The organism is Paenirhizobium selenitireducens ATCC BAA-1503 (assembly GCF_000518785.1).
GTDB classification, from domain to species: domain Bacteria; phylum Pseudomonadota; class Alphaproteobacteria; order Rhizobiales; family Rhizobiaceae; genus Allorhizobium; species Allorhizobium selenitireducens.
This window is the reverse complement of sequence record NZ_KI912495.1, coordinates 411,257-468,541: the sequence shown is the minus strand read 5'-3', so window position 1 is coordinate 468,541 and position 57,285 is coordinate 411,257. Positions and strand designations below refer to the sequence as shown.

At 63.6% G+C, this 57,285-nt stretch carries 54 protein-coding genes (1 of these 54 running past the window's edge); 12 read left to right on the top strand and 42 right to left on the bottom strand.

Annotated elements, in window-relative coordinates; translation table 11 throughout:
• Positions 1-821, bottom strand: partial view of an acetoacetate--CoA ligase gene (locus L867_RS0123315; protein WP_028739069.1) — the start only. The gene continues 1,132 nt to the left of window position 1, outside the view; 821 of the gene's 1,953 nt are visible here — the first part of the coding sequence; its start codon is at positions 819-821; the stop codon falls past the left edge of the window.
• Between the two features lie 155 nt (positions 822-976).
• Here L867_RS0123315 and L867_RS0123310 point away from each other — a divergent pair, with 155 nt between their 5' ends.
• Together L867_RS0123310 and L867_RS0123305 are read left to right on the top strand one after the other, a co-directional pair.
• Positions 977-2,866, top strand: coding sequence for an AsmA family protein (locus tag L867_RS0123310; RefSeq protein WP_028739068.1), 1,890 nt, complete (start codon positions 977-979; stop codon positions 2,864-2,866).
• 61 nt (positions 2,867-2,927) lie between these two features.
• Positions 2,928-3,173 carry a DUF6460 domain-containing protein gene (locus L867_RS0123305; RefSeq protein WP_028739067.1) on the top strand — a complete coding sequence of 82 codons (246 nt, stop codon included), beginning with the start codon at positions 2,928-2,930 and terminating at the stop codon, positions 3,171-3,173.
• A 15-nt stretch (positions 3,174-3,188) separates the two neighbouring features.
• Here the strand turns inward: L867_RS0123305 and L867_RS0123300 are convergent, their stop codons facing one another.
• From L867_RS0123300 to L867_RS0123280, 5 genes are all read right to left on the bottom strand, one after another.
• Positions 3,189-4,004, bottom strand: a complete 816-nt coding sequence (locus L867_RS0123300) for an ABC transporter permease (RefSeq protein ID WP_028739066.1) — start codon at positions 4,002-4,004, stop codon at positions 3,189-3,191.
• 13 nt (positions 4,005-4,017) lie between these two features.
• Positions 4,018-4,929, bottom strand: coding sequence for an ABC transporter permease subunit (locus L867_RS0123295; RefSeq protein WP_028739065.1), 912 nt, complete (start codon positions 4,927-4,929; stop codon positions 4,018-4,020).
• An 11-nt stretch (positions 4,930-4,940) separates the two neighbouring features.
• Positions 4,941-6,101, bottom strand: a complete 1,161-nt coding sequence (locus L867_RS0123290) for an ABC transporter ATP-binding protein (RefSeq protein WP_028739064.1) — start codon at positions 6,099-6,101, stop codon at positions 4,941-4,943.
• Positions 6,102-6,175: 74 nt separating this feature from the next.
• A complete protein-coding gene (locus L867_RS0123285; protein WP_028739063.1) occupies positions 6,176-7,276 on the bottom strand; it encodes a polyamine ABC transporter substrate-binding protein in 1,101 nt (366 codons plus the stop codon).
• Positions 7,277-7,400: 124 nt separating this feature from the next.
• Entirely contained in the window at positions 7,401-8,828 is a 1,428-nt protein-coding gene (locus L867_RS0123280; RefSeq protein WP_028739062.1) for a helix-turn-helix domain-containing protein, read from the bottom strand.
• A 239-nt stretch (positions 8,829-9,067) separates the two neighbouring features.
• Between L867_RS0123280 and aceA the strand changes: the two genes are divergently transcribed.
• Positions 9,068-10,357 (top strand): isocitrate lyase, encoded by a 1,290-nt coding sequence (aceA, locus tag L867_RS0123275; protein ID WP_028739061.1) that lies wholly within the window; start codon positions 9,068-9,070, stop codon positions 10,355-10,357.
• Between the two features lie 247 nt (positions 10,358-10,604).
• The gene (locus L867_RS0123270; protein WP_028739060.1) at positions 10,605-10,841 is read left to right on the top strand and encodes an SMc00767 family acetate metabolism repressor; all 237 of its coding nucleotides are present in this window, start codon (positions 10,605-10,607) and stop codon (positions 10,839-10,841) included.
• Between the two features lie 124 nt (positions 10,842-10,965).
• On the opposite strand, the gene L867_RS0123265 is transcribed toward L867_RS0123270, so the two are convergent.
• From L867_RS0123265 to L867_RS0123255, 3 genes are all read right to left on the bottom strand, one after another.
• Entirely contained in the window at positions 10,966-11,841 is an 876-nt protein-coding gene (locus L867_RS0123265) for a LysR family transcriptional regulator (protein WP_028739059.1), read from the bottom strand.
• Between the two features lie 386 nt (positions 11,842-12,227).
• On the bottom strand, positions 12,228-12,374 hold the full coding sequence (locus L867_RS27625; RefSeq protein WP_156951585.1) for a hypothetical protein: 147 nt from the start codon (positions 12,372-12,374) through the stop codon (positions 12,228-12,230).
• Between the two features lie 215 nt (positions 12,375-12,589).
• Positions 12,590-13,810 (bottom strand): BaiN/RdsA family NAD(P)/FAD-dependent oxidoreductase, encoded by a 1,221-nt coding sequence (locus L867_RS0123255; protein ID WP_051439179.1) that lies wholly within the window; start codon positions 13,808-13,810, stop codon positions 12,590-12,592.
• A gap of 88 nt (positions 13,811-13,898) precedes the next feature.
• Here L867_RS0123255 and L867_RS0123250 point away from each other — a divergent pair, with 88 nt between their 5' ends.
• From L867_RS0123250 to edd, 5 genes are all read left to right on the top strand, one after another.
• On the top strand, positions 13,899-15,335 hold the full coding sequence (locus tag L867_RS0123250) for a glutamine synthetase family protein (protein ID WP_028739057.1): 1,437 nt from the start codon (positions 13,899-13,901) through the stop codon (positions 15,333-15,335).
• A gap of 16 nt (positions 15,336-15,351) precedes the next feature.
• On the top strand, positions 15,352-16,638 hold the full coding sequence (locus L867_RS0123245; protein WP_028739056.1) for an NAD(P)/FAD-dependent oxidoreductase: 1,287 nt from the start codon (positions 15,352-15,354) through the stop codon (positions 16,636-16,638).
• 100 nt (positions 16,639-16,738) lie between these two features.
• Positions 16,739-18,211 carry a glucose-6-phosphate dehydrogenase gene (gene zwf / locus L867_RS0123240; RefSeq protein WP_028739055.1) on the top strand — a complete coding sequence of 491 codons (1,473 nt, stop codon included), beginning with the start codon at positions 16,739-16,741 and terminating at the stop codon, positions 18,209-18,211.
• 10 nt (positions 18,212-18,221) lie between these two features.
• Complete coding sequence (gene pgl, locus L867_RS0123235) at positions 18,222-18,920, top strand: 6-phosphogluconolactonase (protein WP_028739054.1); 699 nt, start codon at positions 18,222-18,224, stop codon at positions 18,918-18,920.
• Positions 18,921-19,039: 119 nt separating this feature from the next.
• A complete protein-coding gene (gene edd / locus L867_RS0123230; RefSeq protein WP_028739053.1) occupies positions 19,040-20,857 on the top strand; it encodes a phosphogluconate dehydratase in 1,818 nt (605 codons plus the stop codon).
• 48 nt (positions 20,858-20,905) lie between these two features.
• On the opposite strand, the gene L867_RS26235 is transcribed toward edd, so the two are convergent.
• Positions 20,906-22,126 (bottom strand): MFS transporter, encoded by a 1,221-nt coding sequence (locus L867_RS26235; RefSeq protein WP_051439191.1) that lies wholly within the window; start codon positions 22,124-22,126, stop codon positions 20,906-20,908.
• An 82-nt stretch (positions 22,127-22,208) separates the two neighbouring features.
• On the opposite strand from L867_RS26235, the gene L867_RS0123220 reads away from it, so the two are divergent.
• A complete protein-coding gene (locus tag L867_RS0123220; protein ID WP_028739052.1) occupies positions 22,209-23,195 on the top strand; it encodes an AraC family transcriptional regulator in 987 nt (328 codons plus the stop codon).
• 545 nt (positions 23,196-23,740) lie between these two features.
• Here the strand turns inward: L867_RS0123220 and L867_RS0123215 are convergent.
• Positions 23,741-24,124, bottom strand: coding sequence for a hypothetical protein (locus L867_RS0123215; RefSeq protein WP_028739051.1), 384 nt, complete (start codon positions 24,122-24,124; stop codon positions 23,741-23,743).
• Between the two features lie 1,248 nt (positions 24,125-25,372).
• Between L867_RS0123215 and L867_RS0123210 the strand changes: the two genes are divergently transcribed.
• A complete protein-coding gene (locus tag L867_RS0123210; protein WP_146086608.1) occupies positions 25,373-25,747 on the top strand; it encodes a hypothetical protein in 375 nt (124 codons plus the stop codon).
• Between the two features lie 68 nt (positions 25,748-25,815).
• Here L867_RS0123210 and L867_RS0123205 read toward each other — a convergent pair whose 3' ends face one another.
• The 8 genes from L867_RS0123205 to L867_RS0123170 form a co-directional block, all read right to left on the bottom strand.
• Complete coding sequence (locus L867_RS0123205) at positions 25,816-27,165, bottom strand: DUF2778 domain-containing protein (RefSeq protein WP_028739049.1); 1,350 nt, start codon at positions 27,163-27,165, stop codon at positions 25,816-25,818.
• 205 nt (positions 27,166-27,370) lie between these two features.
• Complete coding sequence (locus L867_RS0123200) at positions 27,371-28,075, bottom strand: SDR family oxidoreductase (RefSeq protein WP_028739048.1); 705 nt, start codon at positions 28,073-28,075, stop codon at positions 27,371-27,373.
• A gap of 168 nt (positions 28,076-28,243) precedes the next feature.
• Entirely contained in the window at positions 28,244-28,600 is a 357-nt protein-coding gene (locus L867_RS0123195) for a hypothetical protein (protein ID WP_037174367.1), read from the bottom strand.
• Positions 28,601-28,796: 196 nt separating this feature from the next.
• Positions 28,797-29,885, bottom strand: a complete 1,089-nt coding sequence (locus L867_RS0123190; RefSeq protein WP_028739046.1) for an ABC transporter ATP-binding protein — start codon at positions 29,883-29,885, stop codon at positions 28,797-28,799.
• A gap of 14 nt (positions 29,886-29,899) precedes the next feature.
• Positions 29,900-31,555: a beta-galactosidase BglA gene (bglA, locus tag L867_RS0123185; RefSeq protein WP_028739045.1), complete on the bottom strand. Its 1,656-nt coding sequence runs from the start codon at positions 31,553-31,555 to the stop codon at positions 29,900-29,902.
• Between the two features lie 41 nt (positions 31,556-31,596).
• Complete coding sequence (locus L867_RS0123180) at positions 31,597-32,745, bottom strand: carbohydrate ABC transporter permease (RefSeq protein WP_028739044.1); 1,149 nt, start codon at positions 32,743-32,745, stop codon at positions 31,597-31,599.
• 1 nt (position 32,746) lies between these two features.
• The gene (locus L867_RS0123175) at positions 32,747-33,757 is read right to left on the bottom strand and encodes a carbohydrate ABC transporter permease (RefSeq protein WP_028739043.1); all 1,011 of its coding nucleotides are present in this window, start codon (positions 33,755-33,757) and stop codon (positions 32,747-32,749) included.
• Between the two features lie 112 nt (positions 33,758-33,869).
• A complete protein-coding gene (locus tag L867_RS0123170) occupies positions 33,870-35,234 on the bottom strand; it encodes an ABC transporter substrate-binding protein (RefSeq protein WP_028739042.1) in 1,365 nt (454 codons plus the stop codon).
• A 305-nt stretch (positions 35,235-35,539) separates the two neighbouring features.
• Here L867_RS0123170 and L867_RS0123165 point away from each other — a divergent pair, with 305 nt between their 5' ends.
• Positions 35,540-36,571: a LacI family DNA-binding transcriptional regulator gene (locus tag L867_RS0123165; protein ID WP_028739041.1), complete on the top strand. Its 1,032-nt coding sequence runs from the start codon at positions 35,540-35,542 to the stop codon at positions 36,569-36,571.
• Positions 36,572-36,606: 35 nt separating this feature from the next.
• On the opposite strand, the gene folD is transcribed toward L867_RS0123165, so the two are convergent.
• The 23 genes from folD to L867_RS27620 all read right to left on the bottom strand — a co-directional run.
• Positions 36,607-37,506 carry a bifunctional methylenetetrahydrofolate dehydrogenase/methenyltetrahydrofolate cyclohydrolase FolD gene (gene folD, locus L867_RS0123160; RefSeq protein WP_028739040.1) on the bottom strand — a complete coding sequence of 300 codons (900 nt, stop codon included), beginning with the start codon at positions 37,504-37,506 and terminating at the stop codon, positions 36,607-36,609.
• 170 nt (positions 37,507-37,676) lie between these two features.
• Positions 37,677-38,564 carry a WecB/TagA/CpsF family glycosyltransferase gene (locus L867_RS26230; RefSeq protein ID WP_084638700.1) on the bottom strand — a complete coding sequence of 296 codons (888 nt, stop codon included), beginning with the start codon at positions 38,562-38,564 and terminating at the stop codon, positions 37,677-37,679.
• A 385-nt stretch (positions 38,565-38,949) separates the two neighbouring features.
• Positions 38,950-39,489 (bottom strand): flagellar basal body-associated FliL family protein, encoded by a 540-nt coding sequence (locus tag L867_RS0123150; protein WP_028739039.1) that lies wholly within the window; start codon positions 39,487-39,489, stop codon positions 38,950-38,952.
• Positions 39,489-39,854: a hypothetical protein gene (locus L867_RS0123145; protein WP_028739038.1), complete on the bottom strand. Its 366-nt coding sequence runs from the start codon at positions 39,852-39,854 to the stop codon at positions 39,489-39,491. Before L867_RS0123145 ends, L867_RS0123150 begins: the two co-directional genes overlap by 1 nt.
• Before the next feature lie 24 nt (positions 39,855-39,878).
• Complete coding sequence (locus L867_RS0123140; RefSeq protein WP_028739037.1) at positions 39,879-40,433, bottom strand: rod-binding protein; 555 nt, start codon at positions 40,431-40,433, stop codon at positions 39,879-39,881.
• Positions 40,434-40,470: 37 nt separating this feature from the next.
• On the bottom strand, positions 40,471-40,881 hold the full coding sequence (locus L867_RS0123135) for a hypothetical protein (protein ID WP_028739036.1): 411 nt from the start codon (positions 40,879-40,881) through the stop codon (positions 40,471-40,473).
• A gap of 33 nt (positions 40,882-40,914) precedes the next feature.
• A complete protein-coding gene (gene fliR / locus L867_RS0123130; RefSeq protein ID WP_028739035.1) occupies positions 40,915-41,664 on the bottom strand; it encodes a flagellar biosynthetic protein FliR in 750 nt (249 codons plus the stop codon).
• Positions 41,661-43,748, bottom strand: coding sequence for a flagellar biosynthesis protein FlhA (gene flhA, locus L867_RS0123125; RefSeq protein WP_028739034.1), 2,088 nt, complete (start codon positions 43,746-43,748; stop codon positions 41,661-41,663). The genes fliR and flhA overlap by 4 nt, the downstream gene beginning before the upstream one ends.
• A 130-nt stretch (positions 43,749-43,878) precedes the next feature.
• Positions 43,879-44,145, bottom strand: coding sequence for a flagellar biosynthesis protein FliQ (gene fliQ, locus L867_RS0123120; RefSeq protein WP_028739033.1), 267 nt, complete (start codon positions 44,143-44,145; stop codon positions 43,879-43,881).
• 48 nt (positions 44,146-44,193) lie between these two features.
• On the bottom strand, positions 44,194-44,649 hold the full coding sequence (flgD, locus tag L867_RS0123115) for a flagellar hook assembly protein FlgD (RefSeq protein ID WP_028739032.1): 456 nt from the start codon (positions 44,647-44,649) through the stop codon (positions 44,194-44,196).
• Positions 44,640-45,089, bottom strand: a complete 450-nt coding sequence (gene flbT, locus L867_RS0123110; protein WP_028739031.1) for a flagellar biosynthesis repressor FlbT — start codon at positions 45,087-45,089, stop codon at positions 44,640-44,642. Before flbT ends, flgD begins: the two co-directional genes overlap by 10 nt.
• On the bottom strand, positions 45,086-45,433 hold the full coding sequence (gene flaF / locus L867_RS0123105) for a flagellar biosynthesis regulator FlaF (RefSeq protein WP_028739030.1): 348 nt from the start codon (positions 45,431-45,433) through the stop codon (positions 45,086-45,088). The genes flbT and flaF overlap by 4 nt, the downstream gene beginning before the upstream one ends.
• A 37-nt stretch (positions 45,434-45,470) precedes the next feature.
• On the bottom strand, positions 45,471-46,532 hold the full coding sequence (locus L867_RS0123100) for a flagellar hook-associated family protein (RefSeq protein ID WP_028739029.1): 1,062 nt from the start codon (positions 46,530-46,532) through the stop codon (positions 45,471-45,473).
• A 3-nt stretch (positions 46,533-46,535) separates the two neighbouring features.
• Positions 46,536-47,993 (bottom strand): flagellar hook-associated protein FlgK, encoded by a 1,458-nt coding sequence (gene flgK, locus L867_RS0123095; RefSeq protein ID WP_028739028.1) that lies wholly within the window; start codon positions 47,991-47,993, stop codon positions 46,536-46,538.
• Positions 47,994-48,014: 21 nt separating this feature from the next.
• Positions 48,015-49,217, bottom strand: a complete 1,203-nt coding sequence (locus tag L867_RS0123090; protein ID WP_028739027.1) for a flagellar hook protein FlgE — start codon at positions 49,215-49,217, stop codon at positions 48,015-48,017.
• A gap of 127 nt (positions 49,218-49,344) precedes the next feature.
• Positions 49,345-50,016: a transcriptional activator Rem gene (rem, locus tag L867_RS0123085; protein ID WP_028739026.1), complete on the bottom strand. Its 672-nt coding sequence runs from the start codon at positions 50,014-50,016 to the stop codon at positions 49,345-49,347.
• A gap of 279 nt (positions 50,017-50,295) precedes the next feature.
• Positions 50,296-50,871: a transglycosylase SLT domain-containing protein gene (locus L867_RS27215; protein WP_028739025.1), complete on the bottom strand. Its 576-nt coding sequence runs from the start codon at positions 50,869-50,871 to the stop codon at positions 50,296-50,298.
• A complete protein-coding gene (gene fliK / locus L867_RS26220) occupies positions 50,801-52,321 on the bottom strand; it encodes a flagellar hook-length control protein FliK (protein ID WP_051439177.1) in 1,521 nt (506 codons plus the stop codon). Before fliK ends, L867_RS27215 begins: the two co-directional genes overlap by 71 nt.
• Entirely contained in the window at positions 52,321-53,640 is a 1,320-nt protein-coding gene (gene motC / locus L867_RS0123070; protein WP_028739024.1) for a chemotaxis protein MotC, read from the bottom strand. Before motC ends, fliK begins: the two co-directional genes overlap by 1 nt.
• 4 nt (positions 53,641-53,644) lie before the next feature.
• Positions 53,645-54,937: a MotB family protein gene (locus L867_RS0123065; RefSeq protein WP_028739023.1), complete on the bottom strand. Its 1,293-nt coding sequence runs from the start codon at positions 54,935-54,937 to the stop codon at positions 53,645-53,647.
• Positions 54,934-55,584: a hypothetical protein gene (locus L867_RS0123060; protein ID WP_028739022.1), complete on the bottom strand. Its 651-nt coding sequence runs from the start codon at positions 55,582-55,584 to the stop codon at positions 54,934-54,936. Before L867_RS0123060 ends, L867_RS0123065 begins: the two co-directional genes overlap by 4 nt.
• Before the next feature lie 316 nt (positions 55,585-55,900).
• Complete coding sequence (locus L867_RS0123055; protein ID WP_028739021.1) at positions 55,901-56,863, bottom strand: flagellin N-terminal helical domain-containing protein; 963 nt, start codon at positions 56,861-56,863, stop codon at positions 55,901-55,903.
• A 321-nt stretch (positions 56,864-57,184) separates the two neighbouring features.
• On the bottom strand, positions 57,185-57,285 hold a 101-nt coding region (locus L867_RS27620), incomplete at its 5' end, for a flagellin (RefSeq protein ID WP_269748274.1).

The window sequence follows — 57,285 nt, the reverse complement described above, 5'->3', positions numbered from 1 at the left end:
GTGCCGGAGGAAAACAGGATGTAGAGCGGATGGGAAAACGGCAGAGGTTCGAAGTCGATCTCGACGGCCTCGTAGGGAGCGACGAAGTCGGCGAGCGTCTTTGCTCCCGGCACGGCTTCGGCAATGGCCGGCGCATCGCCCGCATAGGCGATCACGACGAGCGGCACGCCGAGCTTCCCAGAAACCGCCTTCACCTTGTCGGCGACGTCCTGGCGCTTGCCGTTGTACCAGTAGCCGTCCACGGCGAGGAACAGCTTCGGCTCGATCTGGCCGAAGCGGTCGAGCACGCCCTGTTCGCCGAAATCGGGCGAGCAGGACGACCAGATGGCGCCGATCGAGGCGGCGGCCAGCATCAGCGCCACGGTTTCGGGCATGTTCGGCACCATGGCGGCGATGCGGTCGCCCTTCTCGATGCCCATGGCGCGGAAAGCCTGTTGCAGACGGGAAACGGCGTGGCGCAGCCGATCCCACGACCAGCGGTCCTCGGCCTGGTCCTCGCCACGGAAGATCATCGCGTCGTCGTCGCCACTCAGGGCAAGCAGGTTTTCGGCAAAGTTCAGCCGGGCATCGGGGAAGAACCGCGCCTCCAGCATGACGTCGCCGTTTTCCAGCAACCGCTCGCCCTTCTCGCCCTTGACGCCGCAATAGTCCCAGACGGCCGACCAGAAGGCGGCGCGGTCGTCGATCGACCATTGATGAAAGGCGTCATAGTCGGCAAATTCACGACCGGCGCGCGCGCCGCACCATTGCATGAAGCGGTACATCGGCGACTGCTTGATCTGAGCGTCGGACGGGGTCCAGAGCGGCATTTCCTGTTGCATTCATTCCTCCTCGAAAGTGCTGTCTGTATAGCAGTTTGCGACGCAATATAAAGTGCCGGAAGGGGCGCCGGATTTGCATGCAGGCGCCAATTCCTATATCCGGCTGGAACAAAGAAACCGGGCAGCCGCCCGGCCGATGGAGCCCGGGGTCGTTCATGCCCGACAAGCGCAGACTAGGCGAGCAATGCCGGCGCCGGCAACCGGCCGCGCGGCGCATCCTGCACGGCGCCCTCGTCGCGCTTGCCGTTTTCTCGGCGGTCTTCGTCATCTCGCGCACCGCCGCTCCCTATCTCGTCTCCTCGACCCTCGTCCGCTCCGCCATGGAGCATGCCGTTGCTGAATGGACAGGCCACAACGTGACGATGTCCGGCGCGCCGGAGATCGCCTTCTGGCCAAAACCCCGCGTGACGCTCAACGGCGTGACCATCAGCAAGCCCGGCGCCGACGGGCCGAAGGTGCTCGGGCGGATCGAGAAGCTGTCGGCCACCTTCGGCCTCTATTCGGCGATGCGCGGCCGGCCGCAATTCGACACCTTCCACCTGCTGCGCCCGCGTTTCCATGTCGACAGGGACCTGAACGGCCGGCTCGACTGGGCAAGCGAGGGCCTGCTGAGCGCCGCGGTGCGCAAGGTCGAAGCGCGCGCTGGGAGCGCTCAGACGCTCGGGGCCGAGTTCGACGCGGCCGTCGGTGCGGTCACGATCGAGGACGGCTCGCTCGAACTCGCCGACCAGGCCTCCGGCCGCACGCTCGTCGCCAGCGGCATAGCGGCCGAGATCGCCTGGCCAAAACTCTCGCAGGCGCTGAAGGCCACGGCCCTGCTTGATGCCGGCGGGCTCGCCGTCAAGCTGGACTTCTCCTCGCCGCAGCCGCTGCTGCTGTTCGGCGGCAAGGACGCGACCGTCAGCGCCACGCTCGATGCCGCCGCCTTTACCGCGCGCTTCGACGGCGTCGCCAATCTCACCGGCGGGCTTCTGCGCTCCGGCGCGCTGGCACTCGGCGCCAAGGACATCGCCGCGCTCAAGGCGTGGAGCGGCATTCGCCTTGCCGGCCTCGACAACCTCAAGCAGGCACAGCTGAGCGCCGACCTCGAACGGGTGGGAGAGGAGGTGCGCCTCGACGACCTGGAATTCGACGTCAACGACACCCACGGCACCGGCATTCTGTCGCTGTCGCGCCCGGCGGACGGCAAGCCGCGCGTCAGCGGCACGCTGGCCTTCGACCGGCTGAACATCACGCGGCTGCTTTCCGCCTTCTCGCTCGACCTTCCCTCGGCTGGCGAGGAGGACCAGGCGGCGGAGCGTCCGCCCCGCCTGCTGCAATGGCTGGATTTCGACCTGACGCTGTCGGCGGCGCGCGCCGACCTGCCGCCGTTCGAACTGGGTGACGTGGCCGCCAGCATCATGGCGACCGGCAAGGCCGCGCAATTCGACATCGCCGACGCCGCCTTCGAGGGCGGCGACCTGACGGCGAGCTTCATCGGCGCCGGCAGCGGCTTTGCCCGCGGCGGGGACCTGACGCTTTCGATCCGCGATGCAGACTTTGCCGCCGTCGCCGATCACCTGCAGATCACCGGGCCGGTGGCGCGCGGCAAGGGTTCCGTCGACCTCATCCTGCATACCGCGCAGCCCGCCTGGGAAACCGGCCTTTCCGACATGTCGGGCACCTTCAAATTCAGTTCGCCGGGCGGCGTGCTCACCGGCATCAACGCACCGGCGATCCGCAAGCTGGCCGCCACCAGCGCCTATTTCCAGCTAAGCGCCGGCGGCGACGGCTCCATGCCCTATGACCGCCTCGACTACAGCGCCCGCTTCGCCGACGGCACCGCCGAGGTGCTGGACGCCCGCCTGACCGGTCCAGACGAGACGCTGACCGTCACCGGCATCGTACCCTATGCCGACAATGCGCTGGCGCTTTCGGGAGAGTTGTCCGCGACGGATACGGCGGATGAAGCGGCCTTTCCGCGCCTGCGCTTCTTCATCGGCGGGGCCTGGCCCGATCCGGTGCTTTCGCCTATCTATCTCCCGTCTGCAAATCCCCTAAAATAAGCGCGAATCAACCGTGGGGAGGAGGATCGACGATCCTCGTTCCCAAGCTGGGGGGCGTGCGGTGCATCGATTTCTGACGGGTCTCATCAAGATCGTCCTGGCCTCGCTGCTCGCCGGCAGCCTGCTCAGCCTGCTCGGTATCACCGTGGACAATATCCTGCTGTTCCTCGGCCTGACGCCGGAGCAGATCTGGACCGGTCTTCAGGCAGCAGGCGCCTGGGCGAGCCCGCGCATCCTGCTCGGCGCGACGATCGTGCTGCCGGTCTGGCTTGTTACCTATATCCTGATGCCACCGCACGACGGCTGAGGACAGGGAGTTCCCTCAAGGAGCCTGGGCCGCCACGTGCTCGTCACGCTGGCGCTGCAATTCGCGTCGCTTGGTGGTGATCGAGGCGAAGATGACCCCGAGCGTGACCAGACCGATCAGGATCGAGCAGACCGCGTTGATCTCAGGCGTCACGCCAAGCCGCACCTGACTGTAGATCTTGATCGGCAGGGTGGTGGCACCTGGACCGGTGGTGAAGGAGGAGATCACCAGGTCGTCGAGCGACAAGGTGAAGGCGAGCATCCAGCCGGACACGACCGCGGGCAGGATCAGCGGCAGGGTGATCTTGAAGAAGGTCTTGACCGGCGGGCATCCGAGATCGAGCGCCGCCTCCTCGAGGCTGGTGTCGAAGGTGAGCAGCCGCGACTGCACGACGATCGCCACGTAGCACATGGTGAACGTGGTGTGCGCGATCGTGACCGTCAACAGGCTGCGGTCGATACCGAGCGCCACGAACAGCAGCAGCAGCGACAGGCCGGTGATGACCTCGGGCATGACGAGCGGTGCATAGACCATGCCGGAGAACAGCAAACGGCCGGGGAAGCGGCCATAGCGCACCAGCGCCAAAGCGGCGAGCGTACCGAGCACGGTGCCGAAGGTGGCGCTGAGCAGGCCGACGCGAGCGGTCACCCAGGCGGCGCTCATCAGGCCCTCGTTCGACCACATCTGGCCGTACCATTTCAGCGAGAAACCGCCCCAGACGGTGACCAGCTTGGAATCATTGAAAGAATAGATCACCAGGATGATGATCGGGATGTAGAGGAAGGCGAAGCCGAGGGTGAGGACGGTCGCGTCGAATTTTCCGGGTTTCATCGGCCGCTCTCCCTCAGGCTTTTTCTTGTTGGTTCTGGAAGATGGCGATCGGCACGACCAGCAGCAGCAGCAAGAGCACGGCCACCGCCGAGGCGAGCGGCCAGTCGCGGTTGCCGAAGAACTCGGTCCACAGCGTCTTGCCGATCATCAGCGTCTCGGCGCCGCCGAGCAGGTCGGGAATGACGAATTCGCCGGTGATCGGAATGAAGCAGATCATCGAGCCGGCGATCACGCCGGGGATCGACAGCGGGAAGGTGATCCGCCAGAAGGCCTTCCACGGCGGGCAGCCGAGATCGCTCGCCGCTTCGAGCAGCGTGCCGTCGAGCTTTTCCAGCGCCGAATAGAGCGGCAGCACCATGAAGGGCAGGTAGGAATAGACGATGCCGATGAAGACGGCGGTGTCGGTGCGGAAGATCTGCACCTGCTCGTCAGGACCGTAGAGCCCGACCGTCTGCAGCAGCAGGGTCAGAAGGCCTTCAGGCTTCAGGATGCCGATCCAGGCATAGACGCGGATCAGGAACGAGGTCCAGAACGGCAGGATCACCAGCATCAGCAGCGTCGGGCGCACGGTCAGCGGCGCGCGCGCCATGGCCAGCGCGATCGGATAGCCGATCAGCAGCAGCAGGAAGGTGGAGATCACCGCGATCCTGAGCGACGACAGGTAGGCGTTCATGTAGAGCGAGTCTTCGGTGAGGAAGACGTAGTTCTCGAAGTCGAGCTGCGAGAAGAAGTTGCCGATCGCCGACAGCCCGCCGAAGACGGGCACATAGGGCGGCATGGCGATCGCCGTGTCCGACAGCGAGATCTTCACGATGATGAAGAACGGCGCCATGAAGAACAGCACCATCCACAGATAGGGTATGAGCACCACCAGCCAGCGGGCCGGGGACGATGTCGGTGTTGCGGCTAGCGTGGTATCGCTCATCGTCTCGTTCCTCAGCGGGTCAGAACGAGGCCGGCATCGACCGGCCAGGTGAGCCATACCTTGTCGTCCACGGTGATCGGGCGATCCACCAGACGATGGGTATTGGCTTGGGCGGCGCGGAAGGTCGAGCCGTCGTCGCGCTTGACGATGAAGACCGAGAAGTCGCCGAGATAGCCGATGTCCCAGACCGTGCCGCTCAGCGCATTGACCGAGCTGTCGACCGGGGCGTCTGCCGAAATCCGCACCTTCTCCGGACGGATGGCGAAGGCGACCGCCGAACCTGGATCGGCGTTGCACGAAGGTTGGTCGACGACCACCTTGAAACCGCTGTCGCAAATCACGGTCGCCAGATCGCCTTCGGGGACCTTCCTGACCGATTCGAGCTTGCCCTCGACGATATTGATGTCGCCGATGAAGTCGGCGACATAGCGGCTGTTCGGCGCCTCGTAGATTTCCGCCGGCGTCGCCACTTGCATGATGACGCCCTTGTCCATGACGGCGATGCGGTCGGAGACCGTCATTGCCTCTTCCTGGTCATGGGTGACGATGAGAAAGGTGGTGCCAAGCGTCTGCTGGATGTCCATCAGCTCGAACTGGGTTTCTTCGCGCAGCTTGCGGTCGAGCGCGCCGAGCGGTTCGTCGAGCAAAAGGACCTTCGGCCGCTTGGCGAGCGAGCGGGCGAGCGCCACGCGCTGACGCTGGCCGCCGGACAGCTGGTTCGGCTTGCGCTTGGCGAACTCCTCGAGCTTGACGAGCTTCAGCATCTCGGCGACGCGCGCCTCGATCTCCGCCTTCGGCATGTTGTCCTGTTCCAGACCGAAGGCGATGTTCTTGGCCACCGTCATATGCGGGAACAGCGCATAGGACTGGAACATCATATTGGTCGGCCGGCGATAGGGCGGCACGCCGGAAATATCCTTGCCCTGCAGCAGGATGCGGCCTTCGGTCGGCTCCTCGAAACCGGCCAGCATGCGCATCAGCGTGGTCTTGCCGCAGCCGGAAGGTCCAAGCAGCGAGAAGAACTCGCGCTCGTAGATGTCGAGGGTGAGATCCTTGACGGCGGTGAAGTCGCCGAAGCGCTTCGTCACGTTCTCGAACCGGATGAAGGGAACCGATGCCGGATCGGTCCAAGGAGAGAATTTGCGTTTTACCGGTCCCAGAGATTTCGCCATCGCCCGATCCAAATGTCTATTGAAATGCAGTTCAAAGAAACGGGCGCCAATGGCGCCCGCTTCAACTCAACCGGTCAGTTGCCGGTTTTGATCTGGGTCCACACGCGGTTCAACACGCGCTGTTCCTTCGGTCCGTAGGGCGAGATGGTGAAGAGCTTCTTGACCGTTTCGGCATCGGGATAGACCGACGGGTTCTTGAACACTTCCTCGTCGAGCATGGGCTGCGAAGCCAGGTTGCCGTTGGCGTACTGCACGTAGTTCGAGGCCTTGGCGATGACCTCCGGCTTCATCAGGTAATTGATGAAGGCATGGGCTTCGTCGAGGTTCTTGGCGTCGGCGGGGATCGCCAGGTTGTCGAACCACATATAGGTGCCTTCCTTCGGGATCACGTAATTGATCTCGACGCCGTTCTTGGCTTCCTCGGCGCGGGCCTTGGCCTGCAGGATGTCGCCCGACCAGCCGATCGTCACGCAGATGTCGCCATTGGCGAGATCGTCGATGTAGGACGAGGAATTGAAGGTTTTCACCGACGGGCGGATCTTCATGTAGACGTCGCCGCCGGCTTCCAGATCGGCGGTATCCTTGCTGTCCGGATCCTTGCCGATGTAGTTCATCGAAATGGCGAAGGTCTCGTCGGAAGCATCAAGGATGTTGATGCCGCAGGATTTCAGCTTTTCGGCGTTCTCCGGCTTGAAGATCGCATCCCAGCTGTCGACCTTGAAGTCGTCGCCGAGCGCCGCCTTCACCTTGGCGACATTGTAGCCGATGCCGGTCGTGCCCCACATGTAATTGACGGCGTATTCGTTGCCCGGGTCGTACTTGGCCAGGCGCGCCATGATGTCCGGCCACATGTTGGAGAGGTTCGGCAGCTTGGACTTGTCGAGCTTCTGGAACACGCCGGCCTGGATCTGGCGGGAAAGGAAGGGACCGGTCGGCACCACGACATCATAGCCGGAGCCGCCGGCGAGAAGCTTGGTCTCCAGGATCTCGTTGGAATCGAATACGTCGTAGACGACCTTGATGCCGGTTTCCTTGGTGAAGTCCTCAAGCACGGACTCGTCGATATAGTCGGACCAGTTATAGACGTGCACCACGCCCTCTGCCTTGGCGGCCGAGGCCATTGCCAGCGTGACCATCGCGGCGGATGCCAAGAAGCGGATAAGATCGGTCTTCATTTTCTCTCCTGTTCCAGCCTTCGAGCCTGTCGCCCGTTCAGCCATTCCCTCATTTTTTTAACAGACTAGAAAGGAAATCGACGAGCCACAAGGGGTAATCTTCGCAGTCGCAAACGGCGCGGGCCTATTGAAAATCGAAGGCGGAAAGCCCCGTGACCATCTCGTCGAGGCCGAGCGGGCGCGTCACCGGCGGCTCGGCGCGGGCGAGACAGCCCTGCCTTTCGCACAGCCGGCAGGCGGTTCCGACGGCCACCGGAGCGAAGGTGCCACCCGCCACCACCTGGCCGTAGACCACCTCGTCGCGGTGGGCGATATCGCAGGCGACGAGCAGCGCAGTGCGCCTCACCCGCTCGTTGAAGCCGGCCTGCGGACCGTCGAGCGTGCGCGACACGGTGAGGAAGCCCGTACCGTCCGGCATCTCGACCGCGTCGACCAGCACCTGACCCGGCTGGGCGAAGGCGGCATGTATGTTGAGCTTGGGACAGCTGCCGCCGAACTTAGCCTGGGGGAAGCCTTGCGCGCCCGCCTTGCGGAAACGGTGGCCGGCATTGTCGACCTCGAGCATGAAGAACGGCACGCCCGCAGCACCCGGCCGCTGCAGCATGGTCAGGCGGTTGGCCGCCTGCTCGTAGGATACATTGAAGCGCGAGCGCAGCATGTCGATATCATAGCGCGCGCGCTGAGCCGCCGAGAGGAAGGCGCCGTAGGGCATGATGACCGCATGAGCCGCATAACGCGCCAGCTCGAAGCGTCCGAGACGCTTGGCCTCGCCGGTCGAGAATGCCAGCCCCTCCAGCTCGGCGGCGATCTCCTCGCCGAAAGCCAGCAGGCCGGCCTCCATCGCCACCTCGCGCAACTGGTCGAAGGGCGACAGCCGCTCCGACAGGAAAAGCCGCATCGAATGGCGGTCGTAGCGGCGGCGAAGATTGGGCATGGTGTGGATCGGAAGCGTGCGCACGACGATGCCGTGCTTGGTTCGAAGCCAGGCTTTCAGCGCCGGCGCCAGATCCTCGCCGGGAGAGAGGCCGAGCGAGGCATGGAAGGCTTCGGCCGCATCCTCGATGCGGGCATGGAAGTTGGCCCGTCGCTCCAGCTTCTCGCGCACCTCGTCGATCGGCAGGCGCGTGCCCGAAATGGAGGTCTCATGACCCTCGCGCGCCAGAAGCTCGGCGAGGTCGCTCAGCCTTGCTGCCTGCTCGCGATAGGCGCGGTAGAGCTTGACGACGCCCGCCGCGGCATTGGGTGCGGCTTCCGCCACCTCGATCAGCTCCTGGTCGCCCGGCACCTCGCCCGAGAGCAGCGGATCGCCGAACACCTCGCGCAGCTGGCCGGCCGTGCCGCCCGCCTCGCCCTGCAGCTCGTCGAGGTCGACCTTGTAGACCGTGGCGAGCTTGAGCAGCAGCTGGACGGTGAGCGGGCGCTGGTTGCGCTCGATCAGGTTGAGATAGGACGGCGAGATCTCCAGCGCCTCGGCCATGGCCGTCTGGGTCAGACCGAGGCCGTTGCGGATACGGCGAACCCTGGGGCCGGCAAAGATCTTGTTTTCTGCCATTGTGACACACCTTTTACAACTTTGGTCGATTGCTAGGCATCGAACGACATTTACAATCTTTACAAATTTACACCGCGCCAATGTCAAAGACAAGACATGCTAACCTCTTTCAGGACGCCATTTTCTCCATTTATCTGGACGTTTTGTGCAGTGCGCTGTAAATCCAGTCACATCGAAAGCGGAACTTCTGTTGAACCAAGCACAGCAGCTTCGCAAAACCGAGCAATAGGGAGTTTGCTATGACTGATTTTTACAACCTCATCCCGTCCGCACCGAAGGGCCGCTTCGACGGCATCGAACGCCCCTACACGGCAGCTGACGTCAAGCGCCTGCGCGGCTCGGTCGAAATCAAGTACTCGCTCGCCGAAATGGGTGCGACGCGCCTGTGGAAGCTGATCAACGAAGAGCCCTTCGTCAACGCGCTCGGCGCGCTGTCGGGCAACCAGGCCATGCAGATGGTCCGCGCCGGCCTGAAGGCCATCTACCTTTCCGGCTGGCAGGTCGCTGCCGACGCCAACACCGCATCATCGATGTATCCCGACCAGTCGCTCTACCCGGCAAACGCCGCTCCGGAACTGGCCAAGCGCATCAACAAGACGCTGCAGCGCGCCGACCAGATCGAAACCTCGGAGGGCAAGGGCCTTTCGGTCGACACCTGGTTCGCCCCGATCGTCGCCGACGCCGAAGCCGGCTTCGGCGGCCCGCTGAACGCCTTCGAAATCATGAAGGCCTTCATCGAAGCCGGTGCGGCTGGCGTCCACTACGAAGACCAGCTGGCCTCGGAAAAGAAGTGCGGCCATCTCGGCGGCAAGGTTCTGATCCCGACGGCTGCCCATATCCGCAACCTGAACGCCGCGCGTCTCGCCGCCGACGTCATGGGCACGCCGACGCTCATCATCGCCCGTACCGACGCCGAAGCCGCCAAGCTTCTCACCTCGGACATCGACGAGCGCGACCAGCCCTTCGTCGACTATGATGCCGGCCGCACCGCGGAAGGCTTCTACCAGGTCAAGAACGGCATCGAGCCCTGCATCGCCCGTGCGATCGCCTATGCACCGCACTGCGACATGATCTGGATGGAAACCTCCAAGCCGGACCTCGCACAGGCCCGCAAGTTCGCCGAAGCCGTGCACAAGGCCCATCCGGGCAAGAAGCTGGCCTACAACTGCTCGCCGTCGTTCAACTGGAAGAAGAACCTCGATGACGCGACGATCGCCAAGTACCAGAAGGAACTCGGCGCGATGGGCTACAAGTTCCAGTTCATCACGCTCGCCGGCTTCCACCAGCTGAACTACGGCATGTTCGAACTGGCCCGCGGCTACAAGGATCGCCAGATGGCAGCCTATTCCGAGCTGCAGCAGGCCGAATTCGCGGCGGAAGTCAACGGCTACACCGCGACCAAGCACCAGCGCGAAGTCGGCACCGGCTACTTCGACGCCGTCTCGATGGCGATCACCGGCGGCCAGTCCTCGACCACGGCGATGAAGGAATCGACCGAAACCGATCAGTTCAAGCCGGCAGCCGAGTAAGCCTTCGAGGGCTCTGCCCTCAACGGTTGGGGCCTTGCCCCTCACCCTAGCCCTCTCCCCGCTCGCGGGGAGAGGGGACGTGCCCCGGGCAAAGCCCGGAGCTCGTCTAGGATTATCCCCGCCGCCGGCGCGGCAAGTCCCTTCTCCCCGCCTGCGGGAAGAAGGTGGCGGCAGCCGGATGAGGGGCAGACTATGAATACCCCTGGATCAACACTTCAAGAACCCCGCATATAAGAGGAGAAATGCCATGACCCCGCAGACCCGAGTTAAGGAACGCGCCGAAGAACAGGCTTCCGCCATGACTGCCGACCAGCAGGCCATGATCCGCATGGTTGCCAATGACCTGCATCGCCTCAACCAGTCCGTCATGAAGGCTGTTGATGCCGGCGTATCCGTCGAGCTCGTCCGCTCGGCGCGCCACCACGGCGGCGAAGGCAACTGGGGCGACCTGTTGATCCCGGTCATCGTGACCCAGGGCAAGTAAGAAATCCAAGGACCATCCGGGGCGTCAAAGCCCCGGGTCGGTTCCCGCGCAATGATCGCTGGCTTCGGGGGGAGTTTCACGCGATCGCTGCGCGGGATCTCTTGTTTTTGCGGACCGTGCGCCCTCAACCGCCGCGGTTCGGCCGCCGGCCGGCAAACAGATCGGCATGGGCCTTCATCAGCTTGCGCATCCGCTCGACCACGGTGCGGATTTCCCGCCGGTGCCGGTCGTCATTGTTCATCACGATCCACTGGCGATGGCGCAAGGCCTCGATCTCCCCGCCTGCCCGCTCCAGCCTCGGCTCCAGGTCGCCGACGAAACAGGGCAGGACGGCAATGCCGGCGCCGGCCAGCGTCAGATCACGCAGCGAACGCGGCCGGTTGACGGTGACGACCAGGTTTTCCGCCTGGTTCTCGTGCGGCCAGCGCAGATAGGCCGAGATGGCGTTTTCGCCGTCGACCGCCAGCCACCGGCCCGGACCGACATCCTCGCTGTTGCGCGTGCGATAGGCGGCATAGGCCACCTCGCCCGCCATCACGGCGGCAAGGTTCGCCTCCTCGGGCTCGAAGGCGCGGATGCCGATGTCGGTCTCGCGGTGGGCCAGGCTGGCGCGCTGCTCGGCGATGTGCAGGTCGATGCGAAAATCGTCGCGCTCCGTGCAGATGGCGGCGAAATTCTCGGTGAGCAGCCAGCCGTTCCAGGTGCCGGCGACGATCCGCACCAGCGCCCGCGCCGCTGCGCCGCGTCGCCAGGTCTCCACCTTGCGCGCCGCCGCTTCCAGTTCGGCCAGATGCTCGAGCAATTGCCGGCCGTCACCCGTCAGCCGATAACCGGTCTGGCTGCGGATGAAGAGTTCCCGGCCGATCTCCCGTTCGAATTCGACCATGCGCCGGCCAAGCGTGGCCGGGCTCAGCGCCGTCGCATTCGAGGCGCCCGTCAGTCCGCCATGGCGGGCGACGGCGAGGAAGATCTGATAATTGTCCCAGGCAACGTTTTTCATCGCTGAAAAACATAGCGCAATTCTTCCCGTTTAACAGTCGAAACTGGAGGTATAGATCCCTTGATGGCTCACCAGAGAGGAGATCCATCATGGACGGACAATACGGATTGTTGTTTCTTCTGGCGCTCAAGGGGCGCACACCGCGGGACCGGAGCGCAAGAGCCGAAGAAGCCTATTATGCGCGCTTCAGCGAAAGCCCGCTCCGGCGGCTGGCGCGGCTCGTCAGGTCCCGCCCTACGGCAACGGAGCGTTCAGGGGCAAAGCCGCCGAAGTCATCCTGCACCGAACAGCAATCGCCAACCGTCAAAGGGGTTGCGCCGGAGACGGATGCGCGAACGGCACCCTCCAGGCCCATGGCCTGCAAAACCGCGTAAGGCGGTGGCTGCTCAGCCGATCAGGGCTGCCACAGCGACCAGCGCGAGCGCGCTGCAAGCGCCGAGGCTGAGGCAGGCGATATGCCAAAGGCGGGCGGTTTCCGCTTCCCGGGTCTTGGCGATGGCGATGGCCCGTGGCTTGCTGTTGTGTCTGTTCATCGGCGCTATCCTGCAGATTGCCGTTGAGGAAAACAATGCCGTCTCATGGCGGCAATCCGGTCCGACTTCATGTCACATCCAGCGACGGATGCCGGCATCGAACCAGAATGACTACGGCACGTTAACAATAGCTAAATTATGGCGGAAAGCTTGCGCAAATTTCTGTCGATCACGCAAACTTGTTGCTGTGCACCAAAGCGGGTGACGTTACGGGCTCAGACGCTCTCGCCCGCCGCATGGCCCGATGCCCAGGCCCACTGGAAGTTATAGCCGCCGAGCCATCCGGTGACATCGACGCATTCGCCGATGAAGTAGAGGCCGGGGACGACCTTGGCCATCATCGTCTTCGACTCCAGCCCGCCAACGTCGACGCCGCCAAGCGTCACCTCCGCCGTGCGATAACCTTCCGAGCCGGCCGGCTTGATGGTCCAGCCATGGAGGAACGCGGCAAGCGCCTCCAGCGCCTTGTCCGACAGGTCGGCGAGCGGCTTGTCGATCTTCTGCCGCTCGGCGACATATTGCGCGAGCCGCTTCGGCAGATGCTGCGCCAGCACGGTCTGCACGGCCTGCCGGCCGTTCTCCTTCTTCGCCGCCTTCAGCACCGCGGCGAAGTCCACATCCGGCGCGAGCGACAGCGTGATCTCGTCGCCTTCGCGCCAATAGCTGGAAATCTGCAGGATGGCCGGGCCGGACAGGCCGCGATGGGTGAACAGCAGGGCTTCGCGAAACCCCGTCTTGCCGTGACGCACCTCGGCATCGACCGAGACTCCGGCCAGCGGCGCAAGCTCGGCCAGCAGCGCCGGATCGAGCGTCAACGGCACCAGTCCGGGCCGCGTCTCCGTCAGGCCAAGGCCGAACTGCTCGGCGACCTTATAGGCAAAACCGGTCGCCCCCATTTTCGGGATCGACTTGCCGCCGGTGGCGATCACTAGCGCGCGCGCCTCGATCTCGCCGTCCGTCGTCTGCAGGCGAAAGCCACCCTCGCCCTTCTCGACGGCTGAAATCTCGACGCCGAGCCTGAGGTCCACCCCGCCCGCGCGCATCTCGTCGAGCAGCATGCGGATGATGTCGCGGGCGCTGTCGTCGCAGAACAATTGCCCGAGCGTCTTTTCGTGCCAGGCGATCCTGTGCTTGTCGACCATGGCGATGAAGTCGGCCGGCGTGAAGCGGGCGAGCGCCGACTTCATGAAGTGCGGATTGGCTGAGATGTAGTTCTTCGGCCCGGCATGGATATTGGTGAAATTGCAGCGCCCGCCACCGGAAATGCGGATCTTCTCGCCCGGCGCCTTCGCATGGTCGATCAGCACGACGGAGCGTCCGCGGCGGCCGGCGACAAGCGCCGCCATCATGCCCGCGGCACCGGCTCCTATGATAGCAACATCAAATATGTGGGCCAATTTCGGGTCCCTGCGACAAAGAATATCTGTCTTTTCGATCGATCGGGCAAAGTCAATGCCGTTTGCCCCCTCGCCAAACGCCGAAGTCGGGTTATGATGCCGCCATCAACAACCAAACCGGTGAGACATGCCTCCGAAGAAGAATATGCTCAGACCCAAAGGCGCAGCGTCGAAAAAGGCGAGCATTCCTCCGGACATCAATTCCACCCGTGGCGTCAAGACCTGGAAGGAAGCCGCAGCCTGGCTCAGAGCCCGCGGCATCGAGGACATCGAGTGCATCACGCCTGACCTCGCGGGCGTGCCGCGCGGCAAGATGATGCCGACCTCGAAGTTCACCGGCGACACCTCGCTGGCACTTCCCTCGGCCCTCTACCGCCACACGATTTCCGGCGAATATCCGGAGGAAAGCGGCCAGTTTCGCTATGATTCGCGCGACAGCGACATCAAGCTGATGCCGGATCTTTCGACGCTCTCCGTCGTTCCCTGGGAAACCGACCCGACCGCGCAGGTCATCTGCGACATCATCACCACGGACGGCGAGGACGTGCCCTACACGCCGCGCAACGTGCTGAAGAACGTCCTGAAACTCTATGACGCCAAGGGCTGGCGGCCGGTCGTGGCGCCCGAGATCGAATTCTATCTCGTCGCCATGAACGACGACCCCGACTATCCGCTGCATCCGCCGAAGGGCCGTTCCGGCCGCTCCATCCTCGGCGGCCAGGGCTATTCGATCGCCGGGATCAACGAGTTCGACGAACTGATCGACGACATCTATCACTTCTCGGAAAAGCAGGGTCTCGAGATCGACACGCTGATCCACGAGGAAGGCCCGGCCCAGCTCGAGATCAACCTGCGCCACGGCAACCCGATCGAGCTTGCCGACCAGGTCTTCCTGTTCAAGCGCACGATCCGCGAAGCGGCGCTCAAGCACGGCATCTACGCGACCTTCATGGCGAAGCCGATGCAGGGCCAGCCGGGTTCGGCCATGCACATCCACCAGTCGGTGGTCGATGCGGAAACGGGGAAGAACATCTTTTCCAACCCCGACGGCTCGCCGTCCAAGGAGTTCTTCCACTTCATCGGCGGCATGCAGGCCTTCGTGCCGAAGACGCTGGTGATGATGGCGCCTTACGTGAACTCCTATCGGCGCCTGACCCCCGACATGTCGGCCCCGGTCAACAATGCCTGGGGTTACGACAACCGCACCACCGCTTTCCGCGTGCCCGTCTCGGACGCCAGGGCGCGGCGCGTGGAAAACCGCCTGCCGAGCTCGGATGCCAATCCGTACCTCGCGCTCGCGGCCTCGCTTGCCTGCGGCTATCTCGGCATCATCAAGCAGGTCGAGCCGACGGCAGCTTCGGAGGGAACGGCCAACGAAGGTTCGGTCGACCTGCCGCGCGGCTTGCTTGAAGCCGTGTCGCTGCTCGAATCCGATTCGGCGCTCGGCGAAGTCCTGAGCAAGGAGTTCATCGGTCTCTATGCGGGGGTCAAGAGGGGAGAGTTCGAGACCTTCATGCAGGTCATCAGTCCGTGGGAACGCGAATTCCTGCTGCTGAACGTTTGATCTAAAGGAGTCTCCCATGGCTTGGCAAAGCCCCATCGCACCGGGAATTTCCTGGTATCAATCCACTGTGACCGAGCGGCCGGAATATCCGGCCCTCGACGGATCGAAGACCGCCGACGTCGCCATCGTCGGCGGCGGCTTCACCGGCCTGCAGGCCGCCTACAACCTCGCGACGGCAGGCCTCTCGGTCGTCGTGATCGAGGGCTGTCGCATCGGCGACGGCGCCTCCGGCCGCAATGGCGGGCAGATGGGCACCGGCCAGCGCTGGTATCCGGAGGAACTGGAAGCCGAACTCGGCTACGAGCGCTCCAAGGCTCTCTTCGATCTGGCCGAGAACGCCAAGAAATACGTGCTCTCCTTTGCCGAGACGCACGGCATCGACATGGAGTTCATGCCCGGCCAGATGAATGTCTCCCACAAGCCGGGGCACGACAAGGAATACCAGCGCACGGCGGAGATCGCCGCAACGCGCTATGGCTATCCGCATCTCGCCTACATGGACGGCAAGGAAACCGCCGAACGCGTCGGCTCGAAGCGCTTCCATTGCGGCGTGCGCGACAGCGGCACCGGCCATATCCATCCGCTGAAGCTGATCGTCGGGCTCGCCGGGGCGGCGAGCGCTGCGGGGGCGGCCATCCATGAGATGACCAAGGCCTCGTCGATCCGCCAGTCCGGGGGCAAGACCCTGATCGAGACGCCGACCGGCACGATCACGGCCGACAAGGTGCTGATCGCCACCAATGCCTATATCGGCAATCTCGAGCCGGTGACCGCCGCCCATGTCATGCCGATCCGCTCCTTCATCGGCGCGACCGTACCGCTCGACAAGTTCCCCTCCGTCATTCCGGGCAAGGAATCGATCGCCGACTCGCGCTTCGTCGTGCGCTACTGGCGCCGCACGCGCGACGGAAGACTGCTGTTCGGCGGGCGCGAGGCCTATACCTCGGACACGCCGCGCGACATTTCCACCCATATCCGCCGGCAGATCGCCGAGATCTATCCGGAACTCCAGGACATCGAGATTACCCATGGCTGGGGCGGATCGGTCGGCATCACCATGCCGCGCAAGCCCTTTGCCCGCGAGGTCATGCCCGGCGTGATCTCGATCGGCGGCTATTCCGGCCACGGCGTCATGCTCTCCAACTATTGCGGCAAGCTCTATGCCGACATGGTGACGGGCAAGGGCCGCGAGCTCGACCACCTGCTCGACCTCAAAATCCCGCCCTTCCCCGGCGGCGCGAAATTCCGCAGTCCCCTGCTGTTCCTCGCGCTGACCTGGTACGCGTTGCGCGACAAGCTTTGATTTTTTGCGCTGCGGGCATGGTTTTCGCACCTGCCCACTGGCTTTTTTAAATCGATTAGATTACATGTGACTTCAGTGATTTCGATTGAGAGAAGCCTGTATGAGCAGCCAGATCATCCCCGTCGAGCCGTTTGACTATGTCGTCTTCGGCGGCACCGGCGATCTTGCGGAGCGCAAGCTCCTTCCCGCCCTTTACCATCGCCAGCTCGCCGGCCAGCTGACCGAACCGACCCGGATCATCGGTGCATCGCGCACGCCGATGACCGACGACGAGTATCGCCAGTTCGCCAAGAACGCGCTCAAAGAACATCTGAAGCCCGGCGAATGGGCAGAGGACGACGTGGCGAAGTTCTGCGCCCGCATCCACTATGTTTCGGTGGATGCCAAGTCGCCAGAGGGCTGGGACAAGCTGAAGGTCCTGCTCGACGAAGGCAAGGACCTGGTGCGCGCCTTCTACCTCGCCGTCTCGCCTTCGCTGTTCGGCGACATCGCCGACAAGATCCGCGACTTCAAGCTCATCACCAAGTCGACCCGCATTGTCGTCGAGAAGCCGATCGGCCGCGACCTCGCCTCGGCGCAGATCCTCAACGACACGATCGGCAAGGTGTTCAAGGAAGAACAGATCTTCCGCATCGACCATTATCTCGGCAAGGAGACGGTGCAGAACCTGATGGCGCTGCGTTTTGCCAACGCGCTCTACGAGCCCTTGTGGAACTCCGCCCATATCGACCACGTGCAGATCACGGTTGCCGAATCCGTCGGCCTCGAGGGCCGCGTCAGCTATTACGACAAGGCCGGCGCGCTCAGAGACATGGTGCAGAACCACATCCTGCAGCTCCTCTGCCTGGTGGCGATGGAAGCGCCCAATTCGATGGACGCGGAAAGCGTGCGCGACGAGAAGCTCAAGGTGCTGCGCTCGCTGAAGCCGATCACCCCGGCCAATGTCGAGAAGCTCACCGTGCGCGGCCAGTACAAGGCCGGCGCCTCTGCGGGCGGTCCCGTCAAGGGCTATACCGAAGAACTGGAAGGCGCCTCCGACACGGAGACCTTCGTCGCCATCAAGGCCGAGATCGCCAACTGGCGCTGGGCCGGCGTTCCCTTCTATCTGCGCACCGGCAAGCGGCTCGCCTCCCGCATGTCGGAGATCGTCGTCGCCTTCAAGCCGATCCCGCACTCGATCTTCGACGAGGCCGCCGGCCGGATCGAGGCCAACATGCTGGTCATCCGGCTGCAGCCCGACGAGGGCGTCAAGCAGTGGCTGATGATCAAGGACCCGGGTCCGGGCGGCATGCGGCTTCGCCACGTCTCGCTCGACATGAGCTTCGCCCAGGCCTTCGACGTGCGCAATGCCGATGCCTACGAGCGCCTGCTGATGGACGTCATCCGCTCCAACCAGACGCTGTTCATGCGTCGCGACGAAGTCGAGGCCGCATGGCGCTGGGTCGATCCGATCCTGAAGAGCTGGGAAGACAGTGGCCAGAAAACCCAAGGCTACACCGCCGGCACCTGGGGCCCGAGCCAGGCGATCGCGCTGATCGAGCGCGACGGCCGCACCTGGCACGAAGTCGACTAGGACGACAGCCATGGCACATAAGATGCATGCATTCGAAGACCGCGCGGCCCTGGCCGCGGCGCTGGCCGACCGCGTCTCGGCCGAACTTCAGGCGGCGATCACCTCGCGCGGTTCCGCTTCGCTGGCGGTGTCCGGCGGATCGACCCCGAAGCAGTTCTTCGAGGCCCTCTCCACCCGGCCGATCGCCTGGGACCGGGTCGTCGTCACGCTGGTCGACGAACGCTTCGTCGGGCCGGACAATACCCGCTCCAACCATCTGCTGGTGAGGACTCACCTGCTGCAGAACGCCGCCGCCAAGGCGGATTTCGTTCCGCTCTACCACCCGGTTGCGAGCGCCGAAGAGGCAGCAGAACTAACGACGGCGGAGATCGCCACCTTCGGCAAGCCCTTCGACGTGACCATCCTCGGCATGGGCAATGACGGCCACACCGCCTCGTTCTTCCCCGGCGGCAACCATCTGGCCGAGGCGCTGGACCGCAGCACCCCGCGCCGGGTGATGACGATGGAAGCCGAAGGGGCCGGTGAGCCCCGCCTCACCCTCTCCTTCTCCGCCCTCTGCGACTCGCGCCTGCTGGTTATCCACATCGAGGGCGCCGAGAAGAAGGCGGTTCTCGACAAGGCCCTGTCCGGCACCGACGAGGCCGAGATGCCGGTCCGCGCCGTGCTTGAACGGTCCAAGACCGCACCCGACATCTACTGGGCGCCCTGAGCCGCCCCGCCGCTGCCGCCCCGATCGCGGGACGGCTATCGACACGCCCGCGGGGAGCGGGCTTTCAGCGCGTCGATCGAGCCTGAGCCGTCGCGCGCGTTTTGAAGGAGTGACATCCGATGTCCGCAGACAGCCGTATCGAAGCCATCACCCGCCGCATCGTCGAGCGTTCCAGGCCGACGCGCGAAGTCTATCTCGATCGCGTGCGCGGACAGATCTCCAAGGGCGTGCACCGCTCGACCCTGTCCTGCGGCAACCTCGCCCATGGCTTTGCCGCCTGTTCCGTCGGGGACAAGGCGACGCTGTCCGGCGACGTCGTCCCCAATCTCGGCATCATCACCTCCTACAACGACATGCTCTCGGCCCACCAGCCGTTCGAGACCTATCCGGCGCTGATCCGCGCGGCCGCGGCCGAAGCTGGCGGCGTAGCGCAGGTGGCGGGCGGGGTTCCCGCCATGTGCGACGGCGTGACCCAGGGCCAGCCGGGCATGGAGCTGTCGCTGTTCTCGCGCGACGTGATCGCCATGTCGGCCGCCATCGGCCTGTCGCACAACATGTTCGACGCGGCCGTCTTCCTTGGCGTGTGCGACAAGATCGTGCCCGGCCTCGTCATCGCCGCGCTCACCTTCGGCCACCTGCCGTCGGTCTTCATTCCCGCCGGTCCGATGACCACCGGGCTGCCGAACGACGAGAAGTCGCGCATCCGCCAGCTCTATGCCGAGGGCAAGGTCGGCCGCGCCGAACTGCTCGAAGCCGAGTCCAAGTCCTATCACGGCCCCGGCACCTGCACCTTCTACGGCACCGCCAATTCCAACCAGATGCTGATGGAGATCATGGGCTTCCATATGCCCGGCGCCTCCTTCATCAACCCGAACACGCCGCTGCGCGACGCGCTGACCAAGGAAGCGACGAAGCGGGCGCTCGCCATCACCGCCCAGGGCAATGAATTCACCCCCGCCGGCGAGATGATCGACGAACGTTCGATCGTCAACGGCGTGGTCGGCCTGCATGCCACCGGCGGCTCGACCAATCACACGCTGCACCTGATCGCCATGGCGCGCGCCGCCGGCATCCAGCTCAGCTGGCAGGACATTTCCGACCTCTCCGACATCGTGCCGCTGATCGCCCGCGTCTATCCGAACGGGCTTGCCGACGTGAACCATTTCCACGCCGCGGGCGGCATGGGTTTCCTCATCAAGCAGTTGCTGAAGGTCGGCTTCCTGCATGACGACGTGCGCACCGTCTACGGCCAGGGTCTTGCCGCCTACACGATCGACCCCAGGCTCGGTCCCGACGGCAACGTGATCCGCCAGCCATCGCCGGAGGAGAGCGCCGATCCCAAGGTGCTCGCCCGCATCGAGGCGCCGTTCCAGTCCAACGGCGGGCTGAAGATGCTGACCGGCAATCTCGGCAAGTCGGTGATCAAGATCTCCGCCGTCAAGCCGGAACGCCACGTCGTCGAGGCCCCGGCCATCGTCTTTGACGACCAGCAGGCGCTGCAGGACGCCTTCAAGGCCGGCAAGCTCGACCGCGATTTCGTTGCCGTCGTGCGCTTCCAGGGCCCGAAGTCGAACGGCATGCCGGAGCTTCACCGCCTGACCCCGCCGCTCGGCGTGTTGCAGGACCGCGGCTTCAAGGTGGCGCTCGTCACCGATGGCCGCATGTCCGGCGCGTCCGGCAAGATCCCCGCGGCGATCCACCTGACGCCCGAAGCCGTCGACGGCGGCGCCATTGCCCGCATCCAGGACGGCGACATGATCCGCCTCGACGCCATTGCCGGCACGCTGGAAGTGCTGGTCGACGCCGCCGAATTCGCCGCCCGCCCGGCGATCGTCGCCGATCTCTCGGCCAACGAATTCGGCATGGGCCGCGAACTCTTCGCGCCGCTGCGCCGCATTGCCGGCCCGGCCGACCAGGGCGCGAGCGTACTTTACTGATCAAACCGACGATGTTGGGCGGCGGAAGAGATCCCGCCGCCCATCAATTCACAGAGTAGCCGAGACCGCCACCGCGGCCGGCGCACGCAGCCTCACGCCCAGCATGATGCTCAATACGGCGAGCGCCAGCACGGTGCCGCTCGCGGCAATCGTTGCGGTTCCGCCGGTAAAGTCGAAGACCACGCCGCCGAGACCCGCGCCGAGCGCGATGGCGATATTGATCGAGGCGACGAAGAGCCCCCCGGCGCTCTCGGTCTCATCCGGCACGGTGTGGGCGATCCAGCTCGACCAGGCGACCGGCACGCCGCCGAAGAACAGGCCCCAGAGAACCACAGCCACCACATCGGCGACGGGATTGGCGCCCTCCAGGACCATGGCGGCGGCGACCGAGCCCATGGCGAGCGGCGCCAGCACCAGCGTCAGCCACAGCTTCTTCTGCACCAGGCGTCCGGCCAGCAGCGTCCCGAGAAAGTTCGCCGCCCCGAAGCCGAGCAGGATCATCGAAATCGATTCGATGGAAAAGCCGCTGCCGCTCTCGAGATAGGCGCGCAGATAGGTGAAGAAGACGAAGTGCCCGCCGAAGACCAGCAGCACCGCCAGCATGCCGGGACCGATGCCCGGACGCACCAGCACGTCGAGCAGGGTCCGCAGCCGCGTCGCGCCCGTCGGCTTCATGGAGGGAAGGCTCAGCCATTGCGCCGCCAGGGCGAGCAGACCCAGCGCCGCGGCGAGCAGGAAGACGTCGCGCCAGCCGAGGAGATCGCCGAGATAGCTTCCCACGGGCGCCGCGAGCACGGTTGCGACCGAGACGCCGCTCATCAGGATGGCGAGCGCCTTCGGCACCAGCACTGCGGGCACCAGCCGCATGGTGACGGCGGTGGACAGGGCCCAGAAACCGCCGAGCGCCACGCCGAGAAGCACGCGGCCGAAGAGCAGGAGCGGAAGGCCCGGCGCAAAGGCGACCAGCAGGTTGGAGGCGACCAGCAGCGCGGAAAAGAACATCAGAAGGTTGCGCCGGTCGGTGCCGCGCGCAGCCGCGGTAATCAGCAGACTGGTGGCGAAGCCGAACAGCGCGGTGGTCGTCACCGCCTGGCCGGCCGCGCCTTCGCTGATGGACAGATCGGAGGCGATGGGCGTCAGCAGGCTGGCCGGCAGGAATTCGGCGGTCACCAGGCTGAAGACGCCGATCGTCATGGAGGCGACGGCCGCCCAGGCCGGGGTCCCTGCCCCGCCGGTGGCGGGATCGTGGTTCTTGGTGGAGGGTGTCATCGTCATGTCCTTTCGATGGGAGGAATGGCACGGCGAGAAGCTAGGCTGGACTCGTCGGACTTTCTATGTCAGAAAATCCGTCATGCTTGATCGACCGTCCGACACTTCACTCCCAACCGGCTCCTTCGGTCCCGACCTCGTCAGCGAGCTGCTGCTCGGCATGCGGCTCGTGGGGGTCGACTACCGCCGCGTCGAGCTTTCGCCGCCCTTCGCCTATGCTTTCGGCGAGGGCGACAGCCGGGCGAAATTTCTGTTCCTCGCGCGCGGAACGATCACGCTTCGCGCGCCGAGCGGCGAACTGCATCAGATGAAGGCCGGCGATGCCGCGCTCCTGCCGCGCGGCGGCCGCCATCTGATCGGCTCGTCGGCCGAGGCGCCTCAGCTCTGCGCCGATCTCGCCACGCTGCCCAGGGAGCCGCTCTGCACCCAGGTGAGCGGGATCATGGATTGCGACGAAAAGGTGTGCCGCGAGGAAGAGCGCGTGCTGATCTTTTCCGCCTGCATGGATTTCGACCTCGGCAGCATGCATCCGCTGGTCGCGCTGATGCCCGAGGTCATGCGGGTCGATACCATCCTGACGCGCTATCCGGAAATCCTGCCGATGCTGGAGGCGATGGCCCGCGAGGTCAATCAGGGTCGCGCCGGCTATGCCGGCATCCTGGCGCGCCTTGCCGACGTCGTTGCCGCCTCGATCGTCCGGGCATGGGTGGAATGCGGCTGCGGCGATGCGACCGGCTGGATCGCCGCCCTGCGCGATCCGCGCCTCGGGCGCGTGCTCGTCGCCCTCCACCGCGATCCCGGTCGGGACTGGACGCTCGCCGAACTGGCCAAGCTGATGGGCGCCTCGCGTTCGGTCTTCGCCGAACGCTTTCTCGCGGTCACGGGCGTGCCGCCGCTGCGCTATCTGACGGAGATGCGCATGCGGCTGGCGGCCCAATGGATTTCCAAGGAAGGCATGCCGATCGACACCGCCGCCCACCGGCTCGGCTACAGCTCCCACGCCGCCTTCAGCCGCGCCTTCAAACGCGTCACCGGTCATCCGCCAAGCCAGGCGCCGCGCGCCGCCTGAGGCAGCAACGGTCGTGTATCGGGCCACGAACCCTCAGGCCAAGATTCCCGGTGCCGGGCAGGCCCCGATGGCCCCCCCTAGCACCCGGCCACAAGCTGTTCCCTTGGGTGCGCGCGGCAGGGACAAACCAACCTGCAGAGCTGGTGGCTCGCCCCCCTCTGCCCTGCCGGGCATCTCCCCCTCAAGGGGGGAGATCGGCCCGTGGCACCGTCCCAACTGACTTCATCGGCTGCAAACCCAGCCCGGCTTCTCCCCCAGTGCCCAACAGCTGCGGTCAGGCCGGCAACGCGGCCAACGGCCCATCTCCCCCCTTGAGGGGGAGATGTCGGCGTAGCCGACAGAGGGGGGTGGCGGCAAGGCGCGGCCGGCAAGAGGTGGATGGCCGGCAAGAAGGGGGCGGCCGACCGACAGAGCGGGGTGGCCGCAAGAGGTCGCGGCGGGCAAGACGGGGCAAGGCGGCCCGGCAAGAGGGGGGCGGCCCGGCAATCCTACCCGCCCTCCATCCGCCCAAGGCCCCATCACCCCAAGCGACGCCGAACCCGGCCCTACAGCAGCGTCACGTCGATATAGTCGTCATAGACATCGATGCAGACGTCCGGCGTGCCGTTGACGATGGCGTTGCGGGTGCTGCGGTCCATGCTGCCGTTCTTCAGCATCTGCTCAAGGCGGGCGCGATTGCTCTTCGAACTGAAGGTCGAGTCGTTCTCGTCACTGTCGTCGCGGATGCCGAAAGCATGGAAATTGGCCCGGTCCTGGCGGATGATGGCGGCGGCGTCCTTCAGCGGGTAGCCGTCGGAGGCGAAATGATCGCTTTCGCTGAGCGTGGCGCAATAGCTTTCGACCGGATCGCCGGCGGTCTGGGCGCTCGCAGTCGAGACCGACAGCAGAAGGGATACGGAAACGATAGCGGCGATGACGGGGTCTTTCATGCGGTCCTCCTGAATGGTCGGCCATCTAGAGCACGTCGCCCCACCGCCCGTCGACGGGGGGCCGAAAATAGTCCGGCGACCCCTGCCCTTCGGCCGGGGCCGGCACCGTCTGGATCGGCGGCTCTTGTCTTGCTCCCATGGTGAAGGCATTCCCATCCGCCCTCGCCCTTCGAGGGTCGCTTGCGCTCCCACCTCAGGGTGAGGGCTTCCGCTATGCCCCCCTCATGCTGAGGTGCTTCGCCAAAGGCGAAGCCTCGAAGCATCCGGCCATACCCCCCTCTGCCCTGCCGGGCATCTCCCCCTCAAGGGGGGAGATCGGCGCGCGGCACCGTCCTGTCCACTGCCAACCATCAAAAGCCCGGCCACCAACCACCCGAATGCCCGGCCACCGCACATATTCTCCAGCGCCCACCCATCGCCGGTCAGCCCACCAACCCTCCGTCAGGCCGGCAATGCGGCCGGCGGGCGATCTCCCCCCTTGAGGGGGAGATGTCGGCGTAGCCGACAGAGGGGGGTGGCCGCGTGCGACCGCACATATCCTCCGGCGCCCACCAATCGTCGGTCAGCCCACCCATGCCGGTCAGCCCCCCAACCCTCCGTCAGGCCGGCAATCCGGCCGGCGGGCGATCTCCCCCCTTGTGGGGGAGATGTCGGCGTAGCCGACAGAGGGGGGTGACCGCGTGCGACCACAGCAAATCCGGGGAAGATCCAGCCCGTTTCGCCTGCAAATTCAAACCTGCACTGCCGATTTCATCCCCGCCCCCCGCGCCATGCCCGATACTGCCCCCCGTCCCGCCATCGGTTACACCGGTTTGCGTTGCCGGCGAGGCGGGACCGGTGCCCGGGGGGCGCGGTCGAGACGCGGACCGCTTTCCCGGGGCCGGGCATGAAGGGTCTCCCTCTCGCCTGAAACAGGGCGGGGCGTGCCTGTGGGGCACACATGATTGGACCGGCGACTGACGGGGGTCTCCCCCGGCTTTCGTGGCGCGGCGGGGATAAAAATAACAAGCACCCGCGAGCGCAACCCTGGAAAAGGTGCCGTCATCCGCGCAGAGAGACCGCGTTTGCCCGGCAAAAGACACCGAACGGGACACGATCGGGTGTCATGTAATTTAACTTAGTCGCGGCACGCGATCGTGTCCCGGCCGACTACCCCTCTCCAAAAGGGAGGGCACAGGAATGAAGCCAAACCACGGGGTGGAAACGCCCGCGTGAAGGATGACGCCTGCGCGCCGAAAGGAGACGATGGTGGAGAATGACGGAATCGACATCAATGCCTATGAGAAGCGGCGCATGGATTGGCACGAGCGCAAATGGCGGCTTGCGGCCGAAAAGACGATGGGCTTCATTTTCTGCCCGATCCGCAAGTGCCGCCGGGATCTCGGCTGCTCCGGACCCATGGTGCCGAGCGAGCGCCAACGCCGCGCCGTGGAGGCCCAGAAGGCCGTCGGGCTCTCGGGCAAGGCCGTTGCCTGCCTTCCCCTCTGCGTCGCCAATGCCGATGATGATACCCATCAACGATGCCAGCAGGTCCTGGAGGCGATCGCCCGCGCGCTCGAGGCAAGACCGCAGCCGAGATTGCCGCGCTATGACCGGCGCAACAGGGGCCGGGCATGGGGTTGAACGTCATGGGGTTGAACACTGTCAGGGGGCGAATGCAAAAACGGCCCCTTTCGGGGCCGTTTGGAGCGTCACATCATCGCGACGTATTTCGGCAGTTCCGCCATGCGCGGCACGACGATCAGCGTCTTCACATTGCCGCGTTTGAAGGCGTTGAGGAACTTGTTGTAGTCCTGGAACACCACGCAGCCGGAGCTGTCGCCGCGTTTGCGCAGCAGGTAGGTGTGGGTCAGGAAGCCGTCGCGCCCGTACATCTTGCTGTCGCCGACCGGCGTCATGCGGATCGCCTCGATACCGTGGAAACGGCTTTCGCGCATGCGCAGATTGTAGACGTTCGGCGGGGTCGGGCCGCGGTTCTTGACATGGACGAACTTGGGATTGTCGCGCATGTGGGCGCGGCCGGAATGGGCCTCAAGCTTTTCGCCGTTCGGCATATGCACGATGCCGGCGGAGATGTCGTAAACGGCGACGCCGCGGCCCGGCAGCTTGGGCTTGCGGCCGAAGAACGAAGGCTTCTCCTCGTCGCTGTCGCTGGCCAGCGGGTTTTCCGGCCTGGCATAGGCCAGCATGTTGGACGGCAGCGCCTTTGCCTTGGCTTTTGCCTTGTCGTTGGCGCGGCTGTCCGGCTGTTCGATGTTCGCCGGGGCCTTGGGGCGGGCCGACGGCAGGGGCACGTCATCCGGCACGGCGCTGTGGTCTTCTCCCGCCGGCTCCGACAGGAGCTCGACGAAGGGTTCCTCGCGCGGGTCCGGGCCGAGTTGCACGACGTCCTTGGCCGGCAGGGGCGCGGCATAGGCAAGGGCCGCAGGACCGGAGGAGAGACCGGCGTCGCCGGCCGAGAGCTTTGCGGCAGGTGCCAGGGCTGCAGGGTCGATCGAAGCGGTCTGGATTGCCGCACCGGTTCCGACGATATGATTCTTGTCTTCCGGTCCAAGCCCGGCAATCGCCTTGGCATTGCGCTCGGCGACCGCGTCGGCCAGCGCCAGGCGCAGCATGTCGCGCGCCTTCGGATCGCTCGAGGCGCGCTCGCGCCGCTCCAGCATGCGGTCGGACTTTTCGACGCTTGCCAGCGCCATGGAGGCGGGCAGCATCAGCAGACCGATCTCCTCGGTGGCGGCAACGGCTTCGGCGATGCGAAGCCGCGTCACCTCCGCTTGCCGCAGGGGCGTGTTTCGGTCGGTCCGCTTCAACGCCTTGCCGACGTCGGCCGGTCGCTCGATCAGCGCCAGCGACGGTGCTTCAAGCGTCGGTTCGGATCTCAGGGAATGGATCGTCGCGATCCCCGCCGTCACCCAGAGGATGGCAGCCAGACCGACGCCAATGGCGACGGGGCTCTTCGAGGCCTTGCGGCCTTTCCCGGTTCGGGATTGGGGACCAGCGGACGGTTTGTCCTTGGTGACTGTCTCGGTCGAGAACGCCATACTATCACTCGCTACCAGAGGCCTTGCGGCCGGGCGGGTTTCATCGCCGCGGCCCTACGCATCCGGTCAGCAAGGAGGCTTCACTCTGGACCTCCGCAAATCCGGATGTCCTAAACAATGAAGAATCTTGGTAACCAAGAGGTTTACGCCGCGTTGATTCTTTTATCGCTGACAGAAATGGCAAGAAAAAGGCAAAAACTGACAACTAAACGGCGCGCGTAAGGCCACCATCGACGCGGATGTTCTGGCCGGTAATGTAACCGGCGCCATCGGAGGCAAGGAAAGCGACCGTCGCGGCAATCTCTTCGCTCTTGCCGTAACGCTGCATGGGCACGCTTTCGCGGCGTTCCTCGGTGCCCGGCAGACTGTCGATCCAGCCGGGCAGAACATTGTTCATCCGGACATTGTCGGCCGCATAGGTGTCGGCGAAGATCTTGGTGAAGGCGGCAAGGCCGGCCCGGGCCACGGCCGAGGTCGGGAACATGGCGCTCGGCTCGAAGGCCCAGGCGGTCGAAATATTGATGATAACCCCGGATTTGCGGGCCTGCATGAGCGGCGTGACGAGCCGCGTCGGGCGGATGACGTTCAGCAGATAGGTGTCGAAGCCCTTGTGCCAGTCCTCGTCGGTGATCTCGAGGATCTGCGCGCGCGGACCGTGGCCGGCGCTGTTGACCAGCACGTCGATGCGGCCGAAGCGCTCCATCGTCCCGTCGACCAGCCGCTTCAGGTCATCGTTCGACTGGTTCGAACCGGTCATGCCGAAGCCGCCGAGTTCCGCTGCCAGCGCTTCGCCCTTGCCGGAAGACGACAGGATGGCGACCTTGAAACCGTCTGCGGCGAGACGTTTTGCCGCAGCGGCTCCCATGCCGCTTCCACCGGCGGTGATGATGGCAACTCTCTGTTCCGACATAGCGCTCTCCCTTGGTCTTTCGAGGACCGCGACAATTTCGCTGTTCGAAGCCAAAGTCGAGTCAGAAAATCGAAAGGCCGGTGAAGCGCGAGCGTCACCGGCCTTGGATGCCATCACAGAGTGTGGGTCGTATGGGTCGTATGGGTCGTATGGGTCGCCGGACCCCGCTTACCAGGAACGGACGTCCAGCACGCGGTCGCGATGGGCCGGATGCGTCGAGAAGACGAAGATCCGGTCCAGTTCCTTCTTCGTCAGCAGACGCAGGAAACGGACCTCGGCGGTATTGTTGGCAAAGGTCTTCATCAGCAGGCAGCCAACCTTGGTGATGCGTGCATCGGGAAGATCGAGATAGAATTGCTGCGGCAGATTGTACTGGGTCAGCAGACCAATGATCGCGCCGCTCATCGAGATCCTGATCAGATCGCACCGGCGAGCCGCCATGTGCATGACGCCCTTCTCGGTATATTCGATGCGCGCCGCATTCATCGTATCCTCCATGGGAAACCGCGCTTCGCGGTCGTACATGAAGGATTCTTCCCGTTTCAGATAATGGTTGCCACCCACCGCCTGTCTCATTGATGTCCCAGCCCCTGTTTTCCAGTTGTTATGCGCAGAGACTAGCAGCAGGGAATTTAACAGATGGTATTTACCGGGGGTGGCAAGCCCCCCATCTTGGGGTCCTGCTTGCCAGCAAGGCAAATAGGACCTTAATTCCCACTGGTCATTTCCTGTAGGTGTGACCGGTCGCATCGAACAGATGCAGCTTGGTTCGATCGGCGGAGAAGCGCAGCTTTTCGCCTTTCTTCACATCGACGATGCCGGGAAGCTTGACGACGATCGGCTCGTCCTCGACGGGTCCCTCGACATAGAGCAGCGTCACTTCGCCGAGCGCCTCGACGATGGTGACCGTGCCCTCGAACAGGAAGTCGTCGCCGGTGGCGATCGACAGGTCCTCGGGGCGCACGCCGAAGCTTGCCGCCTTGCCGACATCGCCGGCCGGCGTCTCGATGTCGACGCGCACGGTCGTTCCGTCCTTGAGCGTCAGCGTGGTCGGATTTCCGGCCGCAGCAATGGTGGTCGGCATGATGTTCATCGCCGGCGAGCCGATGAAGCGGGCGACGAAGAGATTGGCCGGGCGCTCGTAGAGTTCGAGCGGCGGGCCGACCTGCTCGATCTTGCCGGCCGAAAGCACGACGATGCGGTCGGCGAGCGTCATGGCCTCGACCTGGTCGTGGGTGACATAGATCATCGTCGTGTCGGGCATGCTCTCGTTGAGCTTGGCGATCTCGATGCGGGTTGCCACGCGCAGCGCCGCGTCGAGGTTGGAAAGCGGCTCGTCGAACAGGAAGACCTTGGGGTCGCGGCAGATGGCGCGGCCGATCGCCACGCGCTGCCGCTGTCCGCCGGACAGCGCCTTGGGCAGACGGTCGAGATAGGGCGTGAGCTGCAGGATGTCGGCGGCGTTCCTGACGCGCCGGTCGATCTCGTCCTTGCTCTCGCCGGCAATGCGCATGCCGAACGCCATGTTGTCGTAGACCGTCATATGCGGATAGAGCGCATAGGACTGGAACACCATGGCGATGCCGCGCTTCGAGGGCGGCACGTTGTTGACCACCTGGCCGTCGATGATCATCTCGCCCGAGGTGATGTCCTCGAGCCCGGCGATCATGCGCAGCAGCGTGGACTTGCCGCAGCCGGACGGACCGACGAAGACGATGAACTCGCCCACCTCGATCGTCAGGTCGATGCCGTGCAGGACCTTCACCTGCCCGTAGGTCTTGCGGATATCCTTGAGAACCAGGCCCGTCATCTCATTCCTCCCAATCAGGCGTGGCGCGCGAAATGAGCGCCCCAGGCCGGCAGTTCCACCCCGTCGTTCTTTGTCTCACTCGCAAAGCCATGGCCTTCGAGCGTATTCCACTGGCCATCCGGCAGGACGGCATGCGCCGGTTCGGCGCTCATGTTGAACAGGCACAGCAGCGTCTCGTTGCCGAGCGTGCGGGTATAGGACAGCACATTGCCCTCAACCGGATGGAAGACGATGCCGCCCTTGGCGAAGGCCGGATGCTGTCGGCGGAAGGCGAGGAAACGGCGATAGTGCTCGAGCACGCTCGTCTCGTCGCCCTGCTGCGTGTCGACCGCCTTCAGCACATGCTCGACCGGGATCGGCAGCCATGTCTTCTGTGCCGTCGAAAAGCCGGCTTGGGCCGTCTTGCTGTCCCAGACCATCGGCGTGCGGCAGCCGTCGCGGCCCTTGAATTCGGGCCAGAACTGGATGCCATAGGGGTCCTGCAGATCCTCGAAGGCGATGTCGGCTTCGGTCAGCCCCAGTTCCTCGCCCTGATAGATGCAGACCGAGCCGCGCTGGGTCATGAGGACGGCGCTCAGCATCTTGGCGAAGGCATCACGGTCGACGACATCGGCGCCCCAGCGGCTGACATGGCGCACCACGTCGTGGTTGGAAAAGGCCCAGCAGGCCCAGCCCTCGGGCGCAGCTTCGGCAAAGGCCTTCTGCACCTCGGCGACGCGGGCGGGCGTCAGCGGATCGGGCGCGAGGAATTCAAAGGCGTAGCACATCTGCATCTTGTCGTTGCCGGAGGTGTATTCCCCGACAATTTCGAGACCGCGCTGGCTGTCACCCACCTCGCCGACCGCGGCAATCGCCGGGAACTCGTCGAGCAAAGCGCGGAAGCGCCTGAGGAAGGCCAGGTTTTCCGGGCGGTTCTTGTCGTAGATGTGTTCCTGGAAATTGTAGGGATTGACCGCCGGCGCGGTCGAGGCATTGCGGCGCTCCGGCGCCAGCGCCGGGTTGTCGCGCAGTTCCTTGTCGTGGAAATAGAAGTTGATGGTGTCGAGGCGGAAGCCGTCGACGCCGCGCTGCAGCCAGAAACGCGTGGCATCGAGCACGGCATCCTGGACCTGCGGATTGTGCATGTTGAGGTCGGGCTGCGAGGTCAGGAAGTTGTGCATGTAATACTGCATGCGGGTCGGGTCCCAATGCCATGCGGACCCGCCGAAGATCGACAGCCAGTTGTTCGGCGGCGTGCCGTCCGGCTTCGGATCGGACCAGACATACCAGTCGGACCGTTCATTGATGCGGCTCGACCGGCTCTCGACGAACCAGGGATGCTGGTCCGAGGTGTGGGAGATCACCAGGTCGATCATCACCCGGATACCGAGGCGATGCGCTTCGGCGATCATGCCGTCGAAATCGGCTATGCTGCCGAACATCGGGTCGACGTCGACATAGTTCGACACGTCGTAACCGAAATCCTTCATCGGCGAGGTGAAGAACGGCGAGATCCAGATGGCGTCGGCGCCAAGCGCCGCGATATGCGGCAGGCGGGCGGTGATGCCCTTGAGGTCACCGATGCCGTCGCCGTTGGAGTCCTGATAGGAGCGCGGGTAGATCTGGTAGATCACCGCACCACGCCACCAGTCCTTGTCGGCGGAGAGGATCGATTGGGTCGTTGCAGTCATGGTCAGTCCTTGTCGATGCGATCAGTAAAATACGTGCCGTCTCAACCGCCCTTGACCGAACCCGCGAGCAGGCCGCGGACGAGGTAGCGTTGCAGGGTGAAGAAGACGAGAAGCGGAACGATGATGGTGATGAAGGCGGAGGCGGTGAGGATTTCCCACTTGCCGCCGCGCGAGCCGAGCAGGTTGACCAGGCGTCCGGTCAGCACGAGTTCGTTGTCGCCGGTGCCGAGGAAGACCATGGCCACCAGCAGGTCGTTCCAGGTCCACAGGAACTGGAAGATGGCGAAGGAGGCGAGCGCCGGATAGGACAGCGGCAGCACGATCTTCATGAAGATGGTGAAGTCGGAGGCGCCGTCGACGCGGGCCGATTCCATGATCTCGCGCGGCAGGCCGGCGATGTAGTTGCGCAGGAGATAGATCGCGAGCGGCAGGCCGAAGCCCATATGGGCGAGCCAGATGCCGAGATAGGTCTTCGACGGCACGCCGAAGAAAGCGCCGACGCTATTGTACATGCGCAGAAGCGGGATCAGCGACATCTGCAGCGGCACGACCAGCAGGCCGACGATGACCGCAAGGATGATCGCCCGGCCGGGGAACTTCATCCAGGCGAGCGCGTAAGCCGCAAAGGCGGCGACCAGGATCGGGATGATGGTCGAGGGTACGGCGACCGTCAGCGAATTGAGGAAGGATTTGCCGATGCCCTCGGCGGTCAGCACGGTGCGGTAGTTTTCCAGCGTGAAGCGCGGCGGGATGCCGGCGGTGTAGAAGATGCGCTGGCCGCGGCTGCCTTCGAAGGCCTTCGGCGACGAGATGCGGAAATCACCGTTCTCAGCGACGCTGAGCTTTTCGCCGTCCTTGAGTTCAGCGGTGGCGCCGGCTTCATAGGCCGCCGGATCCTGGCTGGACGATCCGAAGGCCATGACGACGCCCTTGCCGCCTTCGAAGACATTGCCGGAAATGACGTAGGTGCCGTTTTCCTCGACCTGCTTGTCGGCGCCGGGGGCGCGGTACATGGCGTTCTGCGTCGAAGTGGACAGGCCCGTCCACCAACCGGAGGCGACGATCTGGTTCTTGTCGCGCAGCGCCGAGATGAACAGGCCGGCGGTCGGCAGCGTCCACAGAACGACGAGGAAGAGGACGGAGAGATGAACCGCCCAGGTGAGCGGAGAGCGGATACTGCCCTTGTGCATGTCAGCGTCCTTCCATTTCCCGGCGGGCGTTGCGGATGTTCCAGATCATGATCGGCACGACCATGATCATGATGACCACGGCGATCGAGGCGCCGCGCCCGAAATCGCCGCCGCCGCGGAACATCCAGTCGAACATCAGGTTGGCCAGCACCTGCGTCTGCCACTGGCCGTTGGTCATGGCGAGCACGATGTCGAACACCTTGAGGACGAGAATGGTGATGGTGGTCCAGACCACCGCGATCGTGCCCCAGATCTGCGGCACCTTGATCTTCATGAAGATCTGCCAGGGATTGGCACCGTCGATGACGGCGGCCTCGATGGTCTCTTCCGGAATGCCGCGCAGAGCCGCGGACAAAAGCACCATGGCAAAGCCGGTCTGGATCCAGATGAGGATGACCATGAGGAAGAAATTGTTCCAGAACGGCAGGGTGATCCAGATCTGCGGCTCGCCGCCCAGCGCCACGACGATGGCGTTGAGGATGCCGATCTGCTCCGCGCCGATGTCGCGGTAGTCATAGACGAACTTCCAGATGACCGAGGCGCCGACGAAGGAGATCGCCATCGGCATGAAGATCAGCGACTTGGCGATATTGCCCCACCAGATGCGGTCGGTGAGCGCCGCGATGATCAGCCCGAACAGGGTGGAAGCGGCCGGCACGACGATCAGCCACAGCATGTTGTTGTAGATCGACTGGCGGAACTCGCCGTCGAAGAACATCCAGCGGTAGTTGGCAAGGCCGACGAACGTGGTGCCGTTCCGGTCGTAGAGCGAATAGGCGACCGAGGAGAAGAAGGGATAGACGAGGTAGATCGTCAGCGACACCAGTGCCGGCCCGAGAAACAGCCACGGGCGGATGCTGTTGGCGCGATGGATGTTGCGCGAGGCCTGAGCCGCATCGGCGATACGCGACGGGAATATCCAGTCGAGCAGGATGTTCGAGCCGTAGAAATAGCCGACCGCTCCGGCGACGCCGATCACGATGGTCACTAGGGCATAGAGCAGTTGTTCCAATGTTCCCTCCCCCGGGCCGATGGACACGGCCTCTTTCAGCGGCGGACGCTCCCGCGCCTGTCTGCCCTTCGCCGGGCGATCGAGCCCGGCGAAGGCATTGTCTTGCGCTCGCTTACTTGAGCGAGTCCCAGACCTTCTGGACGCCGGCTGCGACGTCGGCGGACGACTTGCCGCCGGTGTAGTCCACCATGCCGGTCCAGAAGGCGCCGGCGCCGATCTTGCCGGGCATCAGGTCGGAACCGTCGAAGCGGAAGGTGGTGGCGTTGAGCAGGATCTCGCCCTGCTTGGCCATCGGCGCATTCGCATAGGCTTCCTTGTTGGCGCCCTTGTAAGGCGTGAGGAAGCTCGACTGCGCCATCCACAACTCATGGGCGATCGGGGTCTTCAGGAAGTCGAAGAAGACGCGGGCCGCCGGGGTGTCCTTGGTGAGGATGGCCAGCGTGCCGGCGCCGAGCACCGGATTGCCGAGATCCTTCTTGGACTCGTAGGGCGGCATGTAGAAGAAGTCCGCATCCTCACCGACCACGGTGCCTTCGGGGAAGAAGGACGGGATGAACGAAGCCTGGTGATGCAGATAGCACTTCGGCGGCGAAGCGAAGAGGCCCTTCGGGCTGTCGCGGAAGTCGGTCGAGGAAACCGCGGCGACGCCGCCGTCGACGAACTTGTCGTTCTTGGCGAACCAGCCGAATTCGTCGATCGCGCCGAGAACGGCCGGATCGTCGAACTTGATCTCGTTCGATACCCACTTGTCATAGACGTCGGCGGCTTGAGTGCGCAGCATCAGGTCTTCCACCCAGTCGGTGGCCGGCCAGCCGGTCGCACCGCCCGAACCGAGGCCGATGCACCAGGGCGTGCCGCCGTCGGCGGCGATCTTCTCGGTGAGCGCCTTCAGCTCTTCCATGGTCTTCGGCACTTCGTAGCCGGCGTCCTCGAAGTTTTCGGGCACGTACCAGACCAGTGACTTCACGTCGATCTTGTAGGGGAAACCGTAGACGGCCGGCGTGCCGTCCTTGCCCTTGTAGGTCGCGAGATCGACCCAGGACTGGCCGGCGGAATAGTTTTCCAGCAGCCAGTTCTTCACGTCGTCGCCGAGCGGCACGAGATGACCCTTGGAGGCGAGGTCGGCGATCAGGCCCGGCTGCGGCAGGATGGCAATGTCCGGCGGGCTGCCGGCCTGCGTGTCGATGACGATCTGCTGTTCGTAGTTCTCGGAGGAAGAATATTTGACGTCGATACCGGTCGCATCTTCGAAGTAGGCAAGGATGCTTTCGAACAGCGCCTGGTCTTCGCCGCGCCACGGCCCGAAAATGGTGACCGACTGGCCGCTCATGCCGCCATGGGCCTTCTTGAATTCCTCAAGGCTCGCCCAGTTGAACTTGGCATCCTCGCCCGGCTTGAACTTAAATTCGGCGGCGCCGGCGGCGGATCCGGCAAGAAGCGCCACTGCGGCGACCGTCATCAGGAACATATTTTTCATGTGATTTACCTCCCATCACATCTGGACGGGCAAACCCCGTCTCGTACATTGAAAGTCAGTCTTTCAAAGCGCTTTGGCAATACAAGTCTTCACATCGACTGGGAAAGGGAGTCAAGCATAATTCCGGATCTGCCGCAAATGCTTGCAACAATGCGGCGAAGAAAACGGCATGTGCAATTCATTCGACCAATTTCCTGTTTGTATGCGCCTGCGCTCTGCTGCTAGACAACAGGTCCAAGCGCTTTGAACGCCATCGAAGGCGGCATTCGTGCCGGGTGACCGGAGCGGCAGGGGAGGAATGCGCGGTGAACCTAAAGCAACTGGCGCAATTGTTGGGCCTGTCCCAGACGACGATCAGCCGGGCGATCAACGGCTATCCGGAGGTGAGCGAAGAGACGCGCCAGCGCGTGCTGAAGGCTGCCAAGGAAACCGGCTACCGGCCGAACCGCGCGGCACAGCGCCTGGCGACCGGCAAGGCCGGCTCCATCGGCCTCGTCATGCCGATCGAGCCGAACGACAGTTCCGACCTGCACTTCGCCGAATTCCAGCGCGGGCTTGCCGAGGAATCCCTCCGGCACGATTTTCATCTGGTGATCATGCCGGCCCAGCCGCATGACGAGGAGCAGGCCATCCGCTGGCTGGTGGCGAGCGGCAGCGTCGACGGCTACTATCTTGCCTACATGCGGGCGAACGACCCGCGGATCGCCATGGCGAAGACCCTGCCGGTGCCGTTCATCGTCCATGGCCGGTCGCATGGCCTGGCGGACGATTATCCGTTCCTCGACGTCGACAACGAAGGTGCGTTTCGCGATGCGGCGCGGCTGTTGCTGCAACTGGGCCACCGGCGGTTTGCCCTGCTCAACGGTCCCGGCGAGTTCGACTTCGCCATCCGCCGCAGGATCGGCACCGTGGAGGCACTGAAGGAAAAGGGGATTACGCTCGATCCCGCGGCGATGCGCCATACGGCGATGACCGACGAAGCCGGATTTCGCGGCATGTCGGAACTGCTGGAGAGGCCGGAGCGGCCGACGGCGGTGCTCTGCGCCTCGACGGTTTTGGCGCTCGGCGCGGTCCGGGCGATCAACAGGGCGGGATTGAAGCTCGGCGAGGACATATCGCTGATCGCCCATGACGACGTGTTGCCGCTGCTCAAGCCCGAGAACTTCACCATTCCGCTGACGACCACCCGGTCGTCGCTGCGCGCCGCCGGCATCCGCATCGCCCAGCGGCTGATTGCCGCGATCAAGCAGACGGATCCGCAGCCGCCGGCGCACGAGCTGTGGACCACAGACCTGGTGATCCGCGCCTCGACGGGGCCGGCGCCGAACCAGGCGTAGGCTCCCCTTCCCTCACGCGGGCTGATCAGGGTGCTTCAGAATTTCGGCGCGGGCTTGCCCTCGGCGCGATAGGCGGCGATCACCGTATTGGCCATTAGCATGGCGATGGTCATGGGGCCGACGCCGCCGGGGACCGGGCTGATGGCGCCGGCAACCGGAGCGCATTCGGCAAAGGCGACGTCGCCGACGAGGCGGGTCTTGCCCTCACCCTTGTCCGGGGCCGGCACGCGATTGATGCCGACATCGATGACGGTCGCGCCGGGCTTGACCCAATCGGCCTTGACCATTTCGGCGCGGCCGACAGCCGCCACGAGAATGTCGGCATTGCGGGCGAGCGCCGGGAGATCGCGGCTTCTCGAATGGCCGATCGTCACGGTGGCGTTGGCGGCCAGCAGGAGCTGCGCCATCGGCTTGCCGAACAGGTTGGAGCGGCCGATCACCAACGCATTGAGGCCGGAGAGATCGCGGCCGCGGATCTGGCGCACCAGGATCATGGCGCCCGCCGGGGTGCAGGAGACGAGGCCGGTTTCGGCGTCGCCGGTGGCGAGCTTGCCGGCATTGACCACATGCAGGCCGTCGACGTCCTTGTCGGGCCGGATCGACTGGATGACCGCTTCGGAATCGAGGTGCTTCGGCAGGGGCAGCTGGACGAGCACGCCGTCGATCTCGGGATCGGCGTTGAGTTCGGCGACCAGCGCCATCAGCGTTTCCTGGCTGGTCTCCTCGGGCAGCGTGTGCTGCACCGACTTGAAGCCGCACTGCTTGGCCATCCGGCTCTTGGAACTGACATAGGCGTGGCTGGCCGGATCATTGCCGACGATCACCACCGCCAGGCCGGGTCTGCGACCCGCATCGCGCTCCAGTGCTGCTGCTGCCGTTGTTACCGCTTCGACCACCGAAGCGGCCGTCTGCTTGCCATCAATCACCGTTGTCACGATCGCATCCCTCGCTCGCGTTTTCCGGCAACATAGCCGCCGCACCGGGCCGGCAATTGCCTCTCTCCGCCGTATGGTGTCAAAAGCGCGGGATTTGCAAGGAGAAAGAGCGCCCTTGACGACCTCCCTTGGTCGAGGACCAGGGGGCATCGGGTTTGAAGCGCGGTTCCTCAGGAATAGCGGCGGCTGGTCGGTTCCTGGCGCGTTCCGGCACGGCGGCTGCGCGGCTCGATACGATTGTCGGTTCGTCGACGGCCTTGAGAACGCGGATCTTCGCCTGCCGCGTGGCGGGGCAGACCGAAGAGCTTGAAACGCGCCACATGGCCGAGGAACACCGGAATGCCGACGATGTAGCGATACCAGAGCCGCTTCGGCTCCAGCCACAGCCGATAGACCCATTCGCAGCGGATATGACGCATCCACAGCGGCGCACGCGGGACTTCGCCCGAGACGAAGTCGAACAGCGCTCCGACGCCGATCACGAGACGGGCGTGCTCCGGACGAATGTTGCGGTCGATCCAGATCTCCTGCAGCGGCGTGCCGAGCGCGACCAGCAGAATATCGATCCGCGCGGCCTTGAGGTCGTCCAGCACGCCGGCACAGTTGTTCTTGTCGAAGAAGCCGTCGGAAATCTCGATGAATTCGTGCCACGGCGCATGCCTGCGGAAATTCACCGCGGCTCTTGCCAGGACCTCCGGTCGCCCGCCGATCAGGCCGATCCGCCGGGGCGTGTCCATATAGCTCAGCATGGCCGGAATGAAATCCGTGCCGTTGAGATTGGCGACGAAACGCTCGCCGTTGAGCAGGCGCGACGCAAGGTCGACGCCGATACCGTCAGGCAGGAGCACGGTGCGGGAGAGCGCCTTGCGATAGTCCGGGTCGGACATCATCAGATTGGCGTTGTTGGCGTTGAGGAACGCCATATGGGTCGGGCCGAGCGGCAGGGAGGCCAGCTCGTTGACATAGGAAAGCGCGCCTTCCCAGGTGAGGTCGTAGACCGGAATGCCAAAGAGAGGCATACGCGGCTCCGGTAGCGGGAGGTTCGGTGCGGGGTTCATGAGCGCCTCCGAAAACGGCCCGTCTTCAGGCTGTCACGCTCAGCTGGGCACCGGCCATGCTCGTGCTGGCCGGCAACGCCTGCCAGCAGAGCCCCGCGAAACGCCGGGAGAGAGAGAAACGAGACTAGGAACCGCATGACACCACGCAATACAAGGATTGATAGAGGCCTTGTAGCAGCAGGAGATCAAATCCGGATTAAGTAAAATGCTCGATTTGTCGCGGGCAAATTTACTATCTGCTAACCATGATGGCGTCGAGCGCTACCCGCCACACACCATCTCGCCGAAAGCCGGTGTTCGCGCGATGTGCCACAGACGAAAAGGCGGCGGATCGACGCCGCCGCCTTGCTCTTCTCTGGTCTGAATGATCCGGTAGCGGACGCGGTCAGTGCCCCGACTTCGCCGGTTCCTCGACCTTGTCGCCCTCGATCACCTTGACCGGCTTGGCCGGAGGCTTGGCTGTGCCCTCGCTGGTCGCCCGCACATCGTCCTTGGACATGTAGTCGAGCTGTTCGACGAGCACCTCCTCGACGAAGCCTTCGCCGAGATGGGCATTGATGTCGGTCTTGATCTTCTCGCGGAAGGCGGCGACGTCAAACGAAGCCATGTTCGAAATGTCGACCATCTTGTTGCCGATGAGCAGGGTGAACAGCTCGTCGGTCATCAGTTCGGTCAACGGCAGCTCGACGCCCTTGATCTTTTCCTTGTCCATCATGAAAGAGATGCGACCGAGGAAATAGCCCCGCACGCTGCCGTCGGCGATCATCGGAATGGTGATCGACTCGCCGCGCACGAGTTCGAGCTTCGCCTTCTTGGCGTCCTCTTCGCTGACTTCGGCGGGAGCCGTCGCCATATGCACGGAAAAATAGACCGCCCCGAGCGTGACGAGGCAGACCCACAATCCGGCGGCCAGGATCTTGACCATCAGACCTCGCTGTACTGGAACTGTTCCTGGGAATAGGTGCCGTCACCATCGGCTTCGCGAACGGCATTCTTCAGGAGATCGGCAACGGCACGCACCGCGTTCATATGCGCCTCGACACGGCGGGCATTGATCGCGAGCTTCTTCTTCAGGGCGTGCATCTGCTCGACATAGCCGACCGCCAGTTCGCGCGGGTCGGTGTCGCGGAACAGCATGGTCAGTTCGTAGAGGCAACGGCTCTTGTGGGCGTTGGAGACCTTCAGGTCGAATTCCGGGTCCTTGCCGATGCGGTGGTTCTCGTTGTCGATGATCATCTCCAGGCGGCCGAGCACCGTCTTGATCCGATAATCGCTATTGATGATTTCCATGGTTATTGCCCCGGATGAGTGTTGTTATGCGGTCGTTGCGTCATTGGCGGAGACGCCGAGCGTGCGGCGTTCCAGGTCGGTCACCATGTTGAACGCGACGCGCCGATCCGTTTCGTCGGTCGCGGCATTGGCGACATTGCCGCCGCGATGACGCGCGAGCTCTTCGGAATACATCTGGTCGGCGATGCCGACGCCGCCGCTTTCGGAGATGACCCCGCCGATCTGCTCGGCCATCATGCTCTTCCAGATCTCTCCGGCATTGCCCTTGCCGTAGACCGATTCACTGTCGTCCGGCATCATCGACTTGACGAAGTTCTGCAGAACGACTGCCTCGAATTCGCGGTAAACCTTGGGGGTTTCATCCACGGCGGTCTTCTTCACATTGCCGAGACCGGCATCGAAGGCGGCGCTGTTCAGCACCTCGACCGCGGCGCCGAAACCGGCGCCCTTCTCGGCCAGGCTCGTGGCGGCAAGGGCCGCACGATTGGTCTTCAGTTTTTCCTGGGCTGCCGCCAGTACCATCGGATCCGCAGCGCGGACGACGTCCAGCACGAGATCGCTCGGAGGTGATATTGCCACGTTTCTGGTCCCCGGTGCTTTGAATAGGTGACGAGTATCACTCGCGAAGCTTGCTGGAGGCTGTCGTGGCAAACGTCATGTCGATGAGGTCATAGATGGCGTTGTCGTCAGCCTCGCGATCCTCGTGCACGCGGGCGTCCTTCATGTTCTCCTCGAGCCGATCACCCTTGGCGCGCTCACGCAACATCTTGACCTCCTGGCCGTGCTGGAGGCTGGCGAGCTGCTTGTCGGCATTGGACAACCGGTCGAAGCGGTCGGCGTAGTTCTGGGCGAACAGGCGATGGAGCGGTTCCAGCGAGCCGATCGCCGCCATGACAGAGACCATCGAGGCGGCATTCTCCTCGCGGCGCTTGGCGGTCACGGCGAGGTCGCTCTCGGCCATGCGCTCCATATGGCGCTGTACGTTGACGAGCCGCTTCAGCTTTTCGGACTTTTTCGTCGGCCCCATGGGCGCTCCTTGGGCTTCGGGTTCGCTCGCGCCTCAGCCGAGGAAGATCCGGGGAAAGTTATCGGCGAACTGCCGGACGATCGCGGCAATGGAAAAATACACGAGAAACAGACCGCCCATCAGAAGGTAGGGCGTCGAGATGAAGTAGATCGGGATCTGCGGCGCGAGCTTGTTGATCAGACCGATGGAGAAGTTGAACATCATGCCGAAGATGATGAACGGGCTGGCGAGCCGCAGCATCAGCAGGAAGGTGGCGCCGAGCGTGTCGGTCAGCGTGATCAGCATCTTCTGCATGTCGGGAAAGCCGCCGAGCGGCATCAGCCCGTAGGAATCGATCAGCGCCCGCAGCACGATGTGGTGAAAATCCAGCATGAACAGCAGCAGCAGGCCGCCGAAGCTGATCATGTTGGTCAGTTGGTTTTCCGGTGTGTCCTCGACCACGTCGGGGGCGCCCGGCGAGTTGAAGCCGATCGACATGGAAATCGCCGAGCCGGCGAACTGCAAGCCGATCACATAGAGCCGGGGGATCAGGCCATACATCGTGCCGATCAGCGTTTCGCCGACGATGAGATGGATATAGGCATAATCGCTGCCCGACACCTTGGGGTAGATCGTATCCCAAAGCACCGGCAGGATGGCCATGGAAATAGCCGCCGCCATCAGCAGCCGGACCATGACGGGAATGCGGGCCGAGGAGAAACCCGGGAGCACCATGAAGCAGGCGCCGATCCGGCAGAAGGCCACGAACATGGCCAGAACTGTCCCCTCGGGGTCGGTTATCATGAAATGGAACCCAGGATCTTTATCTCGATGCCCTTGGCCAGCTCGACATGCGACAGCACCGGCAAGGTAGCGAACAGACGCTCGATGATCATGCGGACATAGGAGCGCGTTTCCGGCGAGGTGACAAGCACGAAAGGCAGTCCGCGGTCCATGAATTCACGGATAACCTTGCTGGCCTGCTCGGAGAACTCCTCGAGGCTGCGCGGATCGATATCGAACTCGACGATTTCGCCCTTGGCATCGCGCTTCAGTGCCTGGTGGAAGACGAGATCCCACTTGGAGCCGAGACGCAGCACGCGCAGCACGCCGTTGTCGGTCAGGTCGCCGCAGAGCTGCTGCGACATGCGCACGCGCACATGCTCGACAATCTGCTCGGTCTTGCGCACATGCGGGGCCAGTTCGGCCACCGCTTCGAGGATCAGATGCAGGTTGCGGATCGAGACGCGTTCGGCGAGCAGCAGCTTCAGAACCGCCTGCAGACCGGAATAGGACATGTGCGACGAGCAGATCTCGTCGGCGAGCTTCTTGTATTCCGGATCGAGCCGGTCGATCAGGATCTTCACGTCCTTGTAGGAGAGGAGCTGCGGCAGGTTGTTGCGGATGACCTCGCTCACATGGGTGAGCACGACCGAGACGTTGTCGATCGGATGGAAGCCCTCGCGCTTCAGGTCCTCGGCGAAGGTTTCGAGCACCGAAACCGCCGGCATGCCGAAGGCGGGTTCGCGGATCTCGTCGCCCGGCACCTTGGGCTTGCGGCCGGAACCGGTGACCACCAGGACTTCGCCGACGCGCAGCTGGTTGGAGGCGACCGTCGTGCCGTGAATGCGGATCTGGTAGGATTTCTCCTGGATGGCGATGTCGTCGGTAACCTTGATCTCGGGCACGACGAAGCCGTACTGGCTGGCAAACTTCTTGCGCATCTTGCCGACGCGGAAGGCGAGTTCCTGGTGGGCGCCGAGCAGTCGGGTCGAAACCAGCTTGCCAAGCGCCAGTTCGATCTCGGCCGTCTTGAGCACGGACTTGACCGAATCCTTCTCGGCTTCCTTGGTCTGGATGACCTTCTTCTCCTCCTGCTCGCGCTTGACCTTGTTCTCCGCCTCGATCTGGCGCGGGATGAACCAGCTGCCGAAGGCCATGATGCCGCCGAGCGCCAGAAAGGGCACCATCGGCAGGCCCGGCACGATGGACAGCAGGACCATCAGCGAAGCCGCAACCGACAGAGCGCGCGGATAGCCGCTCAGCTGGTTGACGACGGCCTGGTCGGTCGAACCCGGATTGCCGCCGCGCGAGACCAGAAGGCCGGCGGCGAGCGAGACGATGAGGGCCGGGATCTGCGAGACGATACCGTCGCCGACCGACAGCTTGACGAAAACGTCGGCCGCTTCGCCGATTTCCATGCCGTGGCGGAAATAGCCGATGATGATGCCGCCGAAGATATTGATGGCGGTGATGATCAGGCCGGCGATCGCATCGCCGCGCACGAACTTCGAGGCACCGTCCATGGCGCCGAAGAAGGAGCTTTCCTGCTCGAGCTCGCGGCGGCGAAACTGCGCTTCCTTGTCGTCGATCATGCCGGCCGACAGGTCGGCGTCGATCGACATCTGCTTGCCTGGGATGGCATCGAGGGTGAAGCGGGCGCCGACCTCGGCGATACGCGTGGCACCCTTGGTGATGACGATGAAGTTCACGGTGACCAGGATCAGGAAGACGATCAGACCGATCACGAAGTCGCCGGACATGACGAGGCTGGAGAAGCCGGCGATCACGCCACCCGCCGCCTCATGCCCCTCGTGACCGTGCGAGAGGATGACGCGCGTCGTGGCGATGTTGAGCGCCAGGCGGATCATCGTCGAGATCAGCAGGATGGTCGGGAAGGACGAGAAATCGAGCGGGCGCTGGATCCACAGGGACACCATCAGGATCAGCACGGAAAAGGCAATCGAGAATGCCAGTCCCATGTCGATCAGGAACGGCGGAATGGGCAGGAACAGGATGCACAGGATGCCGACGATGCCCATGGCAAAGCCGATATCGCGGCCGTTCGGGCTGACCTTCGGTATGATGATTGCGGTTGGTTGCGCCATTTATCGTTCCGTCTCTTCATGAGAGGTCGGCCGACGCCCGAGGGCATTCGGCCATGTTCAACGAAGCGATAGCGAGCGAAGCTTGCGCGAGGGTGGCAGTGTCACCAATGCCGCAGCCGGCGGAAGACGGTCAAAACCCGGTCTGCACGCGGGAAAACACCAGATTGGCGAAGAGCGAGATCTGCCCGCCGACGAAGGGGGCGCTGATGCCGATGGTCACCAGGATGGCGACGATCTTCGGCACGAAGGTCAGGGTCATTTCCTGGACCTGGGTGAGCGCCTGGATGAGCGCGATGGTGACGCCGACGATCATGGCGGCGAGCACGGCCGGACCGGACGCGACGAGCACGGTCCAGACGGCTGCCTGCATGATATCGAGAGCGTCTGCCTCATTCATGGACTTCAATTCCTGCGATGAGCCGGGGGAATCACTCCCCCATGCGCATCAGGCATCCGTATCAGTATCGGGATCCGGGGTCGATGGCACGCCGACGCGAACGCCGACGGTGATCGGGATCTCGTCGCCTTCCGTGGTCGTGGCGACCATGGTGTCGTTGTAGACGCGGACCGACTCGATCACGCCCGAGAGCTTTTCGTCGGCGCTGGTGATCGTCTGGCCGATATAGTTCGACGCATTGGTCAGCGCATTGCCGGTGATCAACGTCTCGAGATTGGCGTTGGTCTGGATCGTCTGCTCGACCTGGGAGAAGGTGGCCAACTGGGCGATCTGCTCGCTGGCGTCCATCGGATCGGTCGGGTCCTGGTTCTGCATCTGGGCGATCAGCAGTTTCAGGAATGAATCATAGTCCAGCGAAGCGGCAGCCGAGGCGCTGGACGCGGATGTGTCCGTCGTCTTCGTCGATGCCGCATTGGTGGCCGAGGTAACGCCGTCTACCGCCATGGTGCAATCTCCTTGCGAATCTGTTCAACAGTGGCAGGGGTCATTTCCTGGCTGTTGAGGATCTGGTCCTCGATCGCGTACAGCCCGCGGATCGCCTTCAGCGCGTCGAAGGCGCGGCCCGACGAAACCATGCCGTCGACCCGCTTCAGCTCGGCGAGGATTTCCTCGTTCTCGAAGCAGGTGAGCAGCATGATGATCGACTTGCGGAACATCGCCATCGACTGTTCGCGCCCTTCCGGGTTGATCAGCATCATCTGGGCGATGAAGTAGAGCTGGCGGAGCGGCGTGGTCGCCTGTTCCGGCTGCAGGACGTGATTTTCCAGCAGGAACGTGACGTCGTTGAGGAATTCCAGCGCAACCTTGCGGTCGACGCGCAGAACCGCTCCGTTGATGAAAATCCGTTCGCCCGACTTGAGCGAGATGCGCAAAGTGCTCTTCATTTCAGTCCATCCCTGATGATGGTTGTCACGTCGATGATGCCCTGGAAATTGGTGGACTGGCGCTTCCGAATCCGGTCGCACTCCTTCAAAATCCAGATGGCGATTGAGATCAGGTTGGCGCGCAGTTCGGCGTCCAGCTGATTTTCCGGCTGTTTCAGATCCTCGATGAGGCGGATCCAGACCCGGCGGGTGTAGAAGAGCGCTTCGATCGCTTCCCGGGTATAGCCCTGCTCGTCACGGGCCAGCGTGAGAAGCTCGATGGAGCGCGTCAGAGCCTGCCGTTCACGATCCTTGGCGTCCGCGACGCCATCTTCCATGATTTCGGCATATGAAAATTGGTACATTCATCTGTCCTTCATTTCCATTCATTCCCTTTGGTCATCAAAGGTAGTTGACGAGGCTCAGAGCCTGAATCTTCGCCGTCAGTGTGTAGGATGCCTCGACCAGGGACAGGAGATTGTTCACCCGGGTCGAGGCTTCATAGGCGTCGACCTCGATCTTGCTGGTGAGCGTCGTGTCGATGATGTCGATCTGAACCTGGAGCGATTCGTTGGCCTTCTCGATCCGGTTTTCCGACAGGCCGAGCATGGTGCGCGTGCTGTTGATGCCAGTGGTCGCGATGCCCGTGTATTCGATCGCCTTGTTGGTCACCATGGCACGGCTGTCGTCCGAGAGATCGAGAGCCAGCAGTTCCTTGGCCACGACGGACGCAAGCGCGAAGTAGCGCATGCCCTTGCTGTTGACCGAGGAGGAGGTTTCGACCGTCTCCGTCTGGCTGATCCGGCTGGTCATCACTTCGTCGGTCGCGCTCGACCAGTCGGTGGTCCAGTCGGCACCGGAATACATCGGCTCGACGACGTTGGTGATGAAGTCTTCCATGCTCGGCGCGGCACCGGAGGCGGCGATGGTCGCCGTCTGCGCATCCGTCTGCGGGAAGCCGAAATAGGACAGGAACTCCGCATCGAAAGCCAGCTTGGCGGCCGAAGTATCGGAATAGGGCTCGAGCGGCTGCACGTCGCTATTGATACCCGAGAACAGATACTCGCCGCCCAGCGAGGTGTTGGCCATGCTGGTGAAGGTATCCAGAGCACTGGTGATCGCCTGGATGGCCGTTTCCAGATTGCCGGTGTTGGCAGTACCTGAGAGCGCGATCAGCGCCTCGTTCATGTCGTCGCCGGCCTGGGCCATCTGGTCGAGCGCTTCCTGGGAGGCCTCGAGGCGCTGGGTGGCAATCGCATTGGTGCTCTTGATCGACTGCAGGCGCAGGCTGTCGCGGGTCAGGTCGACGACGGTCGAGGTGGCGCCGCCGATTTCGGCCCCGATATCGGCATAGATGCCGGTGGTGACTTCCTGCTGCGCCTTGATCAGCTCGTTCTGGGCCTGACGAATGGTCAGGCGCATCGAAGTCTGGATCGAGAGATTGGAGATGTTTGCTGTCGACATATCTTAGCCCGCCATCGCCAGGACGGCCTGAAGCATCTCGTCGATCGTGGAGACGAGCTTGGCCGATGCCTTGTAGGACTGCTCGACGTCGAGCAGCAACGAGAGTTCCTCGTCGAGGTTTACGCCGGTTTCCGACGAATAGGACTGGAAGGACTTCTCATAGAGCGCGACCTTGTTGTCCGAGGCCGTGGTGGCGTTGGAGCGCAATTCCTCCAGCCAACCGATCGAGCCGCTGGCGAAGGTCATGACGCTCATCGACGTCTTCAGGTCGGCCGTGGCATCGAATGCGCGATCGGCGTCAAGCGCGTCGGTATAGCCCATCAGCAGCGTGGTGTAGCCGGAATTGTTGCCCGTGTTCCACTTGTAGGTCGCGCCATTGATGCCGCCGTCGCGCAGGAGCATCGGATCGCCGCCCGCAGAGGCGATGACCGCCGACGAGACGGTGATGCTGCCGGCCAGGCCCGGCTCGACCGTGCCCGAAGTGAGTGTGGTGCCGCCGGACCAGGTGAAAAGGCCTGGCATATCGGCGGCGACGCCTAGCGGATCGGTCTCTGCAAAGGCTTCGATCAGGCCGCGCGCGACTTCGTCGAGCTGCGTCTGGAAGGTCGGGGCGATCTCGTCGCGCAGTTGCAGCAGCGCGCTCAGCGAGCCCTCTGCATCGGTATTGCCGCCGTCGCCGGCGCCGATGGCCACGCCATCGACATAAATCTGGTTGCCGGTGACCGTCGCGTCATAGGCGAGCGTGCGGGTAAAGGTGACCGACCGCGGCAAGGTTTCGAACAGTGTCGTGCCTTCCGAGGTGTAGATCACCATGTCGCCGTTGGCGCGCGCGCTGGCGTCGATGCCGACGATTTCCGAGATGTCCTTCAGGAGCGTGTCCCGGGTGTCGAGCGCATCGCTCGCATCCGTGCCGAGCGCCGTCGCCTTGACCACTGCGTCATTGGCGACTTGGAACTCGGCGAGAAGCCGGTTCAGTTCCTTGACCTGAGTGACGATTTCCGCGTCCGCGTCGGTGCGGAGCTTCTGGACGGTGGCGGCTGCCGTGTTCAGCGAATTGGCCACGTCCTGGGCATCGGTAACCACGGTGGCGGCCAGCGTGTACTCGCCCGGGGAGGCGGCAAAAGCTTCCAGGCTGTTCTGGAGTTCTGCAAGATAGGTCGAGGGGGAAAGCTCGTAGTCATTCCCCCCCAGAGCGTTGGAGAGCGTCGTCAAACCGTTGAGAAGCGTATCCTGGGCGCTGGAGGCCGAGGTTGCTCCGGTGAGCTGGCGAAGCAGGGCCATCTGCTGGGCACGCTCGGTATTGACCGTCGAGGCGCCATAGATGGTGTTGGTTACGACAGGCGAACGCCGCACATAGTTTGCATTTCCGTCATTGGCAATATTCGTGGAGATGACGGAGGTCTGTTCCCCCGTATTCCTGAAAATGGCTTGAGCCGTATTAAGTGCAGAAGTAAGCGACATGTGGCTGCCTTAACCTTCCGGTTATCTCTTCAGGTTGACCAGGGTTTCCATCAATTCGGAGCCGGTCTGGAATACCTTGGAGTTCGCGGTGTAATTCCGCTGGGATTCGATCATCGCGGTCAGTTCTTCCGCCACGTCGACGTTCGAGTCTTCAAGCGCGCCGGAGAGGATGGAGCCGAAACCGCTGGAGCCGGCATAACCCATGACGACGACGCCGGACGAGTTGCTCTGGGTGTAGAGGTTGCCGGCAACCGGGTTGAGGTTGTCGGGGCTCTGCACGCTGGCAAGCGCCACGCGGAAGCGCGGGACCAGTTCGTTGTTGTCATAGGCAACGGAGACCACACCGTATTCGTCGATCTCGTAGCCGACGACTTCGGAGGCCCCGTTGCCGTTGATGTCGCCGTCTTCGACCGAGAAGTCCGCGGCGAGCTGGCTCGACGCACTGATGTCGATCGTAATGGCTTCCATGTCGGCGCCGTTGACCGTGAAGGCGGTCGTCGTCAGCGACGTGGGCGAAACGATCTGGCCGTCGGCGTCGAAGGTGATCGTGGTGGCCGGCACGACGGTCGTCGCCGGCGGCCCGGCATAAATGCCGGTGACCGACCAGACGTTGTCCGCGGTCTTGGTGTAGGTGAATTCGATTTCGCGGCTGTTGCCCTGGCTGTCAAAGCTGACAAGCGAGGTCTTTTCGGTACCACCGACAGCAGCATTCGAAGGCAGGTTGACGTTCAGCCAACCAGCGGTCGAGGCGGTCGCGGAGATCGCGGCAGACGAGAGATCGATCGGCTCAAGACCGTTGAAACCATTGACGACGATCGTCGGATCGGCCGTCGAGGAATATTCGTAACCCATCAGCGTATAGCCGGCAGAGTTCTTCAGCGTGCCGTCGTCCTGAACGACGAAGGAACCAGCGCGGGTCAGGTACTCGACACCATCGCCGCCCTGGACGATGAAGAAGCCGTCGCCGTTGACGGCGAGATCGGTCGAGGAGGTGGTGTAGCTGAACGTTCCCTGGTTCGAGATCGAATAGCGCACAGAAGTCTCGACGCCGCCCGAATTATAGGCGCCGGCGGTCGTCGGCAAGATCATCGAGGAGAACTGCACGGAGGCCCGCTTGTAGCCGACCGTGCTTGAGTTTGCGATGTTTTCAGCAACTGTGCCGAGACGATTTGCCTGGGCATTCATACCGGACACACCGGTCCGCATCGTTCCGTAAAGGCTCATTGAAAATCCTCGTTTCCGTAGTCATTGCAGAGAATAAGAGGTGGGCCTTGCGTGAAGCTGTCTGGAGATGGCGGGCCTTTTCGAATTCACTCGTTAGGCCCGCACCACGCGGCCGGATGCTGGAAAATCAGCTCCAATCAATGCAGTAGCCGAGGAAGCGCTTGGAATCGACCGGGTCGAAACCGAGCTTCTTGCGCAGCTTCTTGCGCAGCTTGGAGATATGGCTTTCGACCACGTTCTCCTCGACCTCTTCGTCGAAGATGCCGTAGATCGCATTGAAGATCTGGGTCTTGGAAACGCGACGACCGCGGTTGACGACCAAATATTCGAGAATGCGCCGCTCGCGCCGCGGAAGAGGAAAGACCTCGCCCGCGATTTCCGGATCGCGCCCGTCGGAGAAGACCCGGATGGGGCCGATCTCGGTGAAGTTCGCGATCGACTTCAGCCGGCGGCGAATCGCCGCCGCCCTTGCCAGGATTTCCCTGGGATGAACCGGCTTCCTGACGACATCGTCGACGCCGCAGTCGAACAATGCCAGCGTCGCCTCGAGCGACGGCTGGTCGCTGACTGCGATCACCGGCGCCTGTGTCCTGTCACGAATTGCCCTCGGCAACTCGTGCGTGCAGTCCCCCTGCCCGAGCAGAAAGGCCTCGACAGCCGCGATGTCAGAATCCGCTGCCGTGTTGACCCACTCGCCGAACTCAACCGGATCAAATCCGGTCGATGGAATGCCTTCACGCCCAAATAAGGATGTGTACCCGTCTTTCACGAGCTCTCGCTCGTCTACCACTACGATCATCGTCCGCCTCCGAATCAGTGTGTGGTGCCTCGATGCACTATCGGTACGAATCAGGCGAATCACGGACAACTAGATGATGTTAATGGTAGGTATTAACAGTTGATTAAGATTTTCGTGCCGATTTGAACTATATCTAGTATGCTGAAAGGCAATGCGACACTATTTTTCGGTGGAAAAGTTAACGCATGGTTAACAGACCGCTTGGGGCATCTGTTTTCGCCCACATTCTGAACACAATGGCAAATCAGCACCTTGAGGCTTGTCTACCCCCAAATATGGCTATTCACCGCAAAATTTCCGGGCGTTCGGCGTCCACTTTCCGTAGCCGGTTGCGACGAGATTAGCGATCACGCGGCACACATATCGCTTCTGCGCCGGGTCGTTGTTCGGCCCCGCATGGTACCTCGCCACCGCCATCGTCCAGGTTTCGTGACGATCGCGTAGGTTGCTGAGGAAGCGGGCCGCGTATTCGACATTGGCCCGCGGATTGAACATAGCTTGCACGGAGGAAAAGTTCTCCCCGTGGAAATGCTGGTTGATCTGCATGCAACCGATGTCGATCAGTTTGGCGCCTTGCCGGCGCGCATTCACGAAGGCGCGCAGTGCATCGGCCTCACTGTCGAAGAACATCGGCTTTCCCTCGACGTTCATCGCAAAGGGTTGAAGCGATCCTTTCCGCCCCGTCTCCGTCAGCCCGACGGAATAGAGGATGCCTTCCGGGATCGAATATTTCGCCGCCGCCGCCTGGATCTCGCGTTCGCAGGCTCCGGTGGATGCGACCGCGTCACATGTAGACGTGGCCAGGACGAGAACCACCAGCCCCGCCAGAGGCCGTCTGTAGCGCGCTCGTGTCATCTGCCGTCTTCCCCGTACCAGTGCCGTTCTCGGCCTGTAGTGCCGCCCCACGGCGCTCTCCGCTGCCGTTGCCGCCCTGCGCCCCACCCTGCGCCTGCTGACCCGTCGACTGCCCCTGCGCACCGCTCTGGCCACTGTCGGCACGATCCGCCGCTGCCACATTCACGCTGATCTGAATCTGGTCGACCGCGAAGCCATGCGCCCGCAAGGCCTTCAGCATATCGTCCTGGTCGCCGCTCAACTGCTTGTAGGCCGCGTGGGTCTCTACGGTGATCTGCACCGAGAGCTCCTCGCCACTCAGTCGAAGCGTCGCGGTGACATTGCCGAGTTCGATCGGGCTCATCTGCAGCTTCAAGGTATTGACGACCTTGCCCGAACTCGACTGGCTGGCCGCGTTGGCGAGCTCGGAACCCGGCAGCATCGCACTCGCCCATTCGCCATCGCCCATCATCGCGGCGGTCAGACCCGCCGCATTGGTGGAAGCCGGAGCGATATAGCGGCGTGCGTCGAGGACAGCGACCGTCTGGCCACCATCCTTCGGCGAACCGATGTCATACTTTGCCGTCTCGCCGTCCGACTGACCGACGCGCATGGAGACTGCCTGGCCCTTGCCGTCGGCGCGCAGGAAGCGGAAGGAGCGATCGGCATCGGCCGTTTCCGTCTCGGCGGTCTCGACCGAAGGAAGCTCGCCGCTCTCGGCCGTGCGCGACGTGCGCATGTCGCCGGAGGATGCTTCGACCACAGCCAGTTCGCCGGCGGCGGCTCGGCTGGTCGTCTTGCCGTCGGCGCGCGGCGTCGCCTGACCGGCCTGGGGTGCGGCGGTAGTGGTGTTGCTGAGCATTGTCAGGACGTCGCCGAGATCCGAAGCCTTGCCGTCGGGCGCCACTTCGGCTTCGCCGTCGACCGCCGTTTCGCCTTCACCGGCCGGCTTGTCCGTGCGCTCGGTCTTGTCGCCCTTTGCCGTCTGGACATGCTTTACCACGGCGGCCACCTGGCCCGCGTCCAGCGTCTCGTCTGACGCGCCATTTCCGCCTGCTGCCGGATGTCCGGCAACGGGCTTTGCGGTCTTGCGGCCGGGAACCGTGCCATCGGCCGGCATGTCGTCGGCTGCAGACTCGGTGGCGGCCTCGTCGACCGTCGCCCCGCGAGCGGAACTCGCAGCGCTGGCGCGCGAAAGGGCAGACTGCGAAACATCGATCAGCGGCCGGCCCGGTTTGGTGGCCTTTGCATCCGAAGCCTCGGCATCGGCGCCGGCTGCCGCGTCGCCCTCAGGGGCCTGGCCAGTCGTCGTGTTTTCGCGATCCTGGCGGCTGCGGCTGCTATGGCCGGCGTTCGAAAGAGCGTCGTGGAATCCGTTGCCTGCCTTCGCGTCACTGCGATGCGACGCAGCGCTCCCCGCGAGCGAGGCATCCATGCCCGGGATTTTGGCGGAGGTGGCCGGATCGATCATCAGTTTGTGCCTTCTTGCTTCAAGAGGTCGTCGATCGCATCCAGCTTGGAGCGGCCGGTATCGACGAAGGAGCGGAACTCCGGATCCTGATCCTTGCTTCCCTCCGCATCAGACTCGGCCGTTTGCGGCGAAGCGTTCTGCGGATCCGAAGCGGGCGCCGTCGGATCCTGCTGTTCGTCCGAAGCGGGTGCTGCGGGGCTGGATCCGTCGGCGACGGATGCGTCGTTCTGAATGGCTACACTCGGCTCGGGAGCTTGTGCCTGGCTGTTCGCCTCCGGCTTGCGCACCACCTCCTCGGCGATCGCGGCAGCGGCATCGCGCAGGGCGCGGTCCGAGGGCGAGAGAATCTCGTCAGGGATCGCGGCAATGGCCGCGATCGCAGCACCCACCTCATTGGTCGGAATGCCGGCGAGACCGCCATAGAGCTTAGCCAGAGCATCCGCCCCTTCGGCCGTGCCCGACAGCAGCTTTGCCTTGTCGGCGGCCTGTCGCGCCAGTTCATTGCGCCCCTTGATCGCCGCCTGCCGGGCGATGCGCAGATAGACCTCGCGCTGGCGGTCGGTATCCATGTAGACGAGCGTGCCCTCGATCGCCGCCTGATCGAAGGCCTCGGTGTGCTCGACGACCAACTGGACAAACAGATCGGCGAACTGGCTGGCATAGGGCGAATGCAGGAAACGGCGCGCATAGCGGTTGGCATAGGCGCCGGCCTTGTCGACCATGCCGCCCTCAACCGCAACGGCCAGCGAGCGACGCAGCGCGGCCTCCTCGACGATCGTTCCGGGCGCGGTCAGCCGCGCCCAGTCGTAGAATTTCAGCGCCGCAACCGGATCCCGCGGGATCATCACATTGCCGGCGATGAGCGCCAGATAGGGCGCGATCTTGGTATCCCGATACTCGGTGACCATGTCGCCGAGGGTCTTGGCGATCAGCGTGCCCTTGCCCGAAAGGTATTTGCGCAGCGCATCCGTGACGCGGTTGTCGAAATTACCGTCGATGTCGCGCGCGACGAGGAATTCCAGGGTCGCGGGATTGCCGCCGCTCATGGCATAGATCAGCGTCGCATCGATATTGCGCGGCTCCTCGAAAATCGCGCTGTCCGCTTCTCGAAGCCGCTTGTCGATCGTTTCCAGCATGAAGCGCTGCATTTCAGCAGCCGAGTGATCGCCGAGCACGACCGAATCCTGCACGAATTGCAGCGAGCGCAGCATCTTGTACGGCTCGATGCCGTTCATGTCCTCCGCCCGCGCGGCAGCTGTCCAGGCCAGGCCGAGGAGAGACAGAGCCGGAACGAGCAGGTGCAGTCTCATGCGCCCCATGCCGCTACCCCTGATCTGCTTGTATCAGGATCTCGATGCGGCGGTTGGCGTCGGCGAGCGGATCGTCGGGAACCTGAAGCCGGCGATCGGCAAAGCCCGAGACCTGCTCCACGCGGCCTTCCGACAGCCCGCCGCGCACCAGCATGTAGTAGGCGCTGTGCGCACGCGCCATAGACAGGCGCCAGTTGTCGTTGTCGGTGCCCTTGAACTGCCGGCCGTCGGTGTGGCCGCGGATCACGATCGGCCCCTCGCGCTGTTGCAGAAGCTTGCCGATGCGTTCCATCGCCACGACCAGATCCTTGCGGGGTACGGCCGAGCCGACATTGAACATCGGCGCATCGGACTGGTCGGAAATCGTCACCAGTATCCCGCCCTCGGTCGGAGCAACGATCAGGCCTTCGGCAAGCTTGCCCGCGGCGCCGCCGAGCTCCTTCTCGATCTCGGCCTTGAGGGTGTCCGCGGCTCTCTGCTTGGCATTGAACGCCTCCTCGGCCGTATCCGCAGCGGCGGCGTCCTCGGTTTCGCTCATGGTCTTGTCGGTCTTGCCCTCTTCCGGCTTGTCGGTCTTTCCGGGTTGCGCCGCCTCGGCCAGGGGATCGACCGGCTGTTCCGGCTTCTGGCCGGGCACGACCATGGCGAGCTGCTGCTCGGCGTCCGTCGGGTTCGGGTTCTCCACCGTGGCCGGCGGGGTTTCCTGCTTGCCGGGCTTGCCCTGGGTGGTCTGGACCTGCTGGGTCCAGAAGTCGGGATCGAACGGGTCGCGATAGGCCTCGCCGCCCTCGGCGCCGGTGGAGGGACCGGAATCGGCTGCGCCGCCCTCGCCCTTGGCGCTGACATTGGCCTGCTGGCCGACTTCCTGGGCAATCTCCGCCAGGACGGAATAGGGATTTTCGAAGAAGTCCGCTTCGGAATAATTGGTCTGGTCGCCGGAGGTCGCGGTCTGGTCTTCGCCGGTCGCGGCGGCCGCGCCGACGGTTTCCTGCTGTTCCTCGACCTGGGACCGCTCCTGCTTCTGCTCGCCCTCGGCCTGGTCGACCGGCTTCTTCAGACCCTTTTCGGTCGGCTTCTCGTCGGAGAGCTTGATCGGATTGAAATAGCTGGCGACCGAGGCCTTGGTTTCCTCGTTGGCCGCGTTGACGAGCCACATCACCAGGAAGAACGCCATCATCGCCGTCATGAAGTCGGCATAGGCGATTTTCCAGGCACCACCGTGGGCGCCGTCGTGATCGCCGCCGCTATGGCGCTTGATGATGACGATCTCGTTCTTGCCGTGGTGGTGATTTTCGCTGTCGCTCATCCCAGCACTTTCTTCAGGCTAGCCGCGAAGGCGGAGATCCGGGTGACGAGCACGGTGCCGTCGAGTTCGGCCGAAAGATCCAGATCCTCGACTTCGACATGGCGCAGGGCACCGGCGGCCTCGGGCATGCGGGCGAGAAGCAGATCGAAGAGCGCCCGGGGGCCCTTCAGCGTGATCGTACCCGCTTCGCCCTCGGCGATCGCGGTCTTCAGAAGGTCGGCAAGGTCGGTCACCGCCTTCGCCGCGACCTCCTCCGAGAGGAACGGCCCCAGTGCATCGGCCGCGCACTCGCTGACGGCAATGGCAATATCCGCCGCCACCCGGTCGAGGCCTTCGGCGAGGCGCCTGGCGGTTTCGCCCATCAGCCGCGCCTCGAGCGCAGCCATCGCCTCGTCATGGGCCGCCTTGAGGGCAGCCAGTTCGGCGGCATGCTTCTCGCCAAGCTCTGCTGACGCCGTTTCATGGCCCTCGGCATAGGCGGCGCGGCGCTCGGCTTCGATATCGACCGGCTCGGGCTCCGGCACGCTGCCGAAATCGCTGTCGAAGGAGACGTCATCCAAAGCGGAAAAGTCCCCGCCGATCGTGCCCGAAGGCGCGCTCGCAGGAGCGGAGAAATCCTTGAGATAGTGGGCAAGCGGCATGCTCATCGACCAAGGTCTCCCGTGACGAGAACTGCCGGCATGCGGTCGCGGCGATATGAGAATATCCTGAAATTCATAAATACATTCGGAACGCGCATAGTCATCATGCCATCCAGTGCCGGCGTCAGTCTTCGAGGTTGAACCACGTTGCGCCTGGCGAAAGTGCCATTTGCCTCATCCGAGACTAGAAGCCCAAACTTGTGCGAGGATGAAGGTGTTGGACCGCGCCAGGGCAGTTGCGCGGTCCAACGGCTCCACCTTATGCCGATGACCGGCGGCACGGTAGAAACGGAAAAGATCAACTCCGGTCCGTTGCAGCGGATTACTTGAACAGCGTCAGGATGTTTTCCGCATTGGTATTGGCGATCGACAGCGCCTGGATGCCGAGCTGCTGCTGGGTCTGGAGCGCTTTCAGCCGGGTCGATTCCTCGTTCATGTCGGCATCGACCAGACGACCGACGCCCTTGTCGATCACGTCCATCAGCGTCGAGACGAATTCGTCCTGCATCTCGATGCGGCTGGTGATGGCGCCGAGGGTGGAGGCCGAGTCAGTCAGTCGCTGCAGCATGGCATCGACCGCGCTGATCATGCCGTCCAGTTCGTCGTCGCTCATCGAGGTGGTCAGAATGATTTCCGAACCGGTGGCACCCGTCGTCGCGCTGGCATCGATCAGGAAGTAGGTGGCGACCGTGGTCGTGGCGCCGGAGGGCTGGGTGACCTGGAAGCCCTTGGTCAGAACGCCGTTGTTAGCGTCCTTGGTGTCGATCAGCACCGATTCGGAGGTGTCGAAGGCGAGCGTCGTGACCGAGACCGCGCCGTCGGAAGCGCGATTGAACGAAGCGACGATTTCCTTCGTGCCCGGAGCGGCCGTGGATTCGTTGAACAGCCAGTTCTCGCCGGAGAAGGATGCCGATTCGGCAATCGCGGCGAGCTGGTTCTTGAGCTCGGAGAGCTCCTTGTTGATCTTGCTCTTGTCGACGCCGGGTTCGCGCGCGGCCACGAGCTTGGACTTGATTTCGGTCACCACTTCGACGGCGGACTCGAGACCGGTATAGGCGGTGTCGGTCTTTGCGGCGCCAAGGCCGAGGGCGTCCTGCACGGTGGAGAGAGCGGAATTGTCGGAACGCATGGTGGTCGCGATCGACCAATAGGCGGCGTTGTCGGCAGCCGTGGCGACACGGTAGCCAGAGGATACCCGCGCCTGCGTTTCCTGCATGTTGGAATCGATGCTGCGGAGGGTTTGCAGAGCCGCCATTGCGGCGGTGTTGGTCATGATGCTGGTCATCTGGTGCCCCAAAATTGAATACGGGACATGCCGGATTTGTCAAAATCTACCGGCGACGACGGACTGCTTCATGCACATCGATCAACTGTTTGCCCTGGTGACCGACCCGACGCTCTTAACGAGTTCTTAATGATATTAGAGTTAACAAAAGGTTAACGCAATAAGGATTTGTTAAGCTGTATGAACAAATCGTCAAGATCAAAGGGCTAGATTTCGCACTGTCTGCCCGGCAGGGGCAAAAACGAAAAAACCGCGGTCGTGAGACCGCGGTTTTCAGGATGCGCTGAAGATGGAGGGCCGGGTTTCCGGCCCTTCCGGATCTTACTTGAACAGCGAGAGGATGTTTTCCGAGTTGGAGTTGGCGATCGACAGCGCCTGGATGCCGAGCTGCTGCTGCGTCTGCAGAGCCTTGAGGCGGGTCG

Bases quoted from the DNA above. Each gene is read 5' to 3' on its own strand.
- L867_RS0123310 (WP_028739068.1), top strand. From the start codon at position 977: ATGCCCGACAAGCGCAGACTAGGCGAGCAATGCCGGCGCCGGCAACCG.
- L867_RS0123300 (WP_028739066.1), bottom strand. From the start codon at position 4,004: ATGAAACCCGGAAAATTCGACGCGACCGTCCTCACCCTCGGCTTCGCC.
- L867_RS0123295 (WP_028739065.1), bottom strand. From the start codon at position 4,929: ATGAGCGATACCACGCTAGCCGCAACACCGACATCGTCCCCGGCCCGC.
- L867_RS0123290 (WP_028739064.1), bottom strand. From the start codon at position 6,101: ATGGCGAAATCTCTGGGACCGGTAAAACGCAAATTCTCTCCTTGGACC.
- L867_RS0123285 (WP_028739063.1), bottom strand. From the start codon at position 7,276: ATGAAGACCGATCTTATCCGCTTCTTGGCATCCGCCGCGATGGTCACG.
- L867_RS0123280 (WP_028739062.1), bottom strand. From the start codon at position 8,828: ATGGCAGAAAACAAGATCTTTGCCGGCCCCAGGGTTCGCCGTATCCGC.
- aceA (WP_028739061.1), top strand. From the start codon at position 9,068: ATGACTGATTTTTACAACCTCATCCCGTCCGCACCGAAGGGCCGCTTC.
- L867_RS0123270 (WP_028739060.1), top strand. From the start codon at position 10,605: ATGACCCCGCAGACCCGAGTTAAGGAACGCGCCGAAGAACAGGCTTCC.
- L867_RS0123265 (WP_028739059.1), bottom strand. From the start codon at position 11,841: ATGAAAAACGTTGCCTGGGACAATTATCAGATCTTCCTCGCCGTCGCC.
- L867_RS27625 (WP_156951585.1), bottom strand. From the start codon at position 12,374: ATGAACAGACACAACAGCAAGCCACGGGCCATCGCCATCGCCAAGACC.
- L867_RS0123250 (WP_028739057.1), top strand. From the start codon at position 13,899: ATGCCTCCGAAGAAGAATATGCTCAGACCCAAAGGCGCAGCGTCGAAA.
- L867_RS0123245 (WP_028739056.1), top strand. From the start codon at position 15,352: ATGGCTTGGCAAAGCCCCATCGCACCGGGAATTTCCTGGTATCAATCC.
- zwf (WP_028739055.1), top strand. From the start codon at position 16,739: ATGAGCAGCCAGATCATCCCCGTCGAGCCGTTTGACTATGTCGTCTTC.
- pgl (WP_028739054.1), top strand. From the start codon at position 18,222: ATGGCACATAAGATGCATGCATTCGAAGACCGCGCGGCCCTGGCCGCG.
- edd (WP_028739053.1), top strand. From the start codon at position 19,040: ATGTCCGCAGACAGCCGTATCGAAGCCATCACCCGCCGCATCGTCGAG.
- L867_RS26235 (WP_051439191.1), bottom strand. From the start codon at position 22,126: ATGACACCCTCCACCAAGAACCACGATCCCGCCACCGGCGGGGCAGGG.
- L867_RS0123220 (WP_028739052.1), top strand. From the start codon at position 22,209: ATGCTTGATCGACCGTCCGACACTTCACTCCCAACCGGCTCCTTCGGT.
- L867_RS0123215 (WP_028739051.1), bottom strand. From the start codon at position 24,124: ATGAAAGACCCCGTCATCGCCGCTATCGTTTCCGTATCCCTTCTGCTG.
- L867_RS0123205 (WP_028739049.1), bottom strand. From the start codon at position 27,165: ATGGCGTTCTCGACCGAGACAGTCACCAAGGACAAACCGTCCGCTGGT.
- L867_RS0123200 (WP_028739048.1), bottom strand. From the start codon at position 28,075: ATGTCGGAACAGAGAGTTGCCATCATCACCGCCGGTGGAAGCGGCATG.
- L867_RS0123195 (WP_037174367.1), bottom strand. From the start codon at position 28,600: ATGTACGACCGCGAAGCGCGGTTTCCCATGGAGGATACGATGAATGCG.
- L867_RS0123190 (WP_028739046.1), bottom strand. From the start codon at position 29,885: ATGACGGGCCTGGTTCTCAAGGATATCCGCAAGACCTACGGGCAGGTG.
- bglA (WP_028739045.1), bottom strand. From the start codon at position 31,555: ATGACTGCAACGACCCAATCGATCCTCTCCGCCGACAAGGACTGGTGG.
- L867_RS0123180 (WP_028739044.1), bottom strand. From the start codon at position 32,745: ATGCACAAGGGCAGTATCCGCTCTCCGCTCACCTGGGCGGTTCATCTC.
- L867_RS0123170 (WP_028739042.1), bottom strand. From the start codon at position 35,234: ATGAAAAATATGTTCCTGATGACGGTCGCCGCAGTGGCGCTTCTTGCC.
- L867_RS26230 (WP_084638700.1), bottom strand. From the start codon at position 38,564: ATGAACCCCGCACCGAACCTCCCGCTACCGGAGCCGCGTATGCCTCTC.
- L867_RS0123150 (WP_028739039.1), bottom strand. From the start codon at position 39,489: ATGGTCAAGATCCTGGCCGCCGGATTGTGGGTCTGCCTCGTCACGCTC.
- L867_RS0123145 (WP_028739038.1), bottom strand. From the start codon at position 39,854: ATGGAAATCATCAATAGCGATTATCGGATCAAGACGGTGCTCGGCCGC.
- L867_RS0123135 (WP_028739036.1), bottom strand. From the start codon at position 40,881: ATGGGGCCGACGAAAAAGTCCGAAAAGCTGAAGCGGCTCGTCAACGTA.
- fliR (WP_028739035.1), bottom strand. From the start codon at position 41,664: ATGATAACCGACCCCGAGGGGACAGTTCTGGCCATGTTCGTGGCCTTC.
- flhA (WP_028739034.1), bottom strand. From the start codon at position 43,748: ATGGCGCAACCAACCGCAATCATCATACCGAAGGTCAGCCCGAACGGC.
- fliQ (WP_028739033.1), bottom strand. From the start codon at position 44,145: ATGAATGAGGCAGACGCTCTCGATATCATGCAGGCAGCCGTCTGGACC.
- flgD (WP_028739032.1), bottom strand. From the start codon at position 44,649: ATGGCGGTAGACGGCGTTACCTCGGCCACCAATGCGGCATCGACGAAG.
- flbT (WP_028739031.1), bottom strand. From the start codon at position 45,089: ATGAAGAGCACTTTGCGCATCTCGCTCAAGTCGGGCGAACGGATTTTC.
- flaF (WP_028739030.1), bottom strand. From the start codon at position 45,433: ATGTACCAATTTTCATATGCCGAAATCATGGAAGATGGCGTCGCGGAC.
- L867_RS0123100 (WP_028739029.1), bottom strand. From the start codon at position 46,532: ATGTCGACAGCAAACATCTCCAATCTCTCGATCCAGACTTCGATGCGC.
- flgK (WP_028739028.1), bottom strand. From the start codon at position 47,993: ATGTCGCTTACTTCTGCACTTAATACGGCTCAAGCCATTTTCAGGAAT.
- L867_RS0123090 (WP_028739027.1), bottom strand. From the start codon at position 49,217: ATGAGCCTTTACGGAACGATGCGGACCGGTGTGTCCGGTATGAATGCC.
- rem (WP_028739026.1), bottom strand. From the start codon at position 50,016: ATGATCGTAGTGGTAGACGAGCGAGAGCTCGTGAAAGACGGGTACACA.
- L867_RS27215 (WP_028739025.1), bottom strand. From the start codon at position 50,871: ATGACACGAGCGCGCTACAGACGGCCTCTGGCGGGGCTGGTGGTTCTC.
- fliK (WP_051439177.1), bottom strand. From the start codon at position 52,321: ATGATCGATCCGGCCACCTCCGCCAAAATCCCGGGCATGGATGCCTCG.
- motC (WP_028739024.1), bottom strand. From the start codon at position 53,640: ATGGGGCGCATGAGACTGCACCTGCTCGTTCCGGCTCTGTCTCTCCTC.
- L867_RS0123065 (WP_028739023.1), bottom strand. From the start codon at position 54,937: ATGAGCGACAGCGAAAATCACCACCACGGCAAGAACGAGATCGTCATC.
- L867_RS0123060 (WP_028739022.1), bottom strand. From the start codon at position 55,584: ATGAGCATGCCGCTTGCCCACTATCTCAAGGATTTCTCCGCTCCTGCG.
- L867_RS0123055 (WP_028739021.1), bottom strand. From the start codon at position 56,863: ATGACCAGCATCATGACCAACACCGCCGCAATGGCGGCTCTGCAAACC.